Source organism: Massilia sp. IC2-476, from assembly GCF_020707295.1.
Lineage (GTDB): Bacteria > Pseudomonadota > Gammaproteobacteria > Burkholderiales > Burkholderiaceae_D > Telluria.
Map to the genome: position 1 here is coordinate 226,392 of NZ_JAJFER010000003.1, position 55,772 is coordinate 282,163.

Consider the following 55,772-nt stretch of genomic DNA (forward strand, 5'->3'; position numbering starts at 1 on the left):
CGAAGAAGTTGATGCCGCGCCTGAAACGCCTGTTCTCGCGCACCGGGCTCGAAACCGAAGAAGTGAACATCCTGCGCGGGATTGCGCGCGCCATCCTCGAGCGCGCGCCCAAAGCATAAGCTTGCGGGTTTCCTAGGGTGTCGGCAGGCCGTAGCGCAGGCGCATCGCGTCGACGTAGCGGTGGCGCGAGCTGCGCGCCCGTTCGTGCGGTGCGAAAGGCGTACTGGCGCGGTCGAGCAGGTCGACGGCTTGGCGCAGGCGCCCGCGGTCCGGCTGTGCATTGTCAATCGCCGTCAGTTCCTTGATCATACAGATCGCCAGCTCCTTGGCCGCGATATCTTCCGGCAGGCCGGAGCGCGTGCACAGGCCATAGGTCCCGGCCAGGAAGTGGCCCCATTCGTCGCGCAGGTGCGCGTCGAGGCCGTCGCCAAGCGTCGGGTCGGTCGTTGTTAGCGGCAGAGAGGCCAGTGCAGTGCGGTAGCGCCGCGCGAAGATAGTGAACGGGTCTTCCGCGGTCGCTTCCAGTACGCCAATCCATGAGGGATAACCGGTGGCGTAGTACTCGATGCTGGCCTCTTCGTCATGCTCGCCGAAGAAGGACACGCAGCGCAGTGCGAGCCGGATGCGGTAGGACGGCCGCGGCATGCCGCCACCCTCGGTGAGGGCGTTGAGCCGCGCAGAGGTGATGCCGCTGGCCGCCAGCAGCTGGGCGCGGGTGAGGAAGTGCTGTTTGAGGTAGTCGAGGAGTTCCATGCCGGGCATGCTACCCACTCGAGCCGGTGGAATGCTTCGACCAGGATCGAAGCTTTCGGTATGGGCGAAGAGCGAAGGCGCTGCCTAGACTGCTTCCTCTAGTTTCCCGCTCGGACCGGATTTTCCTTTGACGTACACTAGGAAAAACACAAGAGGCAGCACATGGGGACATCACGACGGACTTTCCTGAAAGCCGGTGGCCTGGGCGCGCTCGCGCTGGCAGCCAGTGGCGCGCTGTACCGCGCTACGCATACGGCGCCACCGCACCACTTTGCGCTCGACGGCGAAGCGCGCGCGGCCCTGCACGCGATCGCGCCCGCGATCCTGGCGGGCGCGCTGCCGGGCGGCGAAGAACGTGAAGCGGCGCTGAACAGCACCATCAAAGGCGTGCACGCGGCCATCCTCGGCCTGCCGCCCGCCACCCAGAAGGAAGTACAGGACCTGTTCGGCCTGCTCGCGCTGGCGCCGGCGCGGCGCCTGCTCACCGGCGTGTCCGGCGGCTGGGAGGGCGCACGCGTCGACGAGGTCAGCGCCTTCCTGCAGGACTGGCGCCTGCACCGCCTAGGCCTACTGCGCAGCGCCTACCACGCGCTGCACGACCTGGTGCTGGGCGCCTGGTACGCGCAGCCCGCCAGCTGGGCCGCCACCGGCTATCCGGGACCGATGAAGGAGCTGTCGTGAGCACGCCGATCATCCCCGACCCGATCCACGCCGGCATCGCCAAGGGCTGGAAGATCATCGATGCCGCCACGCTTACCAAGGACCGCACGCTGGAAGCCGACGTCGTCATCGTCGGCAGCGGCGCCGGCGGCGGTGTCACGGCCGAGATCCTGGCGCGCTCCGGCCTGTCCGTGATCGTGGTGGAAGAGGGCGCCCTGAAATCCTCGAGCGATTTCAAGATGCGCGAGGCCGAGGCCTATCCCGGGCTGTACCAGGAGTCGGCCGCGCGCAAGACGGCGGACAAGGGAATCAACATCCTGCAGGGCCGCACCGTGGGCGGCTCCACCACCGTCAACTGGACCTCAAGCTTTCGCACGCCGCCCGCCACGCTCGACTGGTGGCGCCGTCACTATGCACTCCCTGACGCAAGCCCCGAGGCGATGGCGCCCTGGTTCGCGATGATGGAAGCGCGCCTGCAGATCGCCGACTGGCCAGGGGCGCCCAACGAGAACAACGACATCCTGCGCCGCGGCGCCGGCAAGCTCGGGATTTCGACAGGCCTGATCCGGCGTAACGTCAAGGGCTGCTGGAACCTGGGCTATTGCGGCATGGGCTGTCCGACCAATGCCAAGCAGTCGATGCTGGTGACCACCATCCCGGCCGCGCTGGAGCAGGGCGCGACCTTAATTACGCGCGCTCGCGCCGAACGTTTTGTGTTCCAGGGCGAGCGCGCCGACGAGCTGCTGTGCCAGGGACTCGACGCGGCCGGCGTCCATCCGAACGGCCGCAGCCTGCGCCTGCGCGCGCGCCACTACGTGGTGGCGGGCGGCGCGATCAACTCGCCGGCGCTGTTGCTGCGCTCCAATGCGCCCGACCCCAGCGGCCAATTGGGCCGGCGCACCTTCCTGCACCCGACCGTGATCTCGGCCGCGTTCTTCCCGCAGCGGGTGGAGGCCTGGGCCGGGGCGCCGCAGACGGTCTATTCCGACCACTTCCTGGCCGGTGCGCCGGACGGCCCGATGGGCTACAAGCTGGAAGCGCCGCCGCTGCACCCGCTGCTGCTGGCCACCACCATGAACGGCTTCGGCGACACCCACGCGCAGATGATGCGCGACTTCCCCCATTTGCATGGCATGCTGGCGCTGCTGCGCGACGGCTTCCACGAGGATGCGCCAGGTGGCAGCGTGCGCCTGCGCGGCGGCGGCAGCCCGGAACTCGACTATCCCTTGACGGACTACCTGTGGGACGGCGCGCGCCGCGCCTTGCTTTCCATGGCCGAGATCCAGTTCGCGGCCGGCGCGACGGGCGTGCAGCCGGCCCACGAGATGGCGCGCCGCTATGGCAGCTGGCGCGAAGCGAAGGCCGCGATCGCGGCGCTGCCGCAGGGCCTGCAGCTCACGCGCGTGGCCTCGGCCCACGTGATGGGCGGCTGCGCGATGTCGGGCGACGAGCGCCTCGGCGTGGTCGCGCCCGATGGGCGTTACCGCGGCCTGTCCAATGTGTCCGTGCATGACGGTTCGCTGTTCCCGACCTCGCTCGGCGCCAATCCGCAGCTGTCGATCTACGGCTTCACGGCCAGGCTGGCCAGCGGCCTGGCGGCCTCGCTCACGGGCCGGCCGGCGGCCCGGCTGGCGGCATGAGCGCGCGCCGTCTGCTCCAGCTGATCCTGCTCGTGCAGGCGCTCGCGGCCCTCGGCATCGGCCTGGCCGCAGTGCAGATCTTTGGCGCCAGCCGCTGGCAGGGCCTGGCCGCGGGCCTGGGCAGCGTGGTGCTGGTACGCCTGTGCATCAACGCCAACAACTTCCTGATGAGCGCACGCTTCGCCAGCCCGACGCCCGAGGAATACCGGGTCCGGGGCCTGGGCGCGCGCCTGCGCCTGTTCTGGGAAGAGTTCAGCGCCAGCATGCTGCAGTCTTCCTGGACCATGCCGCGCGCCAGCGCCTGCACCCGCATCCATTCCGGCTCGACGGCGCCGCCGGTCCTGCTGCTGCACGGCTACGGTTGCAACAGCGGCTACTGGTCGCAGCTGCTGCCGCGCCTGGACGCCGCCGGCATCAGCCACGCGACGGTCGACCTCGAGCCCCTGATGGGCGACATCGACGGCTACGCGCCACTGGTCAAGCGCGCGGTGGACAGCCTGCTTGCGGCCACCGGCGCCAGCAGGGTCGTGATCGTCGCGCACAGCATGGGCGGGCTGGTCGCGCGCGCCTGGATGCGCGCCTGCGGCACCGGCAAGGTCGCACGCGTGATCACGCTCGGTACCCCGCACCACGGCACCTGCCTGGCCGCCTTCGGCCTGGGCCTGAATGCCGCCCAGATGAGAAGGACCCTGCGGGACGAGCCGCCCGAATGCGCCTGGCTGCGCCGTCTGGCGCAGGGTGAGGATGCGGCGGCGCGCGCCCTGGTCACCTCGATCTTCTCGCACCAGGACAACATCATCGCTCCCCAGACCTCGAGCGAGTTGCCGGGCGCACGCAACCTCGCCGTCGGCGGCGTCGGCCACGTGGCGCTCGGCCGCAACCGGCGCGTGCTGGACATCGTGATGGAGGAGCTTGCCGCGGTGCACGGGCAGGGAGAAGCGGTTCATTAGCGTGCCGAACAAGGTGTATTTACGCGCGGCGTGTTAAAGTAAGCTCAACGCCGAAAACTGGAGCGCCCACGTGGCCCGCATCCTGATCATCGAAGACAACCCAGCCAACGTTGAGCTGATGGCGTTTCTGCTCACCGCCTATGGCCACACCGCCGTCAGTGCCCCTGACGGCGCGCGGGGCCTTGCTGCTGCCCGCAGCACACCCCCCGATCTCGTCGCCTGCGACGTCAACCTGCCCGACATGAACGGCTTCGCGGTATTGGCCGCGCTCAAGGCCGAACCGGCCTTGTCCGGCATCCCGGTGCTGGCCGTGACGGCGCTGGCCATGGCCGGCGACCGCGAAAAGGTGCTGGCGGCCGGTTTCGACGGCTACATCAGCAAGCCGATCGAACCGGACAGCTTTGTGGCCGAACTCGAAGCCTTCCTGCCCACCGCACTGCCGCCAGCGCAGCCGGCGCGGCCGACCGTGCTGCTGGTCGACGACGACCCCTTCATGCTGGCGGTGCTGGCCGACATGCTCGGCGACGAGCCGCTGCGCGTGCTCAGCGCATCGTCCGGGCCTGACGCGCTGGCGCTGCTGGCGCGCGAACCGGTCGAGGTGATCCTGTGCGACCAGGACATGCCCGGCATGCGCGGTACCGAGCTCATGACGCAGGTGGCCGCGCGCCACCCGCGCACGGTGCGCCTGATGCTCAGCGGCCAGCAGGACCTGGCCGAGATCGAGGCCGCGCTGCACGCGGGCCTGGCCGACGCCCACTACGCCAAGCCGGTATCGGCGGCCAGCTTGCGCGAACACGTCCGCGCGGCGCTTGCGCTGCAGCGCAGCCGCTCCCGCGAATGAGGCGCGGGCGCCGACAGCGCCTTTAGAAGCCCCGTTCTACCGTGCCTGCCTACAATGGCCGCACGAGGAAAACGAGGAACGGACATGAGCAAGAAACTCCCCGCAGAGGACGACGACGAAGCGCTGGCCAGAGCCGTGCGGACGTCGGCCCAGCAGATCTGGCAGGCGGGACTCGGGGCCTTTGCCAAGGCCCAGGAAGCGGGCGAGGGCGGCCGCTCGTTCACGCGCCTGGTGCGCGACGGCAGCGTGCTGGCCCGGCGTGCGCGCGAAGTCGAGGAAGCCACCGGAACGGTGGCGCGCGCCGCCGAGCGCGCGGCCCGGCGCAGCAGCGGTTCCTGGGGCAAGCTGGAACAGGTGTTCGAGGAGCGCGTGGCGCGCGCCCTGGCCACCATCGGCGTGCCCGCCGCCAGCGAGGTCGAGGCGCTGCGGCGCCGCGTCGACGAACTGGAAATGATGCTGGCCGAGCTGGCCGGGCGCCTGCCCGCAAGCGACGCACCGAAGAAACGCACGCGGCGCGCACCGAAGCCTGGCCCGGCCGACGAGGACGAAGGGGCGTGAAGCCCGCCGCGATGCTGTCTCATTGACAGCATTTGGTGTTATCCTCGCGGCTGGAATCACAAACTTCGCCCTTCATGCAACAAAAAGCTCCGCGCCGGACCCGCGAACGCATCCTCGAGCTCTCGCTCAGGCTGTTCAACGAGTTCGGCGAGCCGAACATCACGACGACGGTCATCGCCGAAGAGATGAATATCTCGCCCGGCAACCTGTACTATCACTTCAGGAACAAGGACGACATCGTCAACTCCATCTTCGTCCAGTTCGAGATGGAGATCGAGCGCATCCTGACCGTGCCGGCCGGGCGCCGCTCGAACATGGAAGACGTGTGGCTTTACCTGCACCTGATGTTCGAGCTGATCTGGCGCTACCGCTTCTTCTACCGCGACCTGAACGACCTGCTGTCGCGCAACCGCAAGCTGGAGCTGCACTTCAAGGCGATCCTGGCCCACAAGATCAAGGTGGCGCGCCAGCTGTGCGAGGACCTGCGCAGCGAAGGCTCGCTGGAAGCCTCCGACCAGCAGATCGGCGCCATGGCGACCAACATGGTGGTGGTGGCGACCTACTGGCTGTCCTACGAATACGTGCGCAATCCGCGCAAGTACAGCGAGCAGCAGGCGATCGCCGACGCGCTGGCGCGCGGCTGCTACCAGGTGCTGTCGATGGTCGGCCCTTACCTGCGCGGCGACACCCGCCTGCTGTTCGAGAAGCTGTCCGAGGAATACCTCAAGAAGCTGTCCGCCGAGGCGAAGCCCGGCGCCGATTTCCTGTAACGATTTACATCATTTATCCGGTTTCATGATGAAGACCCTGGCCGTCTATTGCGGCGCCTCGCACGGCGTCAACCCTCTCTACACCGATGCCGCGCGCGCCTTGGCCGCGGCCCTGGTCGACCACAACATCGGCCTGGTCTACGGCGGCGGCAAGGTCGGCCTGATGGGCGTGATCGCCGACGAAGTGCTGCGCCTGGGTGGCGAAGCCACCGGCGTGATCCCCAAGGCCCTGGTCGAGCGCGAAGTCGGCCATGCCGGCCTGACTCGCCTGTTCGTGGTGAAGGACATGCACGAGCGCAAGGCGATGATGGCCGAACTGTCGGAAGGCTTCATCGCCATGCCGGGCGGGATGGGCACGCTGGAAGAACTGTTCGAGATGCTGACCTGGGCCCAGCTCGGGATCCACGCCAAGCCGGTTGGCCTGCTCAACGCGGGCGGCTTCTGGGACGGCCTGGTGGCTTTCGTGCGCCACCAGAGCGCAGAAGGCTTCGTGCGGCCCGAGCACCTTGGCCTGATGCGGGTCGAGGCCGATCCGGATGCCTTGATCCGCAGCCTGCGCAGCGGCGCCTGAGGCGCCGGCGCGGCCCAGGGGCAGGGCATGGCAGTTTGAAAAAAGTTGGAACTATTCCAGGCCGAGCCGGGAATAGGAGGATGTGCATACGTTCCCGCGACCGCAAGCCCTGCAGCGAAGGCCCCGCCCATGCTTCCTGAATCGATTGCCCTGAACCGCTTCGGCCTGGGCGCCCGCCCCGGCGAGCAGCCGCCTGCCGACCCGCGCCGCTGGCTGCTGTCCCAGTTCGACGCCTACGACCCCTTGCCCGCGCCCTGGCGTCCCATCCCGCGCAGCAGCCGCGTCGCCGCCGAATGGGTTGCCCAGCAGCGCGAAATACGCAGGACTCCCGAGGATGGGCGCAGCGCCGTGCGCGAGGCCTGGCGCAAGAGGGAGCAGGAGGGCTACCGCAGCGCCATCGGTGCCCGCGTCGCCAGCGCCCTGCAGACGCCCACGCCGTTTGCCGAACGCCTGGTGCATTTCTGGTCCAATCACTTCGCCGTCTCGGTCGACAAGAACCCGGTGACGGGACTGGCCGGCAGCTTCGAGGCCGACGCCATCCGTCTCCACATCCTGGGCCGCTTCGAAGACCTGCTGCTGGCCGCGGTGCGCCATCCGGCCATGCTGGTGTTCCTGGACCAGGCCCGTTCCACCGGCCCGGACAGCCCGGCCGGGGTGCGCGCCCGCCAGCGCCAGCGCAACAACGTGGGCCTCAACGAAAACCTGGCGCGCGAAATCCTCGAACTGCATACGCTCGGGGTGCGCAGCGGCTACACCCAGCAGGATGTCACCGAGCTTGCGCGCGCGCTCACCGGCTGGACCCTGCCCGACGACGGCGACAAGGCGCCGGTCGCGGACGACGTGGCGCCGTTCCGCTTCGCGCCTTACCAGCACGAGCCAGGCGAGCGCCGCGTGCTGGGGCGCAGCTACGCGGCCGGCGGCGAAGAGCAGGCGCGCGCCATCCTGCGCGACCTCGCCGCGGCGTCCAGCACGGCCGAGCACATCGCGCTCAAGTTGGCGCGCCATTTCGTCGCCGACGAGCCGCCCGCCAGCCTGGTGCTGCGCCTGGCCGCCGCTTTCAGAAAGACCGGTGGCGACCTGCCCAGCGTCTACCGCGAACTGGTGCTGGCGCAGGAAGCCTGGGCCCCGGGTCCCGGCAAGTTCAAGTCGCCCTGGGATTGGGCGGTGTCGAGCCTGCGCGCGCTCGAGCGCCGCGAGATGCCCCCGCAGCAGGCGGCCAACCTGATGAACCAGCTGGGCCAGCCGGTCTGGCGTCCCGGCTCGCCCGCCGGCTGGGGCGACGGTGCCGGCGCCTGGGCCGCGCCCGATGCGCTGCTGCGCCGGGTCGAGGTGGCGCAGCGCTTCGGCGCCCAGGCAGGCGCCACCATCGATGCGCGGCGCCTGGCGCCAAGCGTGCTGCCCGGCCTGGCCGAGGGCACGCGTCAGGCCATTGCCCGTTCCGACAGCCCGGCCACGGCGCTGGCGCTGCTGCTGGCTTCCCCCGACTTTCTGAGGAGGTAAGATGGCTTTGCACCGACGTGCTTTCCTGGCCGGGGTGGCCAGCCTCGCGGCGGCCCCGCGCGTGGCCTTCGCCCAGGTCGCTTTGCCCACCGAGCGCCGTTTCGTCTTCATCATCCAGCGCGGCGCGGCCGATGGCCTGAACACAGTGATTCCCTACGCCGATCCGGCCTATGCGGAACTGCGCGGAGCGCTTGCGATCGAGCCGCAGAGCGCCATCAGGCTCGACGGCACGTTCGCGCTGCATCCGTCGCTGTCCGGGCTGGGGGCCCTGTACCAGGCCGGCCAGGCCAGCTTCTTCCATGCGGTCGCCTCGCCCTACCGCGAGCGCTCGCACTTCGACGGCCAGAACATCCTGGAGACCGGCGGCAGCGCGCCGTATGCCTTGAAGGACGGCTGGATGAACCGCATGGCCGGCCTCCTGTCGCCGCGCGGGAAAGAGGCGATCGCGTTCGCGCCGACGGTGCCGCAGGCGCTGCGCGGCGCCTTGCCGGTGGCGTCCTACGCCCCGTCCGGGTTGCCCGAGCCGAACGAAGACCTGATGGGGCGCGTGGCCCAGCTCTACGCGGGCGATCCGCAGCTGCACGCGTTGTGGTCGGCGGCGCTCGCCGCGCGCGGCATGGCGGGCGGCCTGGATGGACGCAAGGGCGGCCAGAAGCCGGAAGACACCGGGCGGATGGCGGCCGGCTTCTTGGCGCGGTCGGATGGCCCGCGCATCGCCATGATCGAGACCGGCGGCTGGGACACGCACAGCGGCCAGAACGGCCGCCTTGCGGGCCAGCTGCGCAACCTGGACGAGCTGGTCAAAGGCTTGCGCGAAGGCCTGGGGCCGGTGTGGGACCAGACCGTGGTGCTGGTCGCGACCGAGTTCGGGCGCACCGCCGCCGCCAACGGCACCGGCGGCACCGATCACGGCACCGGTGCGGCGGCGATGCTGGCGGGCGGCGCGGTGCAGGGCGGACGGGTACTGGCCGACTGGCCGGGCTTGCGACCCGCCGACCTGCTGGAGGGCCGCGACCTGCGCCCGACCCTGGGCCTGGATACCCTGATCGCCCAGGTCTGCGCCGAAACCTTCCGGGTCGAGCCGGGCAAGGTGGCGCGCGCGCTGTTCCCGGACCTGGTGCGGGGCAAGGGCTTGCCGCGTCTGCTGAAGGCCTAGGCCCTAGCAGAAGCCGTGCCGCCCCAGGGCGGCCTTGAGCGCGTGCCGGAACTCGCCGAAGTCGAGCGCCTTGTGGACGTATTCGATCGCGCCCAGCTCCTCGGCGCGGGCACGGTCGGTGAACAGGGACGATCCGGACAGGACGATCACGGGCAGGGGCAGGCCGGCGCGTTCGCGCAGGCGCTGCATGAGTTCAAAGCCGTCGACGCGCGGCATCTTGATGTCGACCAGCAGCAGGTCGAACGCCGCCTCGCCGGCCAGGCGCTGCGCTTCCTCGCCATCGGCCGCCACCACGATGCGGTGTGCGATGCTGCATTCCTCCATCGCGCGCCGGGTCAGGGCCACGTCGAGCATCAGGTCGTCGACCAACAGTACATTGATTGCCATGCCGCCATGCTAGCAAAGCGCATGTGCGGCCGCCGCACGATAATGGCTGGGCCGATGCCGGCCTTCAGGCCAGCACGATGCGGTCGCGCCCGGCCTCCTTGGCCTGGTACAGCGCCTTGTCGGCGCGGCTGATCGCATCGGCGAAGGGCTCGCTCGCGCCGCGGGCGGCCAGGCCCGCCGAGAAGCTGATGCGGCGCTTTTCGACGCCCGGCACCGGCATGGTGTGCACGCGCTCGGCCATCCGCTCCAGCACCATGCGCGCGTCGTCCAGCGTGGCGTCGGGCAGCAGCAGCAGGAATTCCTCGCCGCCCCAGCGCGCCAGCACGTCGTTGGCGCGCAGGCAGGAGCGCGCAGTGGTCGAGAAGCTGCGCAGCACGGCGTCGCCGGCGGCGTGACCGTATTGGTCGTTGACCCGCTTGAAGAAGTCGATGTCGAGCAGGGCGATGCAGCTGCCGCGGCCTTCAGGCTGGCGCCGCTCCTCGGCCGCGAGGACTTCGTGCATGTGGCGCCGGTTCACCAGCGAGGTCAGGTCGTCGACCGTGGCCAGTACCCGGATCGTGTCGAGCGCTTCGCTCAGCTCGATGCGGCGCTGCTTCAGGCGCGAACGCAGCTTGCTCATCTCGACGCTCAGCACCGAGGTGGAGAGCAGGGCGCCGGCCAGGTAGCCGAAGGTAATCGCCTCGGTCACCGGCGGAAAATGCGCCGGGTCGGTCGCCTGCAGCCAGAACATGGTGCCGCCCATGCCGGCCAGCGCCACGACCGCCAGCAGCAGGGTCTGGCGCGGACGGGCGGCAAACATGCAGAACACGATCACCACCACTGTCATTACCAGCATGGCCGTGCGCAGCGGTCCGGAGATCGCATACGCCACCATGCTGCACACCAGCGAAAACACGGCCTGCGACACGGCCAGCTGGTCGGGCCTGAGGCCGATGCGGCCACTGGCCCGGATCAGGAGGTAGAAGCAGACCGCGCCGCAGCCGCCGTAGCCGATCAGCCGGTGCGCCGCCACCGGGTCCGTCATTCCCTCGGCCACCTGGGCCAGCAGCAGCACGATGCAGGCCACGTACAGGATGCAGGTCGCACCCCAGTACTGCAGCATCCGGCGCAGGCCGGGGTCGTTACCGATCAGCAGGACAGCGAGGTGGCGCAGCAGGGTCATGGCAGCTCCAGCGGGTGATTGGGGACGGGCGGTGCGGCGGCCAGCAGTTCGGCGATGCGTTCCGGCGGCACCGGGCGGCTGAACAGGTAACCTTGCATCTCGTCGCAGTCGTTGGCGCGCAGGAAGGCGCGCTGCTGTTCGGTTTCGACGCCTTCGGCGATGACGCGCAGGTTCAGCTTGTGGCCGAGCGAAATCACGGCCATCGCGATGGCCTGGTCATCCGGGCTGTCAGCCAGGTCGCGCACGAAACTCTTGTCGATCTTCAGGCGGCTGATCGGGAAGGACTTGAGGGCCGACAGGCTGGAGTAACCGGTGCCGAAGTCGTCGATCGAGAGCGACAGGCCCATGTTCTTCAGTTCGCGCATCTTGTCCACCGCGCGCCCCAGGTCGCGCATGATCGAGCTTTCGGTGACCTCGATCTCCAGCCAGGCGGGCGGCAGGCCGCTATCCTGCAGGGCGCCGGCGATGCGCTCGACCAGGCGCTTTTCCTCGAACTGGCGGGCCGACACGTTCACCGAGATGCTCAGGGGCGGCAAGCCGGCCGCGCGCCAGGCCTGGGCCTGGGCGCAGGCGGTGCGCAGCACCCATTCGCCCAGCGGCACGATCAGGCCGCTCTCTTCGGCCAGGCCGATGAAGCGCAGCGGCGAGATCATGCCCTGCTCGGGGTGGTTCCAGCGGATCAGGGCCTCGACCCCGAACATGCGGCCGCTGCGCAGGTCGAGCTTCGGCTGGTACAGCAGCTGGAACTGGCCGGCGTCGTGGCCGCGGGCGGGATCGCCGCAGGCTTCCAGCGCGCTGCGCATGCCTTCCAGCAGCACCAGCTTCTCTTCCACGCTGGCGTTCATCTCGCTCGCGTAGAACTGGAAGCTGTCCTTGTTCTCCTTGGCGCGGTACATGGCGGCGTCGGCGTTCATCATCAGGGTGTTGGCGTCCCCGCCGTCGCGCGGGTAGAGCACGACCCCCATGCTGCAGCTGACCTGCACTTCCTGGCCCCCGACCTCGACCGGTTCGGTGACGGCCTGGCGCACCTTTTCCAGCAGCGGCGTGATCGCCATCGGGTCGCCCGACAGGTCGGGCAGCAGGATCACGAATTCGTCGCCGCCGAAGCGCGCCAGGGTGTCGTTGCGGCGCAGGCAGCGCACCATGCGCTCGCCAACCACCTTCAGCAGTTCGTCGCCGGCGTTGTGGCCGAGGCCATCGTTGACCAGCTTGAAGCCGTCCAGGTCAATGAAGGCGAGGCCGACCGCGTTGCCCTTGCGCTCGGCGTCGCGGATGGCCTGGCCGAGGCGGTCGCGCAGCAGGCTGCGGTTCGGCAGGCCGGTCAGCTCGTCGTGGTGGGCCAGGTGGCGGATGCGCTGCTCGGCCAGCTTGCGCTCCGTGATGTCGCGCACGATCGCCACCACGCCGCCTTCGACCGGCACGATCTGGCGGTGCAGCCAGCGGTTCAAAACCGGCGCGAGCTCGGCCAGCCATTCGGCTTCGCGCGCCACGCCGTCGCTGGCGACTGCCGCCAGGTCGGCGAACACGCCCAGGCCCAGGTAGCTGGGCAGCAGCACCGACATGTGCTTGCCCTCCATGTGCGCCTTGGGCAGGCCGGTGAGCTGTTCGGCGCGGGTATTGGTGGTCTCGACCAGGAAGTCGATGACCGCGCCGCTGTCGTTGCGCACGGTGCGCAGCACGAAGAAGGCGTCCAGGCTGCCTTCGGAGGCGGCGGCATAGGTTTCCTGCGCCAGCCGCTCGCGCCGGCGCGCCTTGGCCAGCTGCCAGGACCAGGCGCTGACCAGGGTCACGAGCAGGATCAGGACTGCGGTGCCGGCGCTTGCGGCCAGCAGCCAGGTGCGACGGCGGGCGCGGAACTCGGCCATCTGCTCGGCCTCGGACAGCCCCACTACCGCCACCAGCGGGAAGCCGCCCAGGGCGCGCGTGCTGGTGTAGCGCAGCTCGCCGTCGATGGCGCTCGGGGTGAGTCGCACGCGGTCGGCCTGGTCCAGGTCCAGGCGCTGGCCCCAGGACACGTATTCGCCGCTGCGCGCCGCGCGCACCACGCCGTCGCTGCCGGTGACGCCCAGCAGGCCGTGTTCGCCCAGGCGCGAACGCTCGTAGGAACTGGTGAAATACGCCGGGTCGAGCGCCACCGTGGCAACCCCGGCGAAGCGGCCGGCGCCGTCCTCGATGCGGCGCGAGAACACCACGTGCGGCTCGCGCCGGCCGATGGTCTGGCTCACGAAAGGAAGGTCGCGGTCGTGTTCGCGGTGCCAGGTGAACCAGGTGGCGCGCGAGACGTCGCCGCCGATGCGCGTGTGCGGATTGCTGGCCAAAACGCGTCCATCAGCGCCGACGAGCGCCACCTGGAACACCAGGCCGGGCGGCAGCAGGCCCTTGGCGCTCATCGCTTCCAGGGCGGCGCCGGGGCCGTTCATCTCGACCGCGTACTGCAGCACGCGCAGGGTCTGGTCGATGCCGCTCAGGCTGCGCGCCATCTGGGCTTCGTAGGTGTCCACCAGTTCGCGGGTGGCTTCCCCGGCCGCTTCGTGCGCTGCGCGCTCTTCGGCGCGGATCATGTGCAGGGCCGCGCTCCAGAGCGCGGCCACCAGCAGCAGCGCGAACAGCGGCAGGGAGATGTGGGTTTCCAGGCCGCGCCCGAGCCAGCGCACCAGCGCCGTGCGGCGCGTGCGGCGCTCCGGCGGCTGGGCAGGGACGGAAGGGGCGAGGGTGTCCATGGGCTCAGCGCAGTATTAGCACCGGGCGCACGCTGGCGTCGAGCGCGGCGCGGTCGATGTAGCCGATCATCGACGGGTTGTCGGCCACCATGCGGCGCACCGCGGCGCTGTCGGCGGCTTCGCGCGGCGGCTGGCCGCGGCCGGTGAAGACCATCTTCGACCAGTGCGCCTTGAGCAGGGCCGGCGACTTGCCGGTGACCTGGGCGTAGAACTGGTTGCGCTCCAGCGTGCCGAGGCGCTGGTCGAGCGCGACCGCCTCGAGGCCGTCGGGAAAGCGACCGGCCTGGCCGAGGAAGATTGCGGCGACCTGGTCGCCGGACAGCGCCGGCAGCGGATTGCGCGCCGAGACGATCACGACCAGTTCGGCCGACGCGGTACCAGGCGCCACCTGCGCCAGCAGCAGGGCGGCGGCGGCCGCCAGGTGTCGGATGCGGATTGCCATCGTCCGCCTCAGAACACGAAGTCGAGCGCCACGCTTGCCACGTGCACGGTCTGGCCGAAGCGGAAGCTGAACGGCGTATTGATGAGGGTGCCGCGCGACCCGTCGGTCGGGCGGACGCGGTCGTACTGGAGCTTCAGCGCAGCATCGGTCGCGAGGTCCCAGCGCATCCCGGTGCTGACCGTGGTCTGGATCGGAATCGTTGCGAGGTAGATGTTCAGTCCGGCATTGAGCGCGGCCGCCAGCGGGCGTGCCTGCGGCGGCAGGCTGGCCAGCGGCAGGCCGGGGTCGCGGTTGGCGCCGTGGGCGCGCACCTTGGAAAAGCCCAGGTAGGGCGTCAGGGTGGTGAAGCGGTAGCCACCGCCGGCATACATGGTGCTGGTCCTGCCCAGGAGAGAATGGGTGTGGGCGTGGCCGGCCTCGGCACTCACGAACCACTGGCCCGGATCGTAGCTGAAGCCGGCGCTGGCCATGCTCACGCGCTTGTGCTCGATCGCGTAGCGCGCAGCCAGCGCCTGGCCCTGCGGACCGAAGGCGCGCAGGGCGGTGAAGACCTCGGTGCCGATCCCGGTCGTCAGGTGCGCGGTGAGCGCCGACAGGCGCACGCTCAGCGGGCCGTGCTCGATCCCGTGCGACAGGCCGGCGATGCCGTGCGCTTCCAGCCGGCGGTCCAGGTACAGGTGCCTGTCGGTGCGGCCGAAGAAGGCCTGGGTGGCGTGACGGGTGTCGCCGACGCTCCAGCGCCAGGTGGCGTCGACGCCGTCGCTGCTGGAGATCGGCAGGGCGCCATAGACTTCGACCGGCGGACGGATCCAGGGCATGGTGTAGCCGACCTTGCGGTAGTCGGCCGCCAGGAACACCGGCAGCGCGATGCGGCCGATGCGCAGCGCCAGGTCCGGGCTCGCCTGGTATTTGATGTTGGCCCACTCGACGCGCGGGCGGTAGTTGCCTTCCAAATTCTGTTCGCTGACCACCTGCAGCACGCCCGACCAGCGTCCCAGCGCCAGGTCGAGCTGGGCGCCCAGGCGGCTGTCCACGTCGGGGCTCCAGCGCTCGCTGCGGCCGGCGCCGTTGGCGTGCATGACCGTCGAGGTGAAGTCGGCGTCGCGCACGCTGGCGTGCACCGCCCCCAGGGTGCCGAAGCCGGAGAATTTCCAGCTTGGCGCGGCGGCGTCCGCGGCGTCGGCGGCCGCGGTGGCCGCGGTGGCCAGCAGGCCGCAGGCAAGCACGCCGCCACGCAGGGCAGCCGGAAGGGGATTGCCGGAGAAAGTAAACTGGTACGCCATGATGTCAGATTGCGGCCGGAACGGCACGGAAGAGCGAGGGCTGCCCGCACGGGCATGCGACGTTCAGACTTTACCTAACGCAACAATGAAAGTCGAGATATTTACAAAAGGCAACGAACCAATCTGACAATCGTTGTTGTTCGATGGCAACGAAAGAACTTGAACAGACGGCTGCGCGGTTCAGGGCGCTTCCTCGCTCCATAAGCGGCGGCCGCCCAGGTTGAGCCAGGTGAGATAGAGCCGCAGGTCGAATTCGAGCTGGTGGTAGGCCGGCTCCATCCAGCAGCACAGTTTGTAGAAGGCCTTGTCGTGTTCCTTTTCCTTGAGGTGGGCCAGTTCGTGCACGGCGATCATGCGCAGGAAAGGGAGCGGGGTGTCGCGGAACACGCTGGCGATACGGATCTCGCGCTTGGCCTTGAGGCGGCTGCCCTGCACCCGCGAGACGGCGGTGTGCAGGCCGAGCGCATGCTGCACCACGTGGATCTTGCTGTCGAAGGCGACCTTGGATACGGGATCGGCCTGGCGCAGGTAATCGTCCTTCAGTTCCTGCACATAGCCGTAGAGCGCCTTGTCGGTGCGGATGCCGTGCGCCGCGGGATAGCGTTGCAGGAGGACGTCGCCGAGCTGGCCGGCGTCGATCAGCTGGCCGACCTGGGCCAGCAGGTGCTCGGGGTAGGCGGTGAGGTAGGGAAGTTTGCGCATAGGGGGCGCAATGTAGCACGAGGACGGTCGAGGCCTGTGCGGTTGCCCCCCGGGTAGACGGCGCCCCTCGGCGCCGTGGTGTGAATGCCACGCTGCTTGGATCGAGGGAAGGCGTGTCAGCTTTCCTTTTCTCCTTGCCGGTTGCCGGTGTTCTTGGCCGCTGCCGCTGCCCGCTGTGCCGACTGGCGGCTTTCGCCGCCCTTGCGTCCGATGTCGGCCATGTGCGCGCGGTTGCGGCTGACTGCCTCGCCGCCTTTCTGGCCGGCGCGGCGTGCTTCTTCGGAGTCGAACTCGTGTGCGGTGCCCTTCTGGTGCGCCGCCTGTCCGCCCTTGCTGGCGATCTCGCGCTGCTGGTTCTGGTCCATCGCCGCGAAACCGCGCTTGGCGGGCTGTCCGCCGCTCTTCTGGGCGTTGCCCTTGCCGTTCTCTTTGCTTGTCGCCATGTCGCTCTCCTTGTGTGCCCTGAGGTGGTCAAAGTCTTCGATCGGGAACCCGCGAGCGCCTTATGGATGCGCTCGTGCCGTTTAGAGGGAAGGCTGGAGCGTTAGTTCCTTCACGCCGGGACCGGCGCTAGCGTGGCCGCGAGCGCCGCTCGCGCAGCCGTCCGGTCGCGCCGTGCAGCAGCCCGCGCGGCTCGCAGCCGTCGATGGCCGGGGGCTGCTCAAGCAGGCTCGTTTCGAGCTCGGCGCGGCGCGCGTGCAGCCGCAGTCCCAGCGCCAGCTGGTCGGCGCCGGAGCGGGCCAGCGCCGGGAACAGCAGGTTTTCCTCGAAGGCGACGTGACGCTCGACTTCGTCGGCCAGCACGGCCACGCTGACGTCGAAATACGCATCGTCGGGGAACAGAGATTCGAGCTGCTCGACCAGCTCGCGCATGCTGTCGTGTTCCAGCGCCGCGTCCTCGAGCAGCTTGTCGTCGACCGCAGCGCGCAGCACCGGGTAGAACAGTTCGTCCTCGAGCAGGGCGTGCATGGCGAGCGCGTCGCACAGGTCGTCGACCACGCGTTCGCGCTCGGCCTCTTCTTCGCGGTCGAGCATCGCGAAGGCGTGGAACAGGGCGCGTACGTGGGCGTGGTCGGCGCGCAGCTGGGCCAGGATGCCGCCGGGCGGCTCGGGTGCGGGGGCGTCGTGCGCAGGCATGGCGCTACCCCCGCGCGCCTTGGTCGGCCAGGCCGGTGGCCGATTGTGGTAACTGAGCCATGTTCACCTCGCAACGATTTAGGCAGGCTAAATCGACGTAGACGCGCTATATGAGGATAAGTTCAGCGAATGTGAATGGCAGGCGGCGCAGATCAAGAGGTGGGCCGGGAGGTACGCTCCCGGCCGTGCCAGGCGGGGCGAATCAGGCGTCGGCCACCTTGAGCACCAGCTTGCCCAGGTTCCTGCCTTCGAACAGCATCAGGAGCGCCTCTGGGAAGCGCTCGAAGCCGTCCACCACGTATTCCGTGCTCTTGACGCTGCCTTCCTGCATCCAGCCTGCCAGCGTGGCCACGCCCTCGGCATAGCGCGGCGCGTAGTCGAACACCACCATCCCTTCCATGCGCGCGCGGTTCACCAGCAGCGACAGGTAGTTGGCCGGCCCCTTGACCTGGCTGGTGGCGTTGTACTGCGAGATCGCGCCGCAGATGACAATGCGCGCCTTCATGTTGATGCGGGTGAGGACGGCGTCCAGGATGTCGCCGCCGACGTTGTCGAAATAAACGTCCACGCCCTGCGGGCAGTGCTCCTTCAGGCCGGCGTGGACCGAGCCGGCCTTGTAGTCGATGCAGGCGTCGAAGCCGAGCTGCTCGACCACGAAGCGGCACTTGTCTTCGCCGCCGGCGATGCCGACCACGCGGCAGCCCATCTTCTTCGCGACCTGGCCGACTGTCATGCCGACCGCGCCGGCCGCACCCGAGACCACCACGGTCTCGCCCGGCTTCGGCTGGCCGATCTCGCGCAGGCCGAAGAAGGCGGTCATGCCGGGCATGCCGAGGGTGTTGAGCCAGGCCGTGAGCGGGGCGGCGGCCGGGTCGATTTTAGTGAAGGCGGCGGTCTTGTCGTCGGCCGGGCCGGACCAATAGCGCTGCACGCCGGTGCCGCCCGCGACGTAGTCGCCCACCGCGAAGCGCGGCGAGCGCGAGGCCACCACGATGCCCAGACCCCCGGCGCGCATCACTTCGCCGATCGCCACCGGGCGTATGTAGGATTTGCCCTCGTTCATCCAGCCGCGCATGGCCGGGTCGAGCGACAGGTACAGCACCTTGACGACGATGCCGCCGTCCTGGGCTTCGGGAACCGCCTCTTCGTGGAACTGCCAGTCTTCGTTCCTCGGCAGGCCGAGCGGGCGGGCGGCAAGGCGGAACTGCTGGTTCGGGGGGAATGCATTGGTCATGCGTGTCTCCATCAATAGTGATCAGCGTGACTATACATCCTCTCCCCCCGCCGTGCCGGGCCGTGCGACAATAGCGGGTTCACTCAGATAAGCATTTCACCCATGGCTCTCAAAGCAACCATCTACAAGGCCGACCTGTCGATTGCCGACATGGACCGCAATTACTACGGCGACCACAGCCTGACCATCGCGCGCCACCCGTCCGAGACCGACGAGCGTGTGATGATCCGCGTGCTGGCCTTCGCGCTGCACGCCGACCCGGCGCTGGTGTTCACCAAGGACCTGTTCGATGTCGAGGAGCCGGCCATGTGGCTGAAGGACCTAACCGGTGCCATCCAGACCTGGATCGAGGTCGGCCAGCCCGACGACAAGCGCCTGCTCAAGGCCGCCGGCCGCTCGGAAAAGGTGGTCGTGTACAGCTACAGCGCCACCAGCGACATCTGGTTCAAGGGCGTCAACAAGCAGATCGACCGGGCCAAGAACGTCTCGGTCGTGAACATCCCGAACGAGGCCAGCGTCCAGCTGGAGAAGATGGCAAAGCGGAACATGCAGCTGCAGTGCACGATCCAGGATGGCCAGGTATGGCTGACCGACGGCGTCGACACCGTGCTGGTCGAGCGCGAATACCTGCGCGGCGGACCCTGACGCTATAATTCCCGTTCAATCTCTCATATCGGTCGCCATGAAAGCCAAGATCCTCGCCCTGTTCGCCGGCAGCCTGCTGTCCGCCTCCGTGTTCGCCCAGGTCAGCGTGTCCGACCCCTGGATCCGCGCCACCGTACCGGCCCAGAAGGTGACCGGCGCCTTCATGCGCGTGCAGTCGCCCGCGCCCGCGCGCCTGGTCGGCGTGCAGACCGACATCGCCGGCCGCGCCGAGCTGCACGAGATGGCGATGGAAGGCCAGACCATGCGCATGCGCCGCGTGGATGCGATCGAGCTGCCGGCCGGGAAGGCGGTCAACCTGGCCAGCGGCGGCTACCACGTGATGCTGATGGACCTGAAGCGCCAGGTGAAGGAAGGCGAGAACGTGGACCTGACGCTGCAGGTCCAGGATGCCGCGGGCAAGCGCCAGGACGTGAAGCTGAGCGTGCCGGTGCGGCCGCTGACCTACAGCGCGCACAGCGGCCACTAACAGTGCCGTGGTTGACGGCGTGGGCGGGAGACCCGCCCACCCTACAATTCTATCTAATCAGCGGGGCGCCGCCGCGATCCGGCGCGCATCGCCGGAACCAACCACCGATTTGCTCACGCGCGGGTCGCCATAGTAGTTGACGTCGCCCGAGCCGGCGATCGACATGCTCAGCTCCTGGCGCGCCCAGACGGTTGCTTCACCGGAGCCGGCCACGTTGATGCTGACGCTGTCCGACTGCACCCGTCCCATGTCCACGGTGCCCGAGCCGCCGATCGACACCGACAGCTTGCGTGCGCTGCCGCCGCTGGCCTTGAAGTCGCCGCTGCCGCCCAGGGTGACCACCGCCTGCTCACTGTCCAGCTTGCCCACATTGACCTCGCCCGAGCCGCCCAGGCTGATGTCCAGGCGCGGTGCGCGCAGGACGTCGGCATCGATCGTCCCCGAGCCGCCCAGCGACAGCCGTTCGATCTGGCGTGCGCTGACCACCACCCGCAGGTTTTTGGTGCGCAGGTTCATGTTGCGCTTGGACGGGCGGATCTTCAGGGTGCCGTTTTCCACCACGGTCTCGACCAGCGGCAGCAGGTTGTCGTCGGTCTCGATCGTGACGCCTTCGCTGTCGCCCAGGCGCAGTTCCAGCTTGCCGGGCAACTCGAAGGCCAGGCCCTTGAAGTTCGTTACCTGACGCGCCTGGCGCTTCACCGCGCCGCTACCCTGAACCGTTTCGCCGCCGAAAAAGGACCAGCCTTCCGCCATCGAAGGGGCGGCGGCGCAGGCGAGGGCGGCGGCGAGGACGATGCCGCGCAGGGCAGTGGTGCTGCGGGAGGTCTTGTGCATGGGTGTCTCCTTGAGGGCAAATTGTCGATGTGGCCATGCTAGGGCAATGCCGGGTCCGGCGCATCGTCCGTGCGACGAAGTGCAGTGCCGGGCCACCGAAATGCACGGCAGGCGGGACAAGCCGTCATCCACCCCGTGTACGGTACGGCTATCGCGAAGCGCCGGTTTGCACTAGAATCGTGCGCTTTTTGCCCCGGCAGCGTGCCGGTGGAGATAGCGATGAACCTGATTCTCTTGTTGATGGCCTTTTGCGTAGGCATGGCCATGTCGGTCCAGGCGGCCGTGAACACCCAGCTGGCAGCCTCGATCGGCGCCAATTCCGTGGTCGCCGCCCTGGTGTCCTTCGGCTGCGGCACCATCGTGCTGGCCGGCGTGGCGCTCTCGCGCGGCGGCCTCGGGCCGAGCTTCGTCGCACTCGCGAGCCAGCCGGCGTGGAAATTCGCCGGCGGCTTCCTGGGCGCGGCCTTCGTGTTCGGGACGGTGTTCCTGGCGCCGCGCATCGGCTTGCTGAGTCTGATCGTGCTGGTGATCGCCGGCCAGCTGATCACCTCGATGGCAATCGACCACTTCGGCCTGGTCAACATGGCGGTGAGGAAGGTCTCCGGCGTGCGGGTGGCAGGGGCCTGCGTGGTGGCGCTGGGCGTGGCGATCACCCTGTTCGGCGACCGCATCGTTGCAGCTATGTCACGCTAAACATTTTTCTTTCACTTTTGCAATATTTCGGATATGCATGGTTCTATAATGTCCAGCACTGTTTAAACTTCTACCACGTGCCGGCCAGATGGAATACCACCAGTCCTCGCAGATCCCCACCCTGTCCTACATCGAGAACGAAGACCACCCGGTCTTCGGGACCCTGGTCGAGCAGATCCTGCACCTGCTGAACTCGCGCCTGGTGTTCTCGGACATCATCATCCACCAGAACAGCCCGCTGATGCTACGCCAGCCGAAGGGGCTGGTGGCGGTGACGGATTCGCCGATCACCAAGGAAGAGCTGGAAGAATTCTTCGACGTCATCGAGCCCAACTGGGCCGAACGCATCACGGTGCGCGCCTTCGACCGCTCGATCGACCTGCATACCGCGCGCATCCGTGCCAACTGCTTCAGTTTCCAGGGCAAGAAGCGCTTGGGCTGCGTGATCCGCCGCTTCCCGAAGGAGCCGCTGGCGCTCTCCGAGCTGGGCCTGTGGCAGGACGAGCAGGAATTCGCGCGCCTGGCCAGCGGCCTGGTGCTGATCATCGGCGATACCTGCCAGGGCAAGTCGACCACCATCGCGTCGATGATCGACGAGATCAACAAGCAGCGCTCCGGCCACATCATCACCATCGAAGACCCGGTCGAGACCCTGATCCCACAGCGCAAGTGCATCATCACCCAGCGCGAAGTGGGTGAGGATGCCGACGTGGCCAGCTATTACCTCGGTGCGCTGGACGCCCTGCGCGAGCGCCCGGACGTGATCGTGATCGGCGAGATCCGCGACGCCGAGACGGCGCAGGAAGCCCTGGCCCTGGCCGAATCCGGTCCGCTGGTGCTGGCCACGCTGCACGCACGCTCGACCGAACTGGGCCTGCAGAAGATGCTGCGCCTGCTCGGCAACTCGGAAGCCCAGGCCCAGGCGCTGGCGCACGCCCTGCGCGGCGTGCTGTGCCAGGCGCTGCTGCCGTCGGTGGAGGGCAACCGCTACCACCTCGCCACCGAATGCCTGACCCCGAGCCCGGCCATCATGCGCATGCTGGAAGCCGGCGACGTCGGCGCCATCCGCACCCACATGAACGCCGGCCGCGATCCAGGCTGCCACACCATGAACGCCTCGCTCGAGGGGCTGCTGGCGTCGCACAAGGTGCGGGTCGAGGATGCGCGCAACGCCACTACCGACCGGGTGGGCTTCGCCGACATGGTCTGAACGACCAAGGCCTTCAGCAATCCTGAAGGCTGCTGCGCAAAGCTGATTGGACCGGTGCATAGCCGGTCCCGTACAGTGCCGACTCATTCAAGCAAGGAGGAGTCATGGCACATACCGTCAACATCGTGAACGCGTTCGTGGACGAAGGGAAGGGCGGCAATCCGGCGGGCGTGGTGCTCGATGCGGATGCGCTCTCGTCCGCCGAGAAGCTGCGCATCGCCCAACTGGTCGGCCTGTCGGAAACGGCCTTCGTCTCGCGCTCGCAGGTCGCCGGCATCAAGCTCGAGTTCTTCACGCCCAGCCGCCAGATCGCGCACTGCGGCCACGCGACCATCGCCACCTTTTCGCTGCTGGCCCAGCGTGGACTAGTTACGGGTCCCGAGAGTTCGAAAGAGACGATCGACGGCACCCGGCGCATCTTCCTGCGGGGTAGCGAGGCCTATATGGAGCAGCTGGCGCCGACCTACATCGACGAGGCCATCTTCCCGCCTGGCGTGAGCGCCAACCGCATCCTGGCCAGCCTGGGCCTCACGCCGGGACGTGTCGTCGCGCCGCCCTGCATGGTGGGCACCGGTAACCGCTTCGTGCTGGTCCATGTGCGAAGCGAAGCGCAGCTGGCTGAACTGAGCCCGGATATGAAGGAAATCGCGGCGATCAGCGAGGCCTTCGGGGCGATCGGCTACTACGTGTTCGCCACGACCGATGGGGAGTTCGCCGCCACCGCCCGCATGTTCGGGCCCTGCTATGGCATCGAGGAAGAAGCCGCGACCGGCATGGCGGCCGGGCCGCTGGCCTGCTACCTGTACGACCGCGCGGGCTTCAGGCGAGCGGAGATGCTGATCAGGCAGGGCGCCCACATGGCCACGCCCTCGCCTTCGCGCATCACGGTCGAGCTGAAGCTGGAGCAGGGAAGGATCGTCGGCCTGTTTGCCGGCGGAATGGCGAAGCTGGCCAGTACCATCACTGTCATGTAGCGGGCCAGGCGCGGCGGATTGCCCGCTGCGCTACCCGCAGCAGGCCCGGTTTGGCGGGCGACTGGGCGGTGACGAAGTGCATGCCGGCGTCGACCACGACGCCGTCGAGGGCGCAGACGTCGCCCTTGCCGTGCGCATCCAGCATGTCGCGCCGCAGCAGCGAGAGGCCGGCTTCCTGCCCCACCATTGCCAGCAGCAGCGTCTCGTCGTCAGTGCGTAGCGCCGGCGTGAAGGCATGCCCATGGTGCGCGAAGAGTGACTTGGTGAGCTTGTGGAAGGAGCAGTCGCTTGATGTGCCGATCCAGGGCAGGGCCAGCGCCGTCACCAATGCGCCCGGGCCCGCTGGGATGCGTTCGCGCCAGGCGGCCGGGTAGCCGACCACGAATTCCACCGGCTGGAGCAGGGTGGCGTCCACCGCCATTCCATCCAGCTTCCCTTCCACGAAACCGGCGTCGAACACGCCGTCCTCGATGTTCTTCAACACCGCTCCCGAGGTCGCCTGCACCAGCGAGATGGCGACGTGGGGTGCGGCTTCTCGCATGTGGCGCAGGAACGCGGGCAGGCGCAGGAAGGCCGGCTCGTTGACGGTGCCGATCACCAGTTCTCCGGCCACCTCGCCGTTCAGGGAATTGGCCTCGTCGCGGATGGCGTCGACCGCATGCAGGGCACGCTTGGCGTGCTCGAACACGGCTTCGCCGGCCGGCGTCAGGCTCATGCCGCGCGCGTGGCGCTCGAACAGGCGCACCCGCAGTTCTTCCTCGAGCTGCTTGATGTGGGCGCTGATCGCCGGCTGGCTCAGGTGCAGCAGCTCGGCCGCGCGTGCGACCGTGCCGCAGCGGGCGATCGTGACCAATGACTTGAGCTGGTGGATATCCATGGGGTTTTCCGGAACGTGGCTTTCCCAGGATTCTACACATCAGCAATCCTGAATGCAGGCTCCGAAAAGTGATTGGACCCCTTCGCCACAGCTTCGTAGAGTAGCACCGCACCTCGACCAGAAAGACTCCCATGGCTATCAAACACATCCTGCTCGGCATCCTCGTCACCGCGATCTGGGGCGCCAACTTCTCGGTGATCCGGCTCGGACTGGCCGACGTCGACCCGTTCGCCCTCGCATGCGCGCGCTTCGCCCTGAGCGCTTTCCCGCTGGTGCTGCTGGTGCCGCGGCCCAGCACCCGCCTGCGCTACGTAGCCGGCTACGGCGCATTGTTCGGCGGCGGCCTGTGGGGCCTCGTCAACCTCGGCATCCACGTGGGTGTGCCGGCCGGACTGGCCTCGCTTCTGCTGCAGCTGAGTGCCTTCTTCACCATCGTCCTGGCCAGCCTCGTGCTGGGGGAACGCATCGGCAGGCAGCAGTGGCTGGGGATGGCGATCGCGGGCGCCGGCCTGGCGATCATCCTGTTGGCCGGCGACGCCGGCGGGAGCAGCTGGGGCATGGTGCTGATCCTGGTCGCCGCGTTTGCCTGGGCGGTCTGCAACGTGATCGTGCGCCAGGCGCGGCCTTCGGACATGTTCGCCTTTCTGGTGTGGGCCTGCGCTTTCGCGACGCTGGCGCTGGTGGTCCTGACCCTGTGCGTCAAGGGACTGGCGCCGCTCGCCAGCCTGGCGACGAAGCTGGGGCCGAAGGCCATGTTCTCGATCGCCTTCCAGGCCTGGGTGACGACGCTGTTCGGTTACTGGGTGTGGAATTCGCTCATGAAGACCTACCCGGTGAGCCAGGTCGCGCCGCTGTCGCTGCTGGTGCCGGTGGCGGGCCTGTTCACCTCGCACCTGGTCTACGGCGAAACCATCGGTGGCGCCAAGCTGCTGGCGGCGCTATGCATCCTGTCAGGGATCGCGGTGATGTTCTTCGGCGCGCGGCTGGCCTTCTGGCGGCGCGCACAGGCGGCGTGAGCATGCATGACGCATTGGTGACGCATGCATATCCATTTCCGGTTGCCATGGTGGATGGCGCGGGGCGATACTCGGCCCGGTATCCCCAAGGAGATTCCATGCGCACCATCCGCCATTGCCTGCTGGCCCTCGCCGCCGCCACCCTGACCCTGTCCGCGCACGCCGCCGTCCAGAACGTGGACGTCGGCACGCCGCTGCCGCGCTTTGCCCTGCTCAAGCCGGGCACCCACCACTACCTGCGCTTCATGCGCACACCTGGCGGCGCCAACCAGCCGATCGACATCTGGGCCCGCGAGATCCGCTTCGAGGAGCGCGACGGCAAGAAGCTGATGCGCATCGTCCAGCGCTGGGACGGCGTGCTGCCCACACCCTCGGTGCGCACCTACGATTCCTGGTTCGAGACCGGCAGCTTTCGCCCGCTGAGCCACGAGCGCATCAGCGAGCGCGATGGCAAGCGCGTGGTCGAAGGCTTCGTGTTCGCACCGGACAAAATCACCGGCATGCGCGAGCTGGCGGACAACACGCAGAAGGACCTGAACGTGGCGTCGAGCGAGCCGACCTACAACTTCGAGACCGACATCGAAGTCCTGCAGGCGCTGCCCCTGGCCGAGGGCTTTGATGCGCGCATCAACTTCTATCACCCGGGCGGCTCGGCGCCGCCGCAGCGCTACAGCTTCCGCGTCACCGGTTCCGCCACCATCGCCGGCCCGGCCGGTCCGGTCGACTGCTGGGTGCTCAAGACCGACTACAACCGCCCGGGCAACGAATCGACCTTCTGGTTCGCCAAGGGCAGCCAGCTGATGCTGCGCCAGGAAAGCCCGCTGCCGGATGGGCGAGTGATGGTCAAGACGCTGATCGACTAGGAAGCTTGCCTCAATCCAGCGGCACGCTACGATACCGGTTGACATCCGGCGTCAACACCGGCGGCGCATCGTTGCCCCAACTGCCCCGCACATAGGTCAGCACCGCGGCCACCTGGGCGTCGTTCAGCTCATGGCTGTAGGGCGGCATGCCATACGGCCGTGGATTGCCCGCGGTGCCCGGCGGGAAGCCGCCATTGAGCACGATGCGGATCGCGTTCACGGCCGGGGTCATGGTGACGGCGCGGTTGCCGGCCAGTGGCGGGTAGGCCGGGGCCTTGCCCTTGCCGTCGGCGCCATGGCAGTCCACGCAGTAAGACCCGTACAGGCGGCGCCCTTCGGCCAGCAGCTGCTCGCTGGCGCGCTCGCCGCTGTCCTGGCGTGGCGCGTCGGTCGGCGGCAGTGACTTCAGGTAGGTCGCCATCGCGCCCAGGTCGTTCGGGCTCAGGTGCTGCAGGCTGCGCGCCACCACTTCGGCCATCGGGCCGGTGGCGCTGCCGCGCGGCGAGATGCCGGTCTGGAGCAGCGCGACGATGTGCTGCCTGTCCCAGTCGCCCAGGCCCGCTTCGCCGCTCGCAGTCAATGATGGGGCGTACCAGCCGATGGTCGGGATCAGGCCGCCCGACAGGGTCTCGCCTGAGGCTCCCAGCCGGTTCCGGGTGCTGTGGCATGCGCTGCAGTGGCCCAGGCCTTCGACCAGGTAGGCGCCGCGGTTCCACTCGAGGCCGCGCTGCGGCTGCGGCGTGAAGGTGGCCGGCTTGAAGTACAGCAGGCGCCAGCCTGCCAGCAGCGCCTGCTGGTCGTAGGGGAAGTCCAGTTCGTGCGGCCTGTTGGGCTGGCGCTGCGGCGCCAGGCTGCGGAAGTACGCATACAGGGCGTCCGAATCGGCGCGCGAGACCTTGGTGTAGTTTGTGTAGGGGAAGGCCGGGTAGAGCAGGCGGCCGTCGCGCGACTTGCCGTTGTGCAGGGCGTTCCAGAAGTCGTCGGCAGACCAGGCGCCGATGCCGGTCTCCATGTCCGGTGTCAGGTTGGGGCCGTAGAGGCGGCCGAAGGGCGTGTCCAGCGCGCGCCCGCCGGCATACTCCGCGCCGCCGCGCGCCGTGTGGCAGGCGATGCAGTCGCCGGCGCGTGCGAGGTAGGCGCCGCGCGCGATGTTCTCGGGTGACGGGCCCCAGGCGGCGGGCGAGGTCGAGGCGACGAAATCTTCGCGCGGCCAGGCGATGGCCACCAGGGCGACAGCGAGGGCGGCAAGGAGCAGGGCGAGCTTCTTCATGGATGCTCCGGGGCGCTGCCGCATGCCAGGGGCAGGGGACGGGCGATCGCTGCCGCCGGACGCGGATCGGCGGGGACCGGCTGGGCCGCCAGCCAGCTCGAGACGGCGTTCACATCCTCGAGCGAGAGGCGCGCCGTGACCTCGGCCATGCAGTCGGGCGCATGGGCGCGGCGCGCCTTGTTGCGCCAGGCGCCGAACTGCGCGTTGACGTAGTCGCGCGGCAGGCCGAGCAGGCCGGGGATGCCGGGCTCCACGCCGGTCAGGCGCTGGCCGTGGCAGGCCACGCAGGCCGGGACCTTGCGCGCGCTGTCGCCGTTCATCACGAGCTGGCGGCCGCGTTCCAGCACCTGGGGTGCGGCGTTGGTCGTCTCAGGGGCATGCGCGGCCGGCGGCAGAGCAGCATAGTAGCCGGCGATCTCGCGCAGGTAAGGGTCGGGCAGGTGGTCGACCAGGTAGGTCATGAGCGGGTACTGGCGCCGGCCTTCGCGGAAGTTGAGCAACTGGTTGTACAGGTAGCCGGCCGGCTTGCCGGCAATGCGCGGGAAGTAGCTGTCGTTGACCGGATTGCCGCGCGCGTCCACGCGGGCGTGGCAGGACGTGCAGGCGACCAGGCGCTGGGCGAGGGTGTCGGGAACTGTCTGGGGTGCGGCATGCAAGGCGCCTGCAGCCAGCGTTAGACCGACAAACAGCGTACGGCGATGACTCATGAGTGAACCCGGCGGTAGCAATGCCCGAATGATAACGCTTATCGAGTTGAGGATGTTCGTCGCCTTGCTATAATCCCCTCCCTTTGGACCGCTGGGGCGCAGGATGGGAGTGAGTTATACGGAAGGGGTGTTCAGGGACCGCAATCCGATCAAGCGCTGGCTGCAGCAGCAGCGCCTGCACAGCGCGATCGGCTTCGCGCAAACGGCGCGCGAGTCGGTACGCTGCGTGCTCGATTTCGGCGCCGGCAGCGGTGAGCTGTGCAAGTACCTGGTCCATGAATATCCCAACGCGACCATCATCTGCTACGAGCCCTGTTCGGACCTGCTGGAAGAGGCGAAGATCGAGCTGAAAGGCCTGCCCCGGGTCGAGTTCCACGCTTCCTTCAACACCATCCCGCAAGGGCAGGTCGACCTGCTGTTCTGCCTCGAGGTGTTCGAGCACATCCCGCTGTCGATGCGCGCCAGGTCGCTGGGCGAAGTGGGGGCACTCTTGAGGGAAGACGGCGAGGCCGTGTTCGGCGTGCCGGTCGAAGTCGGCCTGCCGGCCCTGTACAAGGGCATGTTCCGCATGAGCCGGCGCTATGGCGCCTATGATGCGAAGCCGATGCACGTCCTGAAGGCGACCCTCGGCATGCCGCCGAAGGACCGCCCGATCGGTTACCTGCCACCCGACGTCGAGGTCCACAACGAGCACATGGGTTTCGACCACCGCGTATTCCGCAAGGCCCTGGGCGAGCAGTTCGCCTTGACGAAGGCGAGCGCCAGCCCGTTCCCACTGCTGGGAACGGCCATCTGCCCGGAAGCCTATTTCGTGGTCAGGAAGCGCGCCGCCTAATGCGTAGCGTGGGCGCCATCACAGCCCATACTCGAAGCCGTTCTCGATCTTCCCGATCAGCGCCGCCTGGTTCTCGGTGCTTTCGCTGAAGCCGACAAGGACCTGCGCCACCGTCAGCGTCTTCCGCTCCAGCAGCCCGGTCCAGTACTCTATCCCGCCCGTATCCCCCTCGCGGTGCAAGACGTTCTGGTAGAGGCGCTGGACGATCTCACGGTTGCCCGGCGCCGCCCCGTACATGGCGCGGAACTCGTCCGACTGGGTGAATGACAGCGCGACGTCTGCCAGGCTGCTGCCGCGGTCCATGACGCCGATCCAGTAGCCGATGCCCCCGGAATCCGGCGCGCGGTTGAATGCCGCCTGGTAGATGCGGTAGGCCTGGCCGCCCGCGCCATCGATGTCGAAGGCCACTCCGACATCGTCGAACAGCAGGCGCTCGATCCCGCGCAGCGAATCCGTGTTGTATGCCTTGCCGGTTTCCTGCACCGTGAACCCGCCCGCCGACTTGACGATGCTGTAGGCATCGCGCTTGCCTGCCATGCGCGCAAGGTCGAATCCGGCCTGGCCGTCCAGTACGTCGCTGCCCGCAGTGGCCGTCAAGCGGTCGTTGCCCGCGCCGCCGGACAGCTGGCTCCCCATCACGTTCAGGTCGATCGCGACCGGACGCCCATCCATGTAGAAGGTGACCAGGTCGTCCATGCCGTCGTTGTTGGCGTCGAGCGCGATGCTGCGCGAGGCGCCATTCGACGTCCAGGTGCGCGCGAAGCTACCGTCGGCCTGCTGCATCAGCACGAAGGAATCGATGGGGTCGGACGCGGAGGTCACGAAGATGTCCTCGCGTCCGTCCTTGTTGAAGTCGGTGCCTTCCAGGGACATGATCCAGCCGCCCTTGCCGAAGCTGGCCTGCACCGAGGCCGGCAGGCGCTGCGCGGTTTGGTCTTCAAACTGCCCCTGTCCCTTGTTCAGCAGCAGCTGGATGCCGGGGGTCTGGTAGAACTGGGCGGGATCGCCGTTCGTCACCGACAGCATCAGGTCCGGCAGCTTGTCGCCGTTCAGATCGATCGGCTGGATGTCAAGGACGATTTCGCGCGCGATACCGCTGCCGGGCAGGGTGACAGGGGCCTGGCGCGTGAAGTTGCCGCTGCCGTCATTCAGGAGTACCCAGGATTCGGATGGCCCGTTGTCCCAGCGGCCGACGATCAGGTCCAGCGCGCCGTCGCCATTGACGTCGACGATGCCGGACGCGGTATGGGTGTTCGGCGCTTGTGCCACTGCCGGCAGCAGGCCGGCGCGTGGCGTGAACTGGCCGTTGCCCTGGTTGATGTAGAGCAGGTCGCCGCCCGGGCCCAAGGTATTGATGAGCAGGTCGAGATAGCCGTCGCCGTTGAGGTCGGCGGCGCTGCCCGCGTGGCTCAGTTGCCGCAGCTGGGGCAGGGTGCTCGACACGTTGTGCAGCTTGCCGTCGGCCGCGGACGAGAGCAGCAGCGTGTTGTAGCCGCCATCGAAAGGCGGGGCGTCGTCGCCGAAGTTGAACTGGAAGACGTCGGAACGCCCATCCTTGTTGAAGTCGGCCACCAGGATACGTCCGCCGCCGTCGATCGACAGTGCGCCCCCCGGAAGCAAGTCGGCGTCGGCGCTTCTGAAATGTCCCTTGCCGTCGCCCAGGAAGAAGTACAAGGGAGCCGGCGCGGTGCCGGTCCCGAACTGGGCCGCGAGCATCCAGTCGGCATGGCCGTCGCCGTTGAAATCGCCGGCCTTGATCTGGCTGAGGAAGGACTTGTCCGGCAAGGGTGCGCTGACCCCGGCCGCGGCGCGGATGAAGCCCTGGTTCGGCGTGAACTGGTCGCGCTCCAGCGTGACATGGTCCGAGTTCGCTCCGACAAACTGGATGCGCTCGATGCCGGTCAGGCGGTCGACGGCCGACTGGCCGTTGGCAAGCTTTTTGACAATGGTAAAGGTGTCGGTGGGCGCGTCGTAGCTGACCGCGACCGCGCTCGACTTCACGTCATGGTAGTTGACGACGTCGACGCCGGCGCCACCATCGAACGTATCGCTGCCACCATTGCCAAAGAAGCTGTTGTCGCTGGCGTTGCCGATGAAGACGTCGTCGTAGCCGGTACCGTGGACGTTGACCACGCCTTCCAAGGTGTCCGTGCCGCCAAAGCCGTCGCTGGCGGTGCCTTTGGCCAGGTCGACCTTGATGCCTTGCGGCGAGGTCCAGAATACCAGGGCACCGGACGAGCCCAGGGACACGTAGCGGTCGTTGCCCGGACCGCCCAGCACGGTCGCGCGTCCGAAGATGACGGTATCGTTGCCCTCGCCGGCGTCGATCTGCGTGTCGTCGGGCAGGCCGAGCGCCCGCTGGTCAATGATGTCGTCGCCCTTGCTGCCTTGATAGTCCATGTTCGTCGCGTAGAAATGGGGAATCACCCCGACAATTCATTGTAGGGTTGTTATTGCTAAAAGAAAATAAAAAACCTGCGAGCGCTAAGCCGGCGGGTTCGCACGCCAGTAGCGGTACAGGCGCAGCGCCACGTGGGCGTCGTCGGCCGCGTACAGCACCTGCTTTTCGCTCAGCTGGGGCAGGGCCCAGTTGGTGGTGGTGATGCGGCGCGACTTCTGCAGGCGCTGGCCGAAGAAGCGCGCTACTGCCGTCTTGGCGCCGAGCGTGTTGCGTTCGCCGCGGCGGCGCATGGCGGTGGCCAGGTCCAGTACATTGCGTGCTTCCACGCCCAGCTTGGCGCGCAGGCGCTTCAGGTCGTCCCCAAGGCCGAATCCCACTTTCAGGATCTGCTCGGACTCGAGCACCGGCTTGAGCACCTCGAGCGCGGTTTGTGCATTGGCTGCGCTGCCGATCTGGAACAGATAGGCCAGCTCGTCGGTCGCGAGCTGCACCAGGTGCGGACCGGTCGAGACTTCACCCTTGGCGAAGGTCGGCTTGGATTCGGTGTCGAAGCCGATCACGTCGGCCTGCGACAGGGCCGCCAGGGCGGCAGCGGCCTCGCCAGGGGTGCGCACGATGCGCACGTCGGCCAGCCGGATGCCGTCGTAGGCGGGGAGCAGTTCGTCGGGGTCGGCAGCGCCGGGCGCGGTCATCAATTGCGCGAGAACTTGGAGGCCAGCGCCTTCAGCTTTTCCTGGCGCTGGCGGTCGGCTTCCTCGGCCGCGGCGGCTTCGCGCTCGGCCTTCTTGCGCTCGGCTTCTTTCTTGAAGCGTTGCTGCAGCTGTTCTTTCGCGTGCTGGCGGTGGGTGTCGGTGACTTCGGCGCCGGCGGTGCCGTCCAGGTCGTAGCGCAGCTTCGCCTTTTCCATCGCGCGCAGGTAGCGCATCGAGCCGGTGTGGATGCCGAGGGCGGCGCGCATGGTCTTGCGGTCGAGGCCGGGCATGCGGGCCAGCAGCTGCTTGTCGATGCCGATTGCCAGCGGCAGGCAGTCGCGGAAGGCCGGGAACTCCTGCTGGAGCTGCTTGAGCAGGGCGCGTGCCGACAGCGGCTGCGCGGCCGCCGGGCTCGCCTCGGCTGCGGGGGCGGCGCCGGCCGCGCTGTCCTGTGCTTGGGTGGTCGTCGACGGCGAATCCGGGGTTGCGGGAGTGGTATTGTCGACGGTCTCGGCAGCGGTAGTGGTATTCATTGACTTCATTGTAAGAGCGGGAAAACGAAGGATAGCACGGCGCCCGTACGCCAGTGCGGGGCGTATTGTACTTGTTCCATTATTCTTGAGGATTAACTTAGGTGATAGAGCGGCGGCAGCAGGCGTGCGTGCGCGAAATCGTGTATGATCCGCCCCTTGCCTTGCGCGTGGCTTGCGCCGCCGCAGACCGGCCGGGAGATAGCCGAAGAGCTCCGTGTCATATTCAATGTGGTGATATCCCTTATCGGATATTTCAATTATCACCAAATCTTGCAATGCGGCATAATATCGCCTTCCTTCTGTTCCCTGAACAAGAGATGCAAGCCCGTTTCACCTGACGGGCTTTTTTTCGTTCCGACATGCACACCGTGATTTCAAACACTGTTCGTTTCTCATTAGCCTGCTGCCATCCTTCGAGGATGGTGGGCGACGCCGGGAAAAGCGTGCTTGAAGTCCGCGTGTCCGCCCTCAGGTAGGGCCACTTCCGCTTCCCGAAAACACACCGGACCCGCCCGCGGGTTGGTAGAACATTGACTTCGCAGGCGCGCCGTGCGCCTCGACTGGAGAGAGCTTCACTATGAAAAACACCGCCAAGACACTGACACTGACCGCCAAAAAAGCGCCCGCCAAGGCTTCGGCACAGCTGGCAGTGCCGAAAACCGCGACCTCCTACTTCCTCGAGACGGAAGCGGCGGCCAAGGTGACGGTGGTGAAGACCCGTTCGCGCCTGGCCTCGGCCAAGGCCGCGCTGGCAGCCGGCGCCGGCCAGGACGAGGTCCTGGAGACGCCGGAAGTGGCTGTGATTGAAGCTGTCGAGGCTGCGCCGGCGCAGCTTGAGGCCGCGGCGCCGGCCGCCGAACCGGCCCCGTTCGAGGACTATACCGCCGCCGTGCCGAACGCCGCCGCGACCGTCGTGGTCAAGAAGCGCGGTTCGAAGCTGGCTGCCCTGAAGGCCGCCGAGGAGCCGCAGGCGGACAGCGCCGCCATTGTCACGGAAGCCCCGGCGCCGGCAGTGGCCGAGGAAGCTCCGGCCGCGGCGCCGAAGGCGGTGCGCACCCGCACCCGCCGCACCGACGCGAATGCACTGCCGGCGCCGGCCCCGACCGCCGTGGGCGCCGTCAGCGCCACCACCGACGCTGCCGCCTTGGCCGCGATCGACACCTCGGGCTACCTGCTGCCGCAGGTGAAGGTCCCGGGCCGCCGCGGCCGCAAGCCGAGCGAGTTCGTGCCGGAGAACGACGAGGTCGCGGCACTGAACGCGGTCGAGCGCGCCGAAATGAAGGCCGCGTCGAAGCTGCGCGAGCGCAAGGCCAAGGGCCTGGCCGGCATGATGGGTGCGGACAGCGGCTTCTCGGAAGCGGAACTGGAAAAGCGCCGCCAGCAGATCAAGAACCTGATCAACCTGGGCAAGGAGCGTGGCTACCTGACCCATGCGCAGATCAACGACCAGCTGCCGGAAAACATCGTCGATCCGGAAGCGATCGAAGGGATCATCGCGACCTTCAACGACATGGGCATCGCGATCTACGAGCGCGCGCCGGAAGCGGAAATGATGCTGCTGTCGGATAACGTGCCGACCGCGACCACCGATGACGAAGTGGAAGCCGCCGCCGCGACGGCGCTGTCGACCGTCGACTCCGACTTCGGCCGTACTACCGACCCGGTGCGCATGTACATGCGCGAAATGGGCGCGGTGTCGCTGCTGACGCGCGAAGGCGAGATCGAAATCGCCAAGCGCATCGAAGAAGGCCTGAAGGACATGGTGCAGGCAATCTCGGCCTGCCCGACGACGATCTCGGAAATCATCGCGCTGTCGCACAAGATCGCCAGCGACGAAATGAAGATCGACGACGTGGTGGACGGCTTCGTCGACCTCAACGATGCGGCCCCGGCGCCGGTCGCCGCCAGCGCGGCAAGCGATGACGAGGACGAGGAAGAAGAAGTCGAGGAAGAGGAAGAAGAAGGCTCCGCCGGCGGCGGCGCGGCCGGCTACTCGGCCGAGCAGCTGGCCCAGCTGCGCAAGAGCGCGCTGGAGAAGTTCACCCTGATCGAACAGCAGTTCGACCGCATGGGCCACGCCTTCAAGACGACCGGCTACGGTTCGGACGAGTACGAAGAAGCCCAGGCCATCATCTCGAACGAGCTGCTGGGCATCCGCTTCACCGCCAAGATCGTCGAGAAGCTGTGCGACACCCTGCGCGGCCAGATGGACGAAGTGCGGTCGATCGAGCGCGCCGTGCTGGACATCTGCGTGAACCGCTGCGGCATGCCGCGCGCCCACTTCATCAAGGTCTTCCCGGGCAACGAGACCGACCTGGCATGGGGCGACCGTGAAGTCGACTGCGCCTATCCGTACAGCGCCGTGTTGAGCCGTAACCTGCCGGCGATCAAGGAACTGCAGCAGCGCATGATCGACCTGCAGGCGCGCGTGGCGCTGCCGCTGGCCGACCTGCGCCGCATCAACAAGCAGATGGCGGCAGGCGAGAAGCGCGCACGCCAGGCCAAGCGTGAAATGACGGTGGCCAACCTGCGCCTGGTGATCTCGATCGCGAAGAAGTACATCAACCGCGGCCTGCAGTTCCTCGACCTGATCCAGGAAGGCAATATCGGCCTGCTGAAGGCGGTGGACAAGTTCGAGTACCGTCGCGGTTATAAATTCTCGACCTACGCGACCTGGTGGATCCGCCAGGCCATCACGCGCTCGATCGCGGACATGGCCCGTACCATCCGGGTGCCGGTGCACATGATCGAAACGATCAACAAGATGAACCGCATCTCGCGCCAGATCATGCAGGAAACCGGCAGCGAGCCGGACCTGCCGACCCTGGCGGCCAAGATGGAAATGCCGGAGAACAAGGTTCGCGAGATCATGAAGATCGCGAAAGAGCCGATTTCGATGGAAACCCCGATGGGCGAGGACGGCGATTCGCAGCTGGGCGACTTCATCGAAGACAACACCACCCTGGCCCCGCTGGATGCCGCGCTGCATGCGTCGATGCGCAACGTGATCAAGGAAGTGCTGGACTCGCTGACCCCGCGCGAAGCCAAGGTGCTGCGCATGCGCTACGGCGTCGAGATGTCGAACGACCACACGCTGGAAGAAGTGGGCAAGCAGTTCGACGTGACCCGCGAGCGCATCCGCCAGATCGAAGCCAAGGCGATGAGCAAGCTGCGCCAGCCTTCGCGTTCGGACAAGCTCAAGACCTTCCTGCACAACCAGTAATTTTTACCGCTTGGTAAAAAATACCGCCCGGCTGAGGCCCGGCGGTATTTTTTTTGCCTGTTTCAACCTGTTCACAACGCTTCATTAACAATATAGACACACTAACTGTCGGATTCATTGACGTGTAATTACGAAGGGGCTGATCATGCCGTATAGCAATTTTTGCTGCTCCCTGTACATTTCCGGAATCCCATGAAGCCTTCTGCCATCCTCGCCGCGCTCGCCATCAGCGCTACTCCCGCAGTACACGCCCGGGACACGATCGCCACCGACCGTCCCGACTTCGTCGAATCGAGCAATGTAGTCGGCAGAAGCCGGCTGCAGGTCGAAACCAGCCTATTGCTCGAACGCGACCGCAGCGGCCCCGCCCGCGAGCGCCTGGTGGCGACGCCGACCCTGCTGCGCTACGGCGTTGGCGACAGCTTCGAATTGCGTGTCGAGACCGATGGCCACCTGGACGGCCGACACACCGAGCCGGGCCTGCGCGAGAAGGCGCGCGGCTATGCCGACACCAGCCTGGGCCTGAAATGGCATGCGCTGGACGCGGACGGCAGCCTGCCTTCGGTGGGCGTGCTGCTGCACGCGGACCTCGACAGCGGCTCGCGCGCCTTCCGCGGCCAGGGCGTGCGCCCGTCGCTGCGCGTGGTCGGCGAATGGGAGCTGGCAAGCGACTATTCGCTCGGCGTCATGCCGGGCGTGGGCATGGAGGGCGACGAGGGCGGGCGTTACCGCTACGGCATCCTCGGCGTGGTGGTCGGCAAATCCTTCAACGAGCGCCTGCGCGGCTTCGTCGAAGTGGCCATGCCGCAGATCGCGAAGGGCAAGCACGGCGGCACCCAGGCCAGCTTCGACATCGGCGGCGCCTATCTGCTGTCCGACACCGTGCAGCTCGACGCCATGTTCTCGCGTGGCCTGAACAGCCGCACCCCCGATACCGCCTTCACCGTCGGCTTCTCCTTCAAACTCTGATCCGGGATCATCCATGAAACTGAGCATCAAGCACCAGCTGCGCCTTTCCTACATCGTGACCCTGCTGTTCTGCGGCGCGGTGGGCCTGATCGGCTACCTGGGGGTGCAGTCGCTCGACCGCTCGATGGATGCGATCAGCGTCAATGGCTCGGCGCTGCGCCACCAGATGCAGGCCGACATGATGCACGACGCGCTGCGCGCCGACGTGCTCTCGGCGCTGATGGCCGCCACCCCTGAGGAACATGCGGCCGCAAAACGCGACGCCGACGAGCATGCGGCCATCTTCAGGAAGACCATCGCGGAACTGGACCAGGAAGGCACCCAGGCTGCCGTCAAGGCGGCGGTCGAGCAGGTGCGCCCGGACGTGGAAGCCTACCTGGCGAGCAGCGCGCAGATCGTGGCGCAGGCCGGCAGCGACCAGCAGGCGGCGCGCCAGGCCTTCGTCCCGTTCATGGATTCCTTCCGCAAGCTGGAGGGCGGCATGGAAGGCGTGAGTGAACTGATCGAAAAGGATTCCGACGCCGCGCGCGCGGACGGCGACGCCGTGGTGGTCGCGGCGCGCTGGCAGATCCAGCTGGTCGCCGTGGGCGCGATGCTGGCCACCATCGCCATGGGTTACCTCTTGATCCGCGCCATCGTGCGTCCACTGGAAGAAGCGATCGTGTTCGCCGACCGCATCGCCCACGGCGACCTGGGTGGCGCTGCGAGCGTCGCCGCAAACGATCGCACCGAGACCGGGCGCCTGCGCCGGGCGCTGGAAAGCATGCGCGCCAGCCTGCACGACATCGTCAGCGCAGTGCGCGACGGCACCGATTCGATCGGCACCGCCTCGCAGGAGATCGCGGCCGGCAATCTCGATTTGTCGCGCCGTACCGAGAACCAGGCAAGCTCGCTGGAAGAAACCGCATCCTCGATGGAAGAACTGACCGCCACCGTGCGTCAGAACGCGGACAATGCGCGCCAGGCCAGCCAGCTGGCCGCATCGGCCAATGACGTGGCAGTGCGCGGCGGCGCGGTGGTGTCGCAGGTGGTGCAGACCATGGGCGCGATCGATGCGGCCTCGCGCAAGATCGGCGACATCATCGGCGTCATCGAAGGCATCGCCTTCCAAACCAATATCCTGGCCCTGAACGCGGCGGTGGAAGCGGCGCGCGCGGGCGAGCAGGGCAGGGGTTTCGCAGTCGTCGCCGGCGAGGTGCGCGCGCTGGCCCAGCGCTCGAACGCGGCCGCCAAGGAGATCAAGACGCTGATCGACAGCACCACCGGCACCGTGGGCGAAGGCAGCCGCCTGGTGTCCCAGGCCGGCGGCACGATGGACGAGGTGGTCGCAGGCGTGCAGAAGGTCAGCGACATCATGGCCGAGATCAGCGCCGCCAGCCGCGAGCAGGAGGCCGGCATCGCCCAGGTCAACCAGGCAGTCAGCGAGATCGACACGGCCACGCAGCAGAACGCTGCCCTGGTCGAGCAGGCCGCCGCCGCCGCGGGTGCGCTGGAAGACCAGGCGGCCCGGCTCACCGGCCTGGTGGGAGTGTTCAAGCTGGGCGCCGGGCAGGGCGCGGAACAGCGCACCGCGCTGCCGCCAGCCCTCATGGTGGCGCTCGCGTAGAAAGTCGTGCGACCCCGCAGCCGGGTTTGCGTTATCTTTTAGACAAGATAACAAGCCGACCCTGCCATGAAGCACACCCTTACCCTCGCCGCCATCACGCTCGCCTGTTGCGCCGCGGGCGCCCACGCCCAGGAGCGCGACGACATTGAAGCCGACCGGCCCGACTTCGTCGAGTCGACCAGGATGGTGGGCAAGGGCCGGGTACAGCTCGAAACCAGCCTGCTGTTCGAGCGCGAACGCGAGCGCGAAGGGGAAGGGCGCAAGCGCACCTTGTCGACGCCGACCCTGCTGCGCATCGGCCTTGCCGAGGCCCTTGAGCTGCGCGTCGAGACCGAAGGGCGCATGATCCGCCACAGCCGCGAGGAAGGCCGGCGCGTGACCGAAACCGGCTACGGCGACACCGCGCTCGGATTGAGCTGGCACGCGCTGGATCCGGCAGGTCCCTTGCCGTCGGTGGGTGTGCACCTGGCGGCGGAACTCGACAGCGGCTCGCGCGCCTTCCGCGGCGAGGGCGTGCGCCCGTCGCTGCGCATGGCCGCGGAGTGGGAACTGCCGAACGAAGTGAAGCTCGGCGTCATGCCGGGCATCGGCGTCGAGCGCGAGGAGGGCGGCCGCTACCGCTACGGCATCTTCGGGATCGTGGCGGAAAAGGAGTTCGGGGAGCGCCTGCGTGGCCTGGTCGAGCTTGCGCTGCCACGCATCGCGCGCGCGAAACATGGCGGCACCGAGGCCAGCTTCGACGTCGGCGCGGCTTACCTTCTCTCCAAAGATGTACAGCTGGACGCCATGCTGTCGCGCGGTTTGAACAGCCGCAGCCCCGATATCGCCTTCACCATCGGCCTGTCGATCCGGCGCTGAGCGGGCCCGCTCAATAGCGGGCTGTTCAGTTATGCATCCGGGTTATGCCGTCCAACCCGAAATTCATTGGTTGTCAAAATTGCTCGCGCGTAGTCTGTTTTGCGGATGGCAACACATTGGCGCGTGGAGAGTCGCCGGGGACCGCCACCAGCGCGCCCCAAGGTGCGCTCACGTCAACCTGCAAAAACAGACAATATGAAAAAACTTTTGCTTGCAGCGGCAGCCGCCATGCTCGTCGCTTCGTATTCCCATGCCGATGCCCAGACCGTCTCGCAAGGTGTAGCACCTAAGCGCGAGCTGCGCGGCGTGTGGATCAGCACCCACATCAGCCTGGACTGGCCGAGCCGCACCGACACCCCGGCGGTGCAGCAGTCCAAGCTGAAAGCCATCCTCGACCACAACAAGGCGACCGGCATGAATGCCGCCTTCCTGCAGGTGCGCAGCCAGTCGGATGCGATCTACCCCAGCAGCTATGAGCCCTGGTCCTACTACCTGACGGGCCAGCAGGGCGCCGCGCCGTCGACGAACTGGGACCCGCTGCAGTTCGCGATCGACGAGACGCGCAAGCGCGGCATGGAATTCCACGCGTGGATCAATCCCTACCGCGCGGTGGCGACCGCCGCCAACCAGAACAACACCTCCATGTACGCGCCGGAGCACGTCTCGCGCGCGCATCCGGAGTGGATGCTGACGGTCGGCACCGTGAAGATCCTGAACCCCGGCCTGCCGGCGGTGCGCGACCACGTCGTGAACGTCATCATGGACATCGTCAACCGCTATGACGTGGACGGCATCCACTTCGACGATTACTTCTACCCGAGCGGCACCATCCTCGACGACGAGGCCTACAATGCCGACCCGCGCGGCTTCCCGAACACCACTGCGGGCCGCGCCGACTGGCGGCGCGACAACATCAACCTCCTGATCGCGCGCGTCAACGACAGCATCCGCCAGGTCAAGCCCTGGGTGAAATTCGGTGTCTCGCCATCCGGCATCTACCGCAGCAGCACTGACCCGGCCGTGGGCTCGCCGACCTCCAGCGGCGCCTCGCAGCACTATAGTTCGATGTTCGCCGACACCCGCAAGTGGATCCAGCAGGGCTGGGTCGACTACCTGGCGCCGCAGGTCTACTGGTACATGGGCCAGACCGGCTCCGACTACAAGCTGCTGGTCCCCTGGTGGAACAACAACGCCTTCGAGCGCCACATGTACATCGGCCTGGCCGACTACAAGATGCGCGACACCGCAGGCTGGAGCAACCCGGACGAGATCAACAACCAGATCGCGCTCAACCGCTCGCTGGCGAACATCTCGGGCCAGATCCACTTCCGCCACCAGTTCCTGCAGAACGACCCGCTGGGCTACCGCACTTCCCTGAAGAACAGCACTTACGCGCGTCCGGCACTGCTGCCGGTGATGGCGTGGAAGGGTACGCAGGCACCAAGCGTACCGGTGGGTCTCGCCGCCAGCGCGGGCGACAACAATGCCGTGAACCTGAGCTGGGCGCCGGCGCCTGACGGCGCGGACGAATTCGAGAAGACCCGCAAGTACGCCATCTACCGCTCGGCGCAGCGCGAGATGGACCTGGACAATCCGGCCAATTTGCTGGGCGTGACCGACACCGCGACTACCGGCTTCGCCGATTCGAGCGCGGGCGCGGGCCAGTACTACTACTACACGGTGACGGCGCTGAACCGCCTGAGCGTGGAGAGTGCGCGCGCCAACACGGTCAGCAACGACTTCGAGGCGCCGACCGTGCGCACCCGCGAGGTGTCGGTGACGCTGGCCAACGGTGCGGCGTCGATCACGCCGGCCGATCTCGATGGCGGGACCAGCGACAACTGGGGCGTCGAGTCGCTGTCCGCTTCGCGCACCAGCTTCGCGTGCTCGGACATCGGCGCGCAGAAAGTGGTGCTGAGCGCGGTCGACAAGGGCGGCAACAGCGCCAGCGCGGAAGGCATCGTCACTGTGCTCGGGCACGTGCCGCAGCCGTCGATCAGCGTGAGCGCGGGAGCCGGGGACCCGACCGGCCTGCCGGCGAATACCATCGCACTGGGTTACGGCGCGCAGAGCGTGCAGCTCACGGCCACAGACGCCGCGGGCAGCTCGACCTTTACCTGGAGCCCGGCGGGCGGCTTGTCCACCAGCAGCGGTCCGGTAACGACGTTTGCACCGACCGCTGCCGGCAGCTTTAGCTTCACGGCGCAGGCCGCGAGCCCGGAAAGCTGCTTCGCCCAGGCCAGCGCCACCGTCAACGTGATCGACGCGCGCTGCGGCAACGACAAGGTGCTGGTGTGCCACAAGACGGGCAGCAAGAGCAATCCGTCGACCCAGGTCTGCGTGTCGCCGAATGCGGTGCCGGCGCACCTGAAGAAGGGGAGTGTGCTGGGAGCGTGCTCGGGTTGATTTCGTAGGGTGGGCGGATCTCCGCCCACGCGGTGGTGGTGAGCGTACGAACAAGCGCGTGGGCGGCAGAGCCGCCCACCCTACGGGGGATCAGCCCGTATTGCGCAAGCCGGCCGCCACCCCATTGATGGACAGGTGAATCCCCCGATGCACCCGCGGATCCGCGTTGTCGCCCAGCTTGCGGCGGCGGTGGATCAGTTCCACCTGCAGGTGGTTCAGTGGGTCGAGGTAGGCGAAGCGGTTCTGGATCGAGCGCGCCAGCAGCGGGTTGCCCGCCAGGCGTTCGGTCACGCCCGTCACCGCTTCCAGGCAGCGCAGCGTTTCCCCGTGCTCGGCCGTGATGCGGCGGAAGATCCGTTCGCGCAGTTCCACGTCCGCCACCAGACCCGCATAGCGCGAAGCGATCGCCAGGTCGGTCTTGGCCAGCACCATGTCCATGTTCGACAGCAGCGTCGCAAAGAAGGGCCAGCCGTGGTACATCTCGCGCAGCAGCTCCAGCCGTTCCGCGCGCTCGTCTTCGGCCAGCCAGCCGCTCACCGCGGTGCCGAAGCCGTACCAGCCCGGCAGCAGCAGTCGGCACTGGCCCCAGGAGAAGCCCCAGGGAATCGCACGCAGGTCTTCGATGCGGCGGGTCGACTTGCGCGAGGCGGGACGCGAACCGAGGTTCAGTTCCGCGATCTCGGCGATCGGCGTGGCACTGAAGAAGTAATCCGTGAAGCCCGGGGTCTCGTACACCAGGTTGCGATAGGCGCGGTAAGCGCGCTCGGACAGCTCGGCCATCACGGCTTCAAAGCGGGCCAGACGCCCGTTGCTGGCCTCGTCGCCCGGACGCGGGCTCAGGCTCGCTTCCAGCGTCGCCGCCACCAGCAGCTCGAGGTTGCGGCGCCCGATCTCCGGGTTCGAGAACTTGGAGGCGATGATCTCGCCCTGTTCCGTCAGGCGGATCTGGCCATTGACGGTGCCCGGCGGCTGGGCGCGGATCGCGTCGTAGCTCGGGCCACCGCCGCGGCCCACGGTACCGCCGCGGCCATGGAACAGGCGCAGCTTGACGCCCTTGGCGGCAAACACGTCGACCAGTTTCAGTTCGGCCTGGTACAGCTCCCAGTTCGAGGTGAGGAAGCCGCCGTCCTTGTTCGAGTCCGAGTAGCCCAGCATGACTTCCTGCAGCCGGCCCTGCTTCTCGATGAAGCCGGCCACCAGCGGGATCGACATCCACTCGTCCATGATGGTGGCGGCGCGCTGAAGGTCGGGAATGGTTTCGAACAGCGGAATGACCATCACGTCGCAGCTGGCGGCGGACACGCGCATCAGGCCCGTCTCCTTCTGCAGCAGCAGCACCTCCAGCAGGTCGGACACGGTCTCGGTGTGCGAGATGATGTAGTTGCGGATCGCGCGGCTGCCGTAGCGCTGGCGGATCTCGCGTGCGGTGCGCAGCACCGCCAGTTCGGAATTGGTCTCGTCCGAATAGCTCTCGTAAGGCGAGTACAGGGGGCGCGGCTGGGCCAGTTCGGACAGCAGCAGCGCGACCTTGCGCTCTTCGGGAAGCGCCGCGTAGTCTTGTTCCGCTCCCGCGCGCGCGAACAGTTCGCCCAGTACGCGCTCGTGCACGTCCGAGCTCTGGCGCATGTCGAGCGAGGCCAGGTGGAAGCCGAAGATGCGGGCGGCGCGCTTCAGTCCCGCCAGGCGCGGCTCGACCAGCACGGCGCCGTGGTTGGCGCGCAGCGACTCGGCCAGTACTTCGAGGTCGGCTGCGAACAGGCCGGCGTCGAGGTAGGGCGGGGCTTCGCCGACTTCCTTGCGCAGGATATGGTCGACGCCTAGTTCGCGCGCCGTGGCGGCCAGGCGTGCGTAGATGCCGATCAGGGCGCGGCGGTAGGGTTCGTCGCTGCGGTGGGGCGAAGCGTCGATCGAGGCGTCGGCCAGGGCCTGCATCGCGGGCGTGACCGGCACCAGCAGGGTCGAGGTGGACAGCTCGGCGCCGAGGGCGTGCACTTCTTCCAGGTAGAAGTCGAGGATGGTGGTCGACTGGCGCACCAGCGCGTGGAGCATGGTGTCGGCGTTGACGTTCGGGTTGCCGTCGCGGTCGCCGCCGATCCAGCTGCCCATCTGCAGGAACTGGGCGTCGTGCAGTTCCGGCGGCTGGCCTTCATAGCGGGTCGCGATCTCGTCCTCGATGTCGTCGTACAGTCCCGGCACTTCGCGCAGGAAGGTGATGCGGTAGTAAGACAGGGCGTTGTCGATCTCGTCGGCCACGGTCAGCTTCGAGTAGCGCAGCATGCGGGTCTGCCACAGGGTGGCGATGCGCGCCTGCAGCAGCTGGGTGTTGCGCTTGAATTCCTTCGGGGTGAGGCCGAGGTCGCGCTCGGCCAGCAGGCGCGCGATGTCGTGCTCGGCGTCGAGGATGCTCTTGCGCTGCACCTCGGTCGGGTGGGCGGTGAGCACCGGCGAGATCAGGGCGTCCTTGAAAAAGTTCTCGACTGCGTCGCGCGGCACGCCGGCCTCGTGCAGCTTGCCGAGGGCGTGGCCCACGCTGCCCTGGCGCGCTTCGGCGCCGCGCATCAGGTGGGCGCGGCGGCGGCGGATGTGGTGCTGGTCTTCGGCGATGTTGGCCAGGTGCGAGAAGTAGGAAAAGGCGCGCACCACCGAGATGGTCTGGTCGCGCGTGAGCTTGTGCAGCAGGGTGGTGAGTTCGGCGCCGGCCTGCGGATCGGCGTCGCGGCGGAAGCGCACGGCGGTCTGGCGCACGGTCTCGACGACCTCGAATACGGCTTCGCCTTCCTGTTCGCGCAGCACGTCGCCGAGCAGGCGGCCGAGCAGGCGGATGTCTTCTTTCAGTGGCGCGTCCTTGTCAGGGGCGGGCTGTACGGCAGGGGTGACGGGTGCAGCGGGATTTTCCATATCGACCACAAGTAAATTAGATTGTGCCATGGCGGTTGGCCATCGTCTGCAAGAGGGCCCATGCTAAAATTTGTGATCTTAAGCAAGGGCCGAGAACCGGCATCGTCCGGGTGGGCTAGATGACAGTGAAAGAATCCGTGTTGAATGCTACTGAATCGGCGCAGCAGGCGCCTGCGAAGCTTATTATCGCATCCCGCGAGAGCCGCCTGGCCATGTGGCAGGCGGAACACGTGCGCGACCGGCTCGCCGCATTATATCCGCAGTGCAGCGTCGAAATTCTCGGAATGACAACACGGGGCGACCAGATCCTCGACCGCACGCTCTCGAAAGTCGGCGGCAAGGGCCTGTTCGTCAAGGAACTCGAAGTGGCGATGGCCGAAGGCCGCGCCGACCTGGCCGTGCATTCGCTCAAGGACGTGCCGATGGAGCTGCCGGAAGGCTTCGAGCTGGCCGCCGTGCTCGAGCGCGAAGACCCGCGCGACGCCTTTGTCTCGAACGACTACGCCAGCCTGGCCGAGCTGCCGCCGGGCGCCATCGTCGGCACCAGCAGCCTGCGCCGCCAGGCCCTGATTGCGGCGCGCTACCCGCAGCTGGTCATCAAGCCGCTGCGCGGCAACCTCGACACCCGCCTGGGCAAGCTCGACCGCGGCGAATATGCCGCCATCATCCTGGCGGCCGCCGGCCTGAAGCGCCTCGGCCTGCCGCAGCGCATCCGCGCGCTGCTCGAACCCGAAGACAGCCTGCCGGCCGCCGGCCAGGGCGCGATGGCGATCGAGATCGTCTCCAGCACGCGCACCGACGGCGTCGACTTGCGCGCGCTGCTGGCGCCGCTGAACCACGATGCGACCTTCCGCGCCGTGACGGCCGAGCGCAAGGTCTCGAAGATCTTCGGCGGCAGCTGCCAGATCCCGCTGGCGGCCTTTGCCACCGTGAGCGGCAGCACCATGCGCCTGCGTGCGATGGTCGCGACCCCGGACGGCCTGCGCACCGCCCAGGGCGAAGTGGCAGGCTCCTGGGAGCATCCGGAATTCCTCGGCCAGCAGGTGGCGATCCTGCTGGAGGACCAGGACGCGCACGGCATCCTGGAAGCGTGCAAGCAAGAGGCGGCTGCCGACACCGGTCCTGCGGCCGGCCAGGATGCCTGAGCGGGCAGTCGTCATCACCCGGCCGCGCGCCCAGGCGGAAAGCCTGGCGCAGGCCGTCACGGCGCTGGGGCGCCGGGCCGTCGTGTTGCCGCTGCTCGAGATCGCGCCGCTGGCCGACACCACGCTCCTGCGCGCGGCGCTGGCGCAGCTGCCGTCCTATGCGCTGGTCGCCTTTGTTTCGCCGAACGCGGTCGACGCCGCCTTTGCCCACCTGGCCGGCTGGCCGGCCGGGGTGGCGATCGGCGTGGTCGGGGAGGGCAGCCGCACGGCCCTGGCACGCCACGGCATAACGGATGAGAACACGACCATCCATTGCCCGCCCGATCCTGCCCACAGCGACTCGGAACATCTGCTGGCGAGCCTCGACCTGGCGGCCTTTGCAGGCCGGCGCGTGCTGATCGTGCGCGGCGAAAGCGGGCGCGAACTGATGGCCGACACCCTGCGCGCGGCCGGGGCCGTGGTCGACACGGTGGCGGCCTACCGGCGCAGCGTGCCGGTCTTGACGCCGGTGCTGGCGGCCGAGCTGTCCGCCTTGCTGGCGCAGCCAAACGACTGGATAATCACGAGCTCGGAAGCGCTGCGCGGCCTGGCCGCGCTGGTGCGGCAGCTCGACCCCGCGGCCGGGCCCGCGCGCCTGGCGGCCCAGCACCTGATCGTTCCCCACGCGCGCATCGCCGAGACGGCGCAGGCGCTGGGATGCAGCCGGGTCACCCTGACCGGTTCAGGCGACGTTAGAATACTTGCTGCATTACAATCCTAGTATGAACGAACAACCACAACATCCAGAACAGATCCCGGCGGCCAGCGTAGCCGTCCAGAAGGCGCCGCCCCGTGCGCCGAACGGCCAGGGCCTGCTGCAGGCGCTGCAGCGTCCGCTGCCGGCGGCGGTGGCGATCCTCGCCCTGCTGCTGGCGGTGCAGACCTGGAGCTCGCACAGCCGCATCAACAACCTGCGCCGCGACATGGCGCAGAGCCTGCAAAAGGGTAACGCCATCAATGCCGAGACCGCGGCGCTGGCGCGCGAGGTGGCGGATACGGCCAAGGAGCTGCAGATCAAGGTCGGCGTGCTGGAAAGCCGCCAGTCGGAGGCCCAGACCCAGCAGCTGGCGCTGGAGCAGCTGTACCAGGACCTGTCCAAGAACCGCGACGAGTGGGCGCTGACCGAGATCGAGCAGGTGCTCAGCACCGCCAGCCAGCAGCTGCAGCTGGCCGGCAACGTGCAGGGCGCCCTGATCGCGCTGGCCAACGCCGACCGCTCGCTGGGCCGTTCGGACAAGCCGCAGTTCCTGAACATCCGCCGCGCAATCGGCGCCGACATCGAGCGCCTGAAGGCGATGCCGGCGGTCGACCTGGCCGGCGTCGCGCTGCGCCTGGACAATGTGATCGCCCAGGTGGACACGCTGCCGATGCTGTCCGACGAAAAGCCGCTGCTGCCGGCCGCGCCCGTGCGCAGCACCCGCGGGAAGGCGCCCGAGCCGGCGCCGGAGAACCTGAGCCTCGGCCAGCGCATGACCCAGACCTGGCGCAACTGGAGCCAGGAAATGTGGGACGACGTGCGCCAGCTGGTGCGCGTGCGCAGCGTCGAGACGCCGGAAGCGCTGATGCTGTCGCCGACCGAATCCTTCTTCGTGCGCGAGAACCTCAAGCTGCGCCTGCTGAACGCGCGCCTGGCCCTGCTGTCGCGTAACGAAGCGAGCTTCCGCGACGACTTGGCGAGCAGCCAGGAAATCCTGCTCAAGTATTTCGACACGCGCGCCCGCGCCACCCAGTCGGCCCAGTCGGCGCTGCGCCAGGTGCAGGCGAACAACCTGACGATCGAGATGCCGACGCTGTCCGAGAGCCTGAACGCCGTGCGCAACTACAAGGCGAAGCAATAAGATGCGGCTCCTTCTCTGGTTAGTCGCTCTGATGGCCGCGGCCATCGGCATCGCCGTGACGGCGCGCTTCAATCCGGGCAACGTGGTGCTGTTCTATCCGCCGCACCGGCTCGACATGTCGCTCAACCTGTTCGTGGTGCTGCTGGCGCTGCTGTTCATGCTGATGTACGGCCTGGTGCGGGCCGTGAAATCGACCCTGAAGATGCCCGAGCGCGTAGCCGCCTACCGCCAGCGCAAGCGCGAACGCGACGGCAACAAGGGCTTGCGCGACGCGCTCAAGGCCTTGTTCGAAGGGCGCTTCGGCCACGCCGAAAAGGCCGCCATGCGCGCCGCCGAGCTGCCGGAAAACGCCGGCCTGGCCGCCCTGATCGGCGCGCGGGCCGCGCACCGCATGCGCGAGCCCGCGCGGCGCGACGCCTGGCTCGCCGGCATCGTGCACGACACCTCTCTCAAGACGGCGCGCCTGATGACGGTGACCGAACTGCTGGTGGACGACCACCAGCCGGAAGCCGCGCTGGAAGCGGTGGCCGAACTGAACGCCAGCGGCCAGCGCCACATCCACGCGCTGCAATGGTCGATGAAGGCGCACCAGCAGGCGCGCAACTGGCCGGAAGTGCTGCGCCTGGTGCGCATCCTGGACAAGCGCAAGGCCCTGCATCCTGCGCTCTCGAGCCGCCTGCGCGAACTGGCTTATGAAGCCTTGCTGGGCGCGCCCGGCCACGATGCCGAATCGCTGCGCCGCGTGTGGGCCGGCGTGCCCCAGGCCGACCGCAGCGTGCCCTTCATCGCGGCGCGTGCGGCGAACGCCTTCAATGCCTGCGGCCTGCACGACGAGGCGCGCCTCATTGCCGAAGAGGCGCTCAAGGCCAACTGGGACGACTGCGTGGTGCGCGCCTACCGCGAAGCGGCCGGCCCGGCCGGCTCGCCGACCCTGCTGGTCCAGATCGAGCGCTGCGAAAGCTGGCTCAAGGAGCGTCCATTGGACGCCGAGCTGGCGCTGACCCTGGGTTCGCTGTGCCTCAAGCAAAAGCTCTGGGGCAAGGCTCAGCGCTACCTGGAGCAGGCCCTGTCGGACGCGACCGAAGCGTCGATGGTGCGCGAAGCCCACCTGAAACTGGCCCAGATGCACGAAGCGCTGGGGCAGGAGCAGGAAGCGGCGAACCATTACCGGCAGTGCGCGCTGGCCAGTATTCTCTGATTTAGCGGGAGTTTGGAGTACGGTGGGCGGCATCCACCAACCCGGCTCATCAACCCGTATGGTGGAGCCGCCCACCCTACGGGTACTCGGATTCCGCGATGCGCCATCCGCTTGCCGCTTTCGCTATAATGACGCACTTTATTGAAACTTCAGCAACCAAGGAATTCCATGAGCCTGAATAACGTCCCAGCCGGCAAAGACGTGCCGAACGACTTCAACGTCATCATCGAGATCCCGATGAACGCCGACCCGGTCAAGTACGAGGTCGACAAGGACAGCGGCGCGATCTTCGTCGACCGCTTCATGGGTACCGCCATGCACTATCCGTGTAACTACGGCTATGTGCCGCAAACTATCGCCGACGACGGCGATCCATGCGACGTGCTCGTGATCACCCCGTTCCCGCTGCCGCCGGGCGTGGTGGTGCGCTGCCGCGCGCTGGGCGTGCTGAAGATGACCGATGACGGCGGCGGCGACGCCAAGGTCATCGCAGTGCCGGTCGAGAAGGTGCTGCCGATGTACAAGAAGATCCAGAAGCTGGAAGACCTGGAAGAGCTGCGCCTGAAGCAGATCCAGCACTTCTTCGAGCACTACAAGGACCTCGAGCCGGGCAAGTGGGTCAAGATCGAAGGCTGGGCCGATGCGGAAGCGGCCAAGGCCGAGATCACCAGCGGCGTCGAAGCGTTCAAGCGCAAGGGCCAGGAATAAGTCCGGAATCCGGAACGCATTTCTGAAGAAGCCGGCGTCCCTCGTGGGGACGCCGGCTTTTTTCTTGGGCAGGCGGATCGCGCCTGCCCTTGCTCTCGACGCGGGCTTACCAGCCGATGTCGCGCAGCAGCGGGAAGGTCAGATCGCGCGGCGGCCTGACCACGTGCTGCAGGTCGGAATTGATGGACGGCTCCATCAGCTGGTTCGGCTTGGCCTCGGTGGTGTAGTGCGACACCGAGGAGCCAGGCACGTTGGTGCTCGGCGTGTACATCAGGATGCGCCGGCGGTCGTCGGCACCGGCCAGGCGCGTGCGGTCGATGCCGAGGGTGGCGATGACGCCTGATGTATTGCACGAGCACTTCTTGAGGACGGCCCTGATGGTATTGCCGTCGGCCTGCGTGATGCGCACGGCCGGGATCCTGATACTTGGGTCGTTGCCGCTCAGGCCGACGACGTCGCCGGGCACATTATCAACCACCACCATGCCGATGGCGCCGGCAGCCTGCACGTTGCGCGCCTTGGTCACGAAGTCACAGGTGCCGCGGTCCACGAGGGCAATATTGTTTCGCACCGCACGCGCGTTGCTGGCGCTGAGCGGCACGCAGGCGAGGCCGGTTCCGTTGGTCTGGTCGACCACGGGCATCAGCTGGCCGCTCACCGCACGCCTGCCCAGCGGCGGTCCGAACGAGGCATCGCCCACGTAGTAGTCGCCCGCGGCCCTGCCGGCGTTGGCGCCACCGATGTTGAGGTTGGAACGCGGCCCCAGCACGCGCGGCACGGCCGCGTTGACGTTCGGGCCGTCCCACGACAGGCCGCGCCAGGTGATGGCCGAGGCGGCGCGCTGGGCGTCGGTCATGGCCACCCAGGGCGTGTTGTTGCGGTTGTCGACCAGGTGGTAGTCCCACACCGAAGGAATGCCGAAGAACAGCTGGCCGCTCTCGTCGTCGGTGAAGGTCTGGAAGCCGAGGCCGTGCGCCATCTCGTGCAGCAGCACGGTGACCAGGTCGATCTGGTCGCCGGCACGGTTGTCCAGGCCCAGGTAGAAGCCGGAACCGGGCAGGCAATCGGGGAACAGGCCGAGACGGGAGTTGAAGCGCGCGATGATGTGCGGGTCGGCTGGGGCCGTCAGGTCGGTACGGGCCAGCTTGCTGGCCAGCGCCGCCGGATACCAGGTGTTGGCACGCGGGGCGTTGGGGAAATCGGTCCAGATCTCGTAGGCGCCCGCCGAGCCCAGCACGGCGCCGCTGGCGGTGCAGGCCAGCGGCACGAAGGAGGCGCCGATGCGGATTGGAACGTTGCTGGTGAGGGTCCGGCCCCAGATGTTGGCCGCGTGCTGGAAGGCGATCAGGCGCTGCTCGCCGAGCGTGCGACCGCGGTTGCCGCCGACCGGCCTGGCCGGCGTCGGGTCGTTGAAGCCTTCGCCCGGCGCATTCTGGTTGACGATGGTGATGGCGGCGGCGGCCTGGGCCGCGCCGGCGCCAGCCAGCGTGAAGGCCAGGGCGACGGCAATCCGGCGCAGCGATTCAATGGCGTTCATGGCTGTGCTCCTCGTGCTTGGTGGCCGGCCTGGCCTTGCCCTCGGCTGCTTGCGCGATCGCGCTGGTGGCGGCGTCATGGCCGTGGACACACTGTTCCGCGAGCTTGCCTTCGCTGTCGCGGTTCACGACCGAATACACCATGTGGCGCTCACCCAGCTGCACCGAGCGGCGCCCGCCCTGTCCAATGACCATCCTCGGCTGGGTTGGTGCCAGTTTGGCGGATGACGCGGGCGGCTGCATGGCGCGCATCTCGTCGGGGGTGGGATTGCGCAGCTCGCCGGTCTGGGCGTCGCGCACAACGACCATTCCCTGGCCCTGCGCCTGGCCCTGGGAGGGTGGGGCGGAGGCGGCATTCTGCGCCGCGCAGGCTGGCAGGCAGAGCGCGACCAAGGGCAGGAAGAGCAAGGATTTGAAGCTGGGCATGGGATTGTCCCGGCTTGGCTTAGCAAGTCGCTTCATGATTCCCCTTTCAGACTGAGCCAGATGAATGGTGGTTCGCTCGCGCTGGCTGACGACGAGGCCATAGTTGCCTTAATGTTATGAGCAAGAAGGCAACGCACATTGATGTTTATTCAATGCGTCGGCGTGCAAGCGCGGCCTGCCTCAAGGGCGGGAACGGAACTAATTCGAGGGAAAGCAAAACGGCCTCCGCGCGGGAGGCCGTGGTGCTACGAATTGGAACGCGGCAGGGCGCCCGCTTATTTTTGTCGCGACAGAATACTGCGCAACCTCAGTTTCCCCACAATCCCAATGGGGAAGAAATAGATCGACAGAATGAACAGCACCCCCAGCCACAGCATCCAGCGGTCCGGATGCAGCGCCGCCGCCAGCACCGGCACGCCTTCGAGCGCGCTGGAGCCGGCCCCCATCAGTTCCTTCAGGTAGTTCTGGGCGATGATGAACAGGGCAGCGCCCACCACCGCGCCATACATGGTGCCCATGCCGCCGATGACGACGATCAGGAGGATGTCGGTCATCACCTCGAAGCCGAGCGAGGTCTTGGGCCCGACATAGCGCAGCCACAGGGCCATCAGCGCGCCCGCCAGGGCCGCCACCAGCGCGGCCAGGCAGTTGGCCCAGATGCGGTAGACCACGGTGCGGTAGCCCAGCGCCTCGGCGCGGAACTCGTTCTCGCGGATCGCCTGCAGCACCCGGCCGAAGGGCGAGTTCACGAGGCGCAGCAGGAACAGGAACAGCAGCAGGCAGCCGAAGAACACCAGGTAATAGGTGAGCAGCTTGCCGTCGATCGAGCGCCCGAATACTTCGTTCTCCACCAGCGTGAAGCCAGGCGAGAGCACTTCCGGCACGCTGAAGGTGATGCCGTCCTCGCCGCCGGTGAAGTCCGACAGTTGCGAGGCCAGCACGGCGAAGGACGAAGCCACCGCCAGCGTGATCATGGCGTAGAAGATGGCGCGCACGCGCAGGGCGAACAGTCCCACCACCAGGGCGAGCAGCAGCGCTACCAGCAGGGCGACGCCGAGGCCGCCCAGCGCCGCGGTCCAGGTCGGTTCGTCGACGCGCGCCAGGCCGAGGCCGATGCCATAGGCGCCGATGCCGTAGAACATGGTGTGCGCGAACGAGACGATGCCCGTGTAGCCCAGCAGCAGGTCGTAGGAAGCCACCAGCACGATGTAGACGCAGATCGTGGCGGCGGTGTTGAGCGGACGCGCGCCCGTGGTCAGGAAGGGCGCGAAGGCCAGTCCCAGCAGGATCAGGAGCAGCACGGCGGAGAGGACGCGGCTGCGCGGCATGTCGCCGGATAGGAGTCGGTGCAGCATCGGGTTCAACCTCGCATCTTCGAATACAGGCCGGCCGGGCGCCACAGCAGGATCGCGATCATCAGGATGATGTTCGAGACCAGCGCTACTTTTGGGGCCAGGAAGCCGGCATAGTTGGCCACCAGCGCCATCAGAAGGGCCCCGATGAAGCAGCCGCCCACGGAGCCGAGGCCGCCGATGATGATGACGATGAAGATCATGACCATGATCTCGCCACCCATGGCCGCGTTCAGGGTTTCCTTGTACAGGCCCCACAGCACGCCGCCCAGGCCGGCCAGGGCGGAGCCTGCCGCGAACACGGTGACGAACAGGCGCTTGATGCGGTAGCCAAGGCTTTCCACCATCTCGCCGTTCTCGACGCCGGCGCGAATGAGCAGGCCGATCTTGGTGCGGTTCAGCGTCAGGAACATCCCGACGAACACCACCAGGCCCACCACCACCGCTACCAGGCGGTATTTCTCGATGGCGGCGTCACCCAGGAAGATGGCGCCGCGCAGCGCGGTGGGCAGCGGCAGTGCGATGGTCTCGGCGCCCCAGATCACGTGGATCAGCTGCTCGGCCACGATCATGCCGCCCATGGTGATCAGGATCTGCTTCAGGTGCTGGCCGTAGACCGGCATGATGATCACGCGCTCGAAGGCCCAGCCGATGACGGCGGTGACCAGCATCGCGACCGTGATGGCCAGCGCCAGCACGCCGAGGTTGACCAGCAGCGAATCCATCTCGAGCCAGCCGCGCATCGGAATCAGGACCATGGTGGCGGAAAAGGCGCCGACCGACACAAAGGCGCCGTGGCCGAAGTTCAGCACGCTCATCAGGCCGAAGACGAGGGTCAGGCCGCTCGCCATGATGAAGATCATCATGCCCATCGCCAGGCCGGCGACGGTCAGGGTGACCCAGGTGGGGAAGCTGCCGACCAGCGGGAGCATGGCCAGCATCAGCACCGGCACCAGCAGCAGCGGCGCGATGTCGCGCGGCGCACTGGGTAGTGGCGTGTCCTGGGCCGGGAGGGGAAGAGTTGCGCTCATGGTGCGTCCTATTGATGTGAGTCGAGCGACAGGCCGAGCAGGCGCTGCTGCAGTTCCTCGTCGCCGGCCAGTGCCGCCATCGAGCCCGCGTGCACCACGCGGCCGTCGTCCATGACGCTGACGGTGTCGCCCAGCGAGCGCACAAAGTTGAAGTTCTGCTCGACCAGCAGGATGGTGGTGCTGGTGTCCTTCAGTTCGCGGAAGGCCGCCATCAGGCTCTGGACGATGGCGGGCGCCAGGCCCTTGGTCGGCTCGTCGACCAGCAGCAGCTTTCTCGGCTCGACGATCGCACGGGCGATCGCCACCATCTGCTTCTGGCCGCCGGACAGGTTGCCCGCCGGGTAGTTCCAGAACTTCTTCAGGGCCGGGAAGAAGCCGCAGATCCAGTCCACGCGCGCGGCGTCCAGCGGACCATTGCGGGCCGCCAGGTACAGGTTCTCGCGCACGGTCAGGTCCGAGAACACCGCCATGCTTTCCGGGACGTAGGCGATACCGAGGCGGGCGATGTCGGGCGTGGCCATCTTGCTGATGTCGCAGCCCTCGAACATGATGGAACCGGCGCTGGCCTTCCACAGTCCCATGATGGTGCGCAGCGTGGTGGTCTTGCCGGCGCCATTGCGGCCCAGCAGGACCGCTAGGGCGCCGCGCGGCACGGTCAGGTCCACGCCCTGCAGGATGTGGTACTGGCCGATGTGGGTGTGGACGCCCTTGAGCGTCAGGAGCGGCTCAGGCATGGGCGGCGTGTGCAGATTCTGGTGTTCCAAGATAGGCTTCCTGTACGATCTTCGATTGCATGACTTCCTGCGGATTGCCGTCCGCGACCAGGGTGCCGTTGTGCAGCACGATGATCCGGTCCGCCAGGGCGCGCACCACGTCCATCTTGTGCTCGACCAGCAGCACGGTCTTGTTGGAATCCCGTTTCACCGCGTGGATCAGGTCCAGCACCACCGGGACCTCGTCGACGCTCATGCCGGCAGTCGGTTCGTCGAACATCATGATGCCCGGCTCCAGCGCGAGCAGGATCGCCACTTCCAGCTTGCGCTGGTCGCCGTGCGACAGGGTGCCCACATAGGCGTCGCGGCGTTTCATCAGGTCCACGCGTTCCAGGTAATGCTCGGCGCGGGCGATCAGTTCGCGGTGGCTCGACCAGATCGACAGGAAGTTCAGCCCCAGGCCGGCGCGGCTCTGCACCGCCAGGCGCACGTTCTCGATCACGCTCAGGTGCGGGAACAGGTTGGTCAGCTGGAAGGCGCGACCGATCCCCAGTCGGGTGCGGCGCGCCGCGCCAGCCCTGGTAACGTCCTGACCGTTGACGATCACGCTGCCCGCGCTGGCGGGCAGCTGGCCCGACACCAGGTTGAAGTAGGTGGTCTTGCCGGCGCCGTTGGGACCGACGATGACGGTCAGGGTGCCGGGGTAGAAGTCTGCCGTGACCCCGTTGACCGCGACGTGGCCGCCGAAGCGGATCGTCAGGTCGCGGGTGGACAGGGAGGGCTGCGAAGCTGGCACGGTCATGTCAGCGCTTGTTCTTCACCGGCAGCGGCAGCTCGGATGCCGGGATCTCGCGCACCAGTTCCAGCAGGTCCCATTCGTTCTTCTGGTCTTTCTTGATGCGGAAGTGGTACATCGGCTGGATGGCCTGGTGGTCTTCCTTGCGGAAGTTCATGGTGCCTTTCGGGGTCTGGAAGCTCAGGCCTTCCATCGCCGCCACCAGCTCGTCGCCGTTCTTCGCGTTCGGCGCCTTCGTCAGCGCCGCATGCACCGCGCCGGCGGCCGCCATCCCGCCGGCGGTGAACATGTCGGGCGGCATCTTGAAGCGCTTGCTGTGTTCGGCCACCAGCCAGTCGTTCATCTTGTTTTTCGGGAAGCCATAGTAGTAATAGATGGTCCCTTCGGTGCCGGCGAAATTCTTCCAGGTCTTCATCACAGGCAGGATGTTGCCGCCCGGCGCCAGCGCGATGCCGAAGCGTTCCGGCTTCATGTCGGCGATCTTGTTCAGCGGGTTGGGCCCGGCCCAGACGATCTGCAGCACGCGCG

53 protein-coding genes (2 of these 53 cut by a window edge) are annotated in these 55,772 nt (G+C 67.5%); 28 read left to right on the forward strand and 25 right to left on the reverse strand.

Annotated elements, in window-relative coordinates; translation table 11 throughout:
• On the forward strand, positions 1-119 hold the 3' portion of the coding sequence (locus tag LK539_RS09980; protein ID WP_227800762.1) for an RNA methyltransferase. The gene continues 643 nt to the left of window position 1, outside the view; only the last 119 of its 762 coding nucleotides appear in the window; the start codon falls outside the window, past its left edge; it ends in the stop codon at positions 117-119.
• Positions 120-132: 13 nt separating this feature from the next.
• On the opposite strand, the gene LK539_RS09985 is transcribed toward LK539_RS09980, so the two are convergent.
• A complete protein-coding gene (locus LK539_RS09985; RefSeq protein ID WP_227800763.1) occupies positions 133-753 on the reverse strand; it encodes a DUF6058 family natural product biosynthesis protein in 621 nt (206 codons plus the stop codon).
• 162 nt (positions 754-915) lie between these two features.
• On the opposite strand from LK539_RS09985, the gene LK539_RS09990 reads away from it, so the two are divergent.
• The 9 genes from LK539_RS09990 (at position 916) to LK539_RS10030 (ending at position 9,399) form a co-directional block, all read left to right on the forward strand.
• Positions 916-1,434: a twin-arginine translocation signal domain-containing protein gene (locus LK539_RS09990; RefSeq protein ID WP_227800764.1), complete on the forward strand. Its 519-nt coding sequence runs from the start codon at positions 916-918 to the stop codon at positions 1,432-1,434.
• Positions 1,431-3,053: a GMC family oxidoreductase N-terminal domain-containing protein gene (locus tag LK539_RS09995; RefSeq protein WP_227800765.1), complete on the forward strand. Its 1,623-nt coding sequence runs from the start codon at positions 1,431-1,433 to the stop codon at positions 3,051-3,053. The genes LK539_RS09990 and LK539_RS09995 overlap by 4 nt, the downstream gene beginning before the upstream one ends.
• Positions 3,050-4,003, forward strand: a complete 954-nt coding sequence (locus tag LK539_RS10000; protein ID WP_227800766.1) for a triacylglycerol lipase — start codon at positions 3,050-3,052, stop codon at positions 4,001-4,003. The genes LK539_RS09995 and LK539_RS10000 overlap by 4 nt, the downstream gene beginning before the upstream one ends.
• A 70-nt stretch (positions 4,004-4,073) precedes the next feature.
• Positions 4,074-4,844, forward strand: a complete 771-nt coding sequence (locus tag LK539_RS10005) for a response regulator (RefSeq protein WP_227800767.1) — start codon at positions 4,074-4,076, stop codon at positions 4,842-4,844.
• A gap of 84 nt (positions 4,845-4,928) precedes the next feature.
• Positions 4,929-5,402, forward strand: coding sequence for a phasin family protein (locus LK539_RS10010; protein WP_227800768.1), 474 nt, complete (start codon positions 4,929-4,931; stop codon positions 5,400-5,402).
• Between the two features lie 74 nt (positions 5,403-5,476).
• Positions 5,477-6,172 carry a TetR/AcrR family transcriptional regulator gene (locus LK539_RS10015; RefSeq protein ID WP_227800769.1) on the forward strand — a complete coding sequence of 232 codons (696 nt, stop codon included), beginning with the start codon at positions 5,477-5,479 and terminating at the stop codon, positions 6,170-6,172.
• Between the two features lie 28 nt (positions 6,173-6,200).
• On the forward strand, positions 6,201-6,743 hold the full coding sequence (locus tag LK539_RS10020; RefSeq protein ID WP_227801136.1) for a TIGR00730 family Rossman fold protein: 543 nt from the start codon (positions 6,201-6,203) through the stop codon (positions 6,741-6,743).
• Positions 6,744-6,872: 129 nt separating this feature from the next.
• Complete coding sequence (locus LK539_RS10025) at positions 6,873-8,243, forward strand: DUF1800 family protein (RefSeq protein ID WP_227800770.1); 1,371 nt, start codon at positions 6,873-6,875, stop codon at positions 8,241-8,243.
• Between the two features lies 1 nt (position 8,244).
• Positions 8,245-9,399 (forward strand): DUF1501 domain-containing protein, encoded by a 1,155-nt coding sequence (locus LK539_RS10030; protein ID WP_227800771.1) that lies wholly within the window; start codon positions 8,245-8,247, stop codon positions 9,397-9,399.
• Between the two features lie 3 nt (positions 9,400-9,402).
• Here LK539_RS10030 and LK539_RS10035 read toward each other — a convergent pair whose 3' ends face one another.
• The 9 genes from LK539_RS10035 to LK539_RS10075 form a co-directional block, all read right to left on the reverse strand.
• A complete protein-coding gene (locus LK539_RS10035) occupies positions 9,403-9,786 on the reverse strand; it encodes a response regulator (RefSeq protein WP_227800772.1) in 384 nt (127 codons plus the stop codon).
• 64 nt (positions 9,787-9,850) lie between these two features.
• Positions 9,851-10,948, reverse strand: a complete 1,098-nt coding sequence (locus LK539_RS10040) for a diguanylate cyclase (protein WP_227800773.1) — start codon at positions 10,946-10,948, stop codon at positions 9,851-9,853.
• Positions 10,945-13,668 carry an EAL domain-containing protein gene (locus LK539_RS10045; RefSeq protein WP_227800774.1) on the reverse strand — a complete coding sequence of 908 codons (2,724 nt, stop codon included), beginning with the start codon at positions 13,666-13,668 and terminating at the stop codon, positions 10,945-10,947. Before LK539_RS10045 ends, LK539_RS10040 begins: the two co-directional genes overlap by 4 nt.
• Positions 13,669-13,672: 4 nt before the next feature.
• Complete coding sequence (locus LK539_RS10050) at positions 13,673-14,110, reverse strand: phosphate ABC transporter substrate-binding protein (RefSeq protein WP_227800775.1); 438 nt, start codon at positions 14,108-14,110, stop codon at positions 13,673-13,675.
• Positions 14,111-14,118: 8 nt separating this feature from the next.
• On the reverse strand, positions 14,119-15,393 hold the full coding sequence (locus tag LK539_RS10055) for a hypothetical protein (RefSeq protein ID WP_227800776.1): 1,275 nt from the start codon (positions 15,391-15,393) through the stop codon (positions 14,119-14,121).
• Positions 15,394-15,573: 180 nt separating this feature from the next.
• The gene (locus LK539_RS10060; protein ID WP_227800777.1) at positions 15,574-16,095 is read right to left on the reverse strand and encodes a M48 family metallopeptidase; all 522 of its coding nucleotides are present in this window, start codon (positions 16,093-16,095) and stop codon (positions 15,574-15,576) included.
• A 116-nt stretch (positions 16,096-16,211) separates the two neighbouring features.
• The gene (locus LK539_RS10065) at positions 16,212-16,538 is read right to left on the reverse strand and encodes a KGG domain-containing protein (RefSeq protein ID WP_227800778.1); all 327 of its coding nucleotides are present in this window, start codon (positions 16,536-16,538) and stop codon (positions 16,212-16,214) included.
• A gap of 127 nt (positions 16,539-16,665) precedes the next feature.
• Positions 16,666-17,232: a hemerythrin domain-containing protein gene (locus LK539_RS10070; RefSeq protein WP_227800779.1), complete on the reverse strand. Its 567-nt coding sequence runs from the start codon at positions 17,230-17,232 to the stop codon at positions 16,666-16,668.
• A 202-nt stretch (positions 17,233-17,434) separates the two neighbouring features.
• A complete protein-coding gene (locus LK539_RS10075; protein WP_227800780.1) occupies positions 17,435-18,466 on the reverse strand; it encodes an NADP-dependent oxidoreductase in 1,032 nt (343 codons plus the stop codon).
• Between the two features lie 102 nt (positions 18,467-18,568).
• Here LK539_RS10075 and LK539_RS10080 point away from each other — a divergent pair, with 102 nt between their 5' ends.
• Together LK539_RS10080 and LK539_RS10085 are read left to right on the forward strand one after the other, a co-directional pair.
• Positions 18,569-19,111, forward strand: a complete 543-nt coding sequence (locus LK539_RS10080; protein ID WP_227800781.1) for a YaeQ family protein — start codon at positions 18,569-18,571, stop codon at positions 19,109-19,111.
• A 37-nt stretch (positions 19,112-19,148) separates the two neighbouring features.
• Positions 19,149-19,598: a copper chaperone PCu(A)C gene (locus tag LK539_RS10085; RefSeq protein ID WP_227800782.1), complete on the forward strand. Its 450-nt coding sequence runs from the start codon at positions 19,149-19,151 to the stop codon at positions 19,596-19,598.
• 57 nt (positions 19,599-19,655) lie between these two features.
• On the opposite strand, the gene LK539_RS10090 is transcribed toward LK539_RS10085, so the two are convergent.
• Positions 19,656-20,432, reverse strand: a complete 777-nt coding sequence (locus LK539_RS10090; protein WP_227800783.1) for a head GIN domain-containing protein — start codon at positions 20,430-20,432, stop codon at positions 19,656-19,658.
• Between the two features lie 219 nt (positions 20,433-20,651).
• Here LK539_RS10090 and LK539_RS10095 point away from each other — a divergent pair, with 219 nt between their 5' ends.
• The 3 genes from LK539_RS10095 (at position 20,652) to LK539_RS10105 (ending at position 23,309) form a co-directional block, all read left to right on the forward strand.
• Positions 20,652-21,125, forward strand: a complete 474-nt coding sequence (locus LK539_RS10095; protein WP_227800784.1) for a DMT family transporter — start codon at positions 20,652-20,654, stop codon at positions 21,123-21,125.
• Positions 21,126-21,213: 88 nt separating this feature from the next.
• Positions 21,214-22,335: a type IV pilus twitching motility protein PilT gene (locus tag LK539_RS10100; RefSeq protein WP_227800785.1), complete on the forward strand. Its 1,122-nt coding sequence runs from the start codon at positions 21,214-21,216 to the stop codon at positions 22,333-22,335.
• A gap of 104 nt (positions 22,336-22,439) precedes the next feature.
• Positions 22,440-23,309, forward strand: coding sequence for a PhzF family phenazine biosynthesis protein (locus LK539_RS10105; protein WP_227800786.1), 870 nt, complete (start codon positions 22,440-22,442; stop codon positions 23,307-23,309).
• Here the strand turns inward: LK539_RS10105 and LK539_RS10110 are convergent.
• Positions 23,302-24,186: a LysR family transcriptional regulator gene (locus LK539_RS10110; protein ID WP_227800787.1), complete on the reverse strand. Its 885-nt coding sequence runs from the start codon at positions 24,184-24,186 to the stop codon at positions 23,302-23,304. The genes LK539_RS10105 and LK539_RS10110 overlap by 8 nt on opposite strands.
• Before the next feature lie 131 nt (positions 24,187-24,317).
• On the opposite strand from LK539_RS10110, the gene LK539_RS10115 reads away from it, so the two are divergent.
• Both LK539_RS10115 and LK539_RS10120 read left to right on the forward strand, forming a co-directional pair.
• Positions 24,318-25,202, forward strand: coding sequence for an EamA family transporter (locus LK539_RS10115; protein ID WP_227800788.1), 885 nt, complete (start codon positions 24,318-24,320; stop codon positions 25,200-25,202).
• 98 nt (positions 25,203-25,300) lie between these two features.
• Positions 25,301-26,065 (forward strand): DUF3108 domain-containing protein, encoded by a 765-nt coding sequence (locus tag LK539_RS10120; RefSeq protein ID WP_227800789.1) that lies wholly within the window; start codon positions 25,301-25,303, stop codon positions 26,063-26,065.
• 10 nt (positions 26,066-26,075) lie between these two features.
• On the opposite strand, the gene LK539_RS10125 is transcribed toward LK539_RS10120, so the two are convergent.
• Complete coding sequence (locus LK539_RS10125; RefSeq protein ID WP_227800790.1) at positions 26,076-27,335, reverse strand: cytochrome c; 1,260 nt, start codon at positions 27,333-27,335, stop codon at positions 26,076-26,078.
• The gene (locus tag LK539_RS10130; protein ID WP_227800791.1) at positions 27,332-28,042 is read right to left on the reverse strand and encodes a c-type cytochrome; all 711 of its coding nucleotides are present in this window, start codon (positions 28,040-28,042) and stop codon (positions 27,332-27,334) included. Before LK539_RS10130 ends, LK539_RS10125 begins: the two co-directional genes overlap by 4 nt.
• Before the next feature lie 109 nt (positions 28,043-28,151).
• On the opposite strand from LK539_RS10130, the gene LK539_RS10135 reads away from it, so the two are divergent.
• On the forward strand, positions 28,152-28,877 hold the full coding sequence (locus LK539_RS10135; protein ID WP_227800792.1) for a methyltransferase domain-containing protein: 726 nt from the start codon (positions 28,152-28,154) through the stop codon (positions 28,875-28,877).
• A gap of 18 nt (positions 28,878-28,895) precedes the next feature.
• Here the strand turns inward: LK539_RS10135 and LK539_RS10140 are convergent, their stop codons facing one another.
• From LK539_RS10140 to LK539_RS10150, 3 genes are all read right to left on the reverse strand, one after another.
• Positions 28,896-31,277, reverse strand: coding sequence for an FG-GAP-like repeat-containing protein (locus LK539_RS10140; protein WP_227800793.1), 2,382 nt, complete (start codon positions 31,275-31,277; stop codon positions 28,896-28,898).
• 84 nt (positions 31,278-31,361) lie between these two features.
• The gene (locus tag LK539_RS10145) at positions 31,362-31,970 is read right to left on the reverse strand and encodes a 3'-5' exonuclease (protein WP_227800794.1); all 609 of its coding nucleotides are present in this window, start codon (positions 31,968-31,970) and stop codon (positions 31,362-31,364) included.
• On the reverse strand, positions 31,970-32,503 hold the full coding sequence (locus LK539_RS10150; protein WP_227800795.1) for a ProQ/FINO family protein: 534 nt from the start codon (positions 32,501-32,503) through the stop codon (positions 31,970-31,972). The genes LK539_RS10145 and LK539_RS10150 overlap by 1 nt, the downstream gene beginning before the upstream one ends.
• Before the next feature lie 577 nt (positions 32,504-33,080).
• On the opposite strand from LK539_RS10150, the gene rpoD reads away from it, so the two are divergent.
• The 5 genes from rpoD to LK539_RS10180 all read left to right on the forward strand — a co-directional run bounded on the left by rpoD (position 33,081) and on the right by LK539_RS10180 (position 41,565).
• Positions 33,081-35,726 (forward strand): RNA polymerase sigma factor RpoD, encoded by a 2,646-nt coding sequence (gene rpoD / locus LK539_RS10155; RefSeq protein ID WP_227800796.1) that lies wholly within the window; start codon positions 33,081-33,083, stop codon positions 35,724-35,726.
• 192 nt (positions 35,727-35,918) lie between these two features.
• A complete protein-coding gene (locus tag LK539_RS10160; RefSeq protein ID WP_227800797.1) occupies positions 35,919-36,695 on the forward strand; it encodes a transporter in 777 nt (258 codons plus the stop codon).
• A 13-nt stretch (positions 36,696-36,708) separates the two neighbouring features.
• Positions 36,709-38,301 (forward strand): methyl-accepting chemotaxis protein, encoded by a 1,593-nt coding sequence (locus tag LK539_RS24475; RefSeq protein ID WP_307729098.1) that lies wholly within the window; start codon positions 36,709-36,711, stop codon positions 38,299-38,301.
• A 66-nt stretch (positions 38,302-38,367) separates the two neighbouring features.
• Entirely contained in the window at positions 38,368-39,159 is a 792-nt protein-coding gene (locus LK539_RS10175; RefSeq protein WP_227800798.1) for a transporter, read from the forward strand.
• A 195-nt stretch (positions 39,160-39,354) separates the two neighbouring features.
• Entirely contained in the window at positions 39,355-41,565 is a 2,211-nt protein-coding gene (locus LK539_RS10180) for a glycoside hydrolase family 10 protein (protein WP_227800799.1), read from the forward strand.
• A 90-nt stretch (positions 41,566-41,655) separates the two neighbouring features.
• On the opposite strand, the gene ppc is transcribed toward LK539_RS10180, so the two are convergent.
• Complete coding sequence (gene ppc, locus LK539_RS10185; RefSeq protein ID WP_227800800.1) at positions 41,656-44,463, reverse strand: phosphoenolpyruvate carboxylase; 2,808 nt, start codon at positions 44,461-44,463, stop codon at positions 41,656-41,658.
• Between the two features lie 119 nt (positions 44,464-44,582).
• Between ppc and hemC the strand changes: the two genes are divergently transcribed.
• From hemC to ppa, 5 genes are all read left to right on the forward strand, one after another.
• Entirely contained in the window at positions 44,583-45,608 is a 1,026-nt protein-coding gene (hemC, locus tag LK539_RS10190) for a hydroxymethylbilane synthase (RefSeq protein ID WP_227800801.1), read from the forward strand.
• Entirely contained in the window at positions 45,601-46,368 is a 768-nt protein-coding gene (locus tag LK539_RS10195) for a uroporphyrinogen-III synthase (protein WP_227800802.1), read from the forward strand. The genes hemC and LK539_RS10195 overlap by 8 nt, the downstream gene beginning before the upstream one ends.
• Position 46,369: 1 nt before the next feature.
• Positions 46,370-47,485 carry a uroporphyrinogen-III C-methyltransferase gene (locus LK539_RS10200; RefSeq protein WP_227800803.1) on the forward strand — a complete coding sequence of 372 codons (1,116 nt, stop codon included), beginning with the start codon at positions 46,370-46,372 and terminating at the stop codon, positions 47,483-47,485.
• A 1-nt stretch (position 47,486) separates the two neighbouring features.
• Positions 47,487-48,683, forward strand: a complete 1,197-nt coding sequence (locus LK539_RS10205) for a heme biosynthesis protein HemY (RefSeq protein ID WP_227800804.1) — start codon at positions 47,487-47,489, stop codon at positions 48,681-48,683.
• A gap of 168 nt (positions 48,684-48,851) precedes the next feature.
• Positions 48,852-49,391, forward strand: a complete 540-nt coding sequence (gene ppa / locus LK539_RS10210; RefSeq protein ID WP_227800805.1) for an inorganic diphosphatase — start codon at positions 48,852-48,854, stop codon at positions 49,389-49,391.
• A gap of 106 nt (positions 49,392-49,497) precedes the next feature.
• Here the strand turns inward: ppa and LK539_RS10215 are convergent, their stop codons facing one another.
• The 7 genes from LK539_RS10215 to LK539_RS10245 form a co-directional block, all read right to left on the reverse strand.
• Positions 49,498-50,928, reverse strand: a complete 1,431-nt coding sequence (locus LK539_RS10215) for a PA domain-containing protein (protein WP_227800806.1) — start codon at positions 50,926-50,928, stop codon at positions 49,498-49,500.
• Positions 50,915-51,388, reverse strand: coding sequence for a post-PEP-CTERM-1 domain-containing protein (locus LK539_RS10220; RefSeq protein ID WP_227800807.1), 474 nt, complete (start codon positions 51,386-51,388; stop codon positions 50,915-50,917). Before LK539_RS10220 ends, LK539_RS10215 begins: the two co-directional genes overlap by 14 nt.
• Before the next feature lie 239 nt (positions 51,389-51,627).
• On the reverse strand, positions 51,628-52,707 hold the full coding sequence (locus LK539_RS10225) for a branched-chain amino acid ABC transporter permease (protein WP_227800808.1): 1,080 nt from the start codon (positions 52,705-52,707) through the stop codon (positions 51,628-51,630).
• 5 nt (positions 52,708-52,712) lie between these two features.
• Complete coding sequence (locus LK539_RS10230) at positions 52,713-53,735, reverse strand: branched-chain amino acid ABC transporter permease (protein WP_227800809.1); 1,023 nt, start codon at positions 53,733-53,735, stop codon at positions 52,713-52,715.
• 8 nt (positions 53,736-53,743) lie between these two features.
• Positions 53,744-54,469 (reverse strand): ABC transporter ATP-binding protein, encoded by a 726-nt coding sequence (locus LK539_RS10235; RefSeq protein ID WP_227800810.1) that lies wholly within the window; start codon positions 54,467-54,469, stop codon positions 53,744-53,746.
• Positions 54,462-55,250, reverse strand: coding sequence for an ABC transporter ATP-binding protein (locus LK539_RS10240; protein WP_227800811.1), 789 nt, complete (start codon positions 55,248-55,250; stop codon positions 54,462-54,464). Before LK539_RS10240 ends, LK539_RS10235 begins: the two co-directional genes overlap by 8 nt.
• 1 nt (position 55,251) lies before the next feature.
• Positions 55,252-55,772 carry the end of a substrate-binding domain-containing protein gene (locus LK539_RS10245; RefSeq protein WP_227800812.1) on the reverse strand. Its footprint extends 682 nt past the window's final position, so 521 of the gene's 1,203 nt are visible here — the last part of the coding sequence; its start codon lies beyond the right edge, outside the window — the gene reads right to left on this strand; the stop codon is at positions 55,252-55,254.

Excerpts from the sequence above, each read along its gene's own strand:
- LK539_RS10095 (WP_227800784.1), top strand. The coding sequence starts at position 20,652 with ATGAACCTGATTCTCTTGTTGATGGCCTTTTGCGTAGGCATGGCCATG.
- LK539_RS10060 (WP_227800777.1), bottom strand. The coding sequence starts at position 16,095 with ATGCGCAAACTTCCCTACCTCACCGCCTACCCCGAGCACCTGCTGGCC.
- LK539_RS10070 (WP_227800779.1), bottom strand. The coding sequence starts at position 17,232 with ATGCCTGCGCACGACGCCCCCGCACCCGAGCCGCCCGGCGGCATCCTG.
- ppa (WP_227800805.1), top strand. The coding sequence starts at position 48,852 with ATGAGCCTGAATAACGTCCCAGCCGGCAAAGACGTGCCGAACGACTTC.
- LK539_RS10115 (WP_227800788.1), top strand. The coding sequence starts at position 24,318 with ATGGCTATCAAACACATCCTGCTCGGCATCCTCGTCACCGCGATCTGG.
- LK539_RS09985 (WP_227800763.1), bottom strand. The coding sequence starts at position 753 with ATGGAACTCCTCGACTACCTCAAACAGCACTTCCTCACCCGCGCCCAG.
- LK539_RS10110 (WP_227800787.1), bottom strand. The coding sequence starts at position 24,186 with ATGGATATCCACCAGCTCAAGTCATTGGTCACGATCGCCCGCTGCGGC.
- LK539_RS10040 (WP_227800773.1), bottom strand. The coding sequence starts at position 10,948 with ATGACCCTGCTGCGCCACCTCGCTGTCCTGCTGATCGGTAACGACCCC.
- LK539_RS10035 (WP_227800772.1), bottom strand. The coding sequence starts at position 9,786 with ATGGCAATCAATGTACTGTTGGTCGACGACCTGATGCTCGACGTGGCC.
- LK539_RS10180 (WP_227800799.1), top strand. The coding sequence starts at position 39,355 with ATGAAAAAACTTTTGCTTGCAGCGGCAGCCGCCATGCTCGTCGCTTCG.
- LK539_RS10055 (WP_227800776.1), bottom strand. The coding sequence starts at position 15,393 with ATGGCGTACCAGTTTACTTTCTCCGGCAATCCCCTTCCGGCTGCCCTG.
- LK539_RS10105 (WP_227800786.1), top strand. The coding sequence starts at position 22,440 with ATGGCACATACCGTCAACATCGTGAACGCGTTCGTGGACGAAGGGAAG.
- rpoD (WP_227800796.1), top strand. The coding sequence starts at position 33,081 with ATGAAAAACACCGCCAAGACACTGACACTGACCGCCAAAAAAGCGCCC.
- LK539_RS10145 (WP_227800794.1), bottom strand. The coding sequence starts at position 31,970 with ATGACCGCGCCCGGCGCTGCCGACCCCGACGAACTGCTCCCCGCCTAC.
- LK539_RS10020 (WP_227801136.1), top strand. The coding sequence starts at position 6,201 with ATGAAGACCCTGGCCGTCTATTGCGGCGCCTCGCACGGCGTCAACCCT.
- LK539_RS24475 (WP_307729098.1), top strand. The coding sequence starts at position 36,709 with ATGAAACTGAGCATCAAGCACCAGCTGCGCCTTTCCTACATCGTGACC.
- LK539_RS09990 (WP_227800764.1), top strand. The coding sequence starts at position 916 with ATGGGGACATCACGACGGACTTTCCTGAAAGCCGGTGGCCTGGGCGCG.
- ppc (WP_227800800.1), bottom strand. The coding sequence starts at position 44,463 with ATGGAAAATCCCGCTGCACCCGTCACCCCTGCCGTACAGCCCGCCCCT.
- LK539_RS10240 (WP_227800811.1), bottom strand. The coding sequence starts at position 55,250 with ATGACCGTGCCAGCTTCGCAGCCCTCCCTGTCCACCCGCGACCTGACG.
- LK539_RS10085 (WP_227800782.1), top strand. The coding sequence starts at position 19,149 with ATGAAAGCCAAGATCCTCGCCCTGTTCGCCGGCAGCCTGCTGTCCGCC.
- LK539_RS10125 (WP_227800790.1), bottom strand. The coding sequence starts at position 27,335 with ATGAAGAAGCTCGCCCTGCTCCTTGCCGCCCTCGCTGTCGCCCTGGTG.
- LK539_RS10130 (WP_227800791.1), bottom strand. The coding sequence starts at position 28,042 with ATGAGTCATCGCCGTACGCTGTTTGTCGGTCTAACGCTGGCTGCAGGC.
- LK539_RS10000 (WP_227800766.1), top strand. The coding sequence starts at position 3,050 with ATGAGCGCGCGCCGTCTGCTCCAGCTGATCCTGCTCGTGCAGGCGCTC.
- LK539_RS10075 (WP_227800780.1), bottom strand. The coding sequence starts at position 18,466 with ATGACCAATGCATTCCCCCCGAACCAGCAGTTCCGCCTTGCCGCCCGC.
- LK539_RS10030 (WP_227800771.1), top strand. The coding sequence starts at position 8,245 with ATGGCTTTGCACCGACGTGCTTTCCTGGCCGGGGTGGCCAGCCTCGCG.
- LK539_RS10045 (WP_227800774.1), bottom strand. The coding sequence starts at position 13,668 with ATGGACACCCTCGCCCCTTCCGTCCCTGCCCAGCCGCCGGAGCGCCGC.
- LK539_RS10080 (WP_227800781.1), top strand. The coding sequence starts at position 18,569 with ATGGCTCTCAAAGCAACCATCTACAAGGCCGACCTGTCGATTGCCGAC.
- LK539_RS10195 (WP_227800802.1), top strand. The coding sequence starts at position 45,601 with ATGCCTGAGCGGGCAGTCGTCATCACCCGGCCGCGCGCCCAGGCGGAA.
- LK539_RS10230 (WP_227800809.1), bottom strand. The coding sequence starts at position 53,735 with ATGAGCGCAACTCTTCCCCTCCCGGCCCAGGACACGCCACTACCCAGT.
- LK539_RS10200 (WP_227800803.1), top strand. The coding sequence starts at position 46,370 with ATGAACGAACAACCACAACATCCAGAACAGATCCCGGCGGCCAGCGTA.
- LK539_RS10140 (WP_227800793.1), bottom strand. The coding sequence starts at position 31,277 with ATGGACTATCAAGGCAGCAAGGGCGACGACATCATTGACCAGCGGGCG.
- LK539_RS10160 (WP_227800797.1), top strand. The coding sequence starts at position 35,919 with ATGAAGCCTTCTGCCATCCTCGCCGCGCTCGCCATCAGCGCTACTCCC.
- LK539_RS10175 (WP_227800798.1), top strand. The coding sequence starts at position 38,368 with ATGAAGCACACCCTTACCCTCGCCGCCATCACGCTCGCCTGTTGCGCC.
- LK539_RS10050 (WP_227800775.1), bottom strand. The coding sequence starts at position 14,110 with ATGGCAATCCGCATCCGACACCTGGCGGCCGCCGCCGCCCTGCTGCTG.
- LK539_RS10205 (WP_227800804.1), top strand. The coding sequence starts at position 47,487 with ATGCGGCTCCTTCTCTGGTTAGTCGCTCTGATGGCCGCGGCCATCGGC.
- LK539_RS10215 (WP_227800806.1), bottom strand. The coding sequence starts at position 50,928 with ATGAACGCCATTGAATCGCTGCGCCGGATTGCCGTCGCCCTGGCCTTC.
- LK539_RS10015 (WP_227800769.1), top strand. The coding sequence starts at position 5,477 with ATGCAACAAAAAGCTCCGCGCCGGACCCGCGAACGCATCCTCGAGCTC.
- LK539_RS10100 (WP_227800785.1), top strand. The coding sequence starts at position 21,214 with ATGGAATACCACCAGTCCTCGCAGATCCCCACCCTGTCCTACATCGAG.
- LK539_RS10025 (WP_227800770.1), top strand. The coding sequence starts at position 6,873 with ATGCTTCCTGAATCGATTGCCCTGAACCGCTTCGGCCTGGGCGCCCGC.
- LK539_RS10010 (WP_227800768.1), top strand. The coding sequence starts at position 4,929 with ATGAGCAAGAAACTCCCCGCAGAGGACGACGACGAAGCGCTGGCCAGA.
- LK539_RS10235 (WP_227800810.1), bottom strand. The coding sequence starts at position 54,469 with ATGCCTGAGCCGCTCCTGACGCTCAAGGGCGTCCACACCCACATCGGC.
- LK539_RS10120 (WP_227800789.1), top strand. The coding sequence starts at position 25,301 with ATGCGCACCATCCGCCATTGCCTGCTGGCCCTCGCCGCCGCCACCCTG.
- hemC (WP_227800801.1), top strand. The coding sequence starts at position 44,583 with ATGACAGTGAAAGAATCCGTGTTGAATGCTACTGAATCGGCGCAGCAG.
- LK539_RS10065 (WP_227800778.1), bottom strand. The coding sequence starts at position 16,538 with ATGGCGACAAGCAAAGAGAACGGCAAGGGCAACGCCCAGAAGAGCGGC.
- LK539_RS10150 (WP_227800795.1), bottom strand. The coding sequence starts at position 32,503 with ATGAATACCACTACCGCTGCCGAGACCGTCGACAATACCACTCCCGCA.
- LK539_RS10220 (WP_227800807.1), bottom strand. The coding sequence starts at position 51,388 with ATGAAGCGACTTGCTAAGCCAAGCCGGGACAATCCCATGCCCAGCTTC.
- LK539_RS10225 (WP_227800808.1), bottom strand. The coding sequence starts at position 52,707 with ATGCTGCACCGACTCCTATCCGGCGACATGCCGCGCAGCCGCGTCCTC.
- LK539_RS10090 (WP_227800783.1), bottom strand. The coding sequence starts at position 20,432 with ATGCACAAGACCTCCCGCAGCACCACTGCCCTGCGCGGCATCGTCCTC.